Genomic DNA, 49,945 nt, shown 5'->3' on the forward strand with positions numbered 1-49,945 from the left:
TCTCCCCCGTCGAGAGCGTGTACAGGCTGGTGATCCCGGCATCGAGCCCGACCACCCGACCCGTCGACCCGAGTTCGGTGATCGTGTCCTCGACGAGGATCGAGATGTGGTACTGACCACGAGCATTACGCGACACCGTCACCTGCGACGGCGTCGCCCCCTCCGGCAGCGGCCTCGACCACCGAATATCCAGGGGTTCGGACTGCTTGGCCAACCGGACCTGCCCGCCGCGGTAGGTGAAGCAGTTCGAGTAGTAGGTCGCCGAATCCTTCGACCGGCCCTTCCTCTTGAACTGCGGGTAGCCGGCCTGCGTGCGCCAGAACCTCTCGAACGCGCCCTGCAACTGCCGCAGCGATTCCTGCAACGGCCCCTTCGACGGCTCCGCCAACCACTCCGTCTCAGCATCCCGCTTCCATCCGGTGAGCATCTTCGACGTGTCGCTGTAGGTCACCCGACGCTGCTCCTGCGACCAGGCACGCGTCCGCTCGGCCAACGCCCGGTTGTAGACATACCGGGTGCACCCGAACGTCCGAGCAAGCTGTTCCGCCTGCACCGCAGTCGGATAGAAACGGTACTTGAACGCCCGCTTCACCACCCTCCCCGCCATGACCCAGACACTAACCCCACGGTCCGACAAAACCAGATCGGCTGATCCCGGACCTGAAGGACCGGGTTTACGCCGAAAAAATCACGGATCAAGCGAGAGATCGAGTTCTTCGAAATCCGTGGCCGTCGCGTCAGCCTGTGGTCGAAGGTATCGGACGAGTTCGTCACGGAGACCGCCCGCGCCTGAGGCAGTGCCTCGGTTCGTCCCGTCACGGACGGCGGTCGGGTACCGGCCGCCGTCCACCGACTGGCGCCACCGTCCATGCGTACGTCAGGCCGAAGGCTCGGACTCCCAACGCATCCGAGTGCCCGGCGGGCGTGAGCGAGGAAGCACACGCAGAGAGCGGCGACGGCGTGCCTCGTCCCGTCTCGCACGCGGGATCATCGTCTGCCGGTCGCGCTCGGTGGTTCCACCCCACACGCCGTACGTCTCGGCGGCCGTGACGGCGTGGTCTGCGCATGCTCGCCGTACGGGGCAGCCCAGGCAGATTTCCTTGGCCGCTCGTTCTCGGCGGGCACGGGCAGCTCGCTCTTCGCCGTCATGCGAGTAGAACAGCTCGGTGTCCATCTGCCGGCACAGTGCGTGGATCTGCCAATCCCATTCCGGAGTAATCGGTTTGGGAAGAATCAACGCCCGAATCGTGGTCATCGTCAGCTTTCCCGCCCCGATGCGGGAGGTCCGGTTTCGGACCCGACCACGGGGCGAAGGCATTGCGAGGGCCGACCGGAACCGAGGCGCCCAGCCAGTGTCCGGTCAGCGGTGTGCAGTCGGAAGTCAGTGGTCGACGAGTGCGCTGACACCCACCTCGAGGCTTCTCCGTCCGTCACGGGTGCGGAACGGTGTCCGGGCCGCCGCCGACTCTGTGCACAGCGCCGCGGGGTCACGGTCGAGCCAGTGGTCGATCGCCACCCGGATTCGTTCCCGCAACGGCCGGGGTGCCAGGCGAAACGCCTCGACCTCGGTGGTCACCGCGAACTCGCCGACAACACGGGACCCGCGCTGCACCACTGGGTGGTCGCTTCGATGATCAATCCGGCGACCTCGCGGTGCGCGAGGTCGTTGGGAATGTCGTGGTAGCCACCGGGGATCGCGACGGCACGGCACTGGTGGAGTTCGCTCGCAAATTCCGATGCCTTACCAGGTGCGGCGAATGCGTCGTGCTCGCCGTTGATCAACAGGATCGGCATGATGAGGGCCGGAAGGCCCGTGCGGACCTTGCATCCGGCGACGGCGAGCGCGCTCCACAGGTTCGGTTCGGCTGGGGCGGTGTCGAATCCGAGCGGATCGTTCGCGAGCGCGTCGAGGTATTCCTCGTCCTTCGCCATGATCAGATCGGTGCGTCCCTCCGCCTCGGGAGGCAGCCCCCAGAGCGGCGCACCGGTCATCACCAGGCCGGTGCGGGCGGTCGCGGTGCGCATCGCCAGCAGCGCCCCGGTCAACGCGCCCAACGAGTGCCCGACGATGACGACGGGCAGGTCCGGGTGAGTGCTCGTCATGAGATCGAGCAGGATGCCCGCGTTGGACGCGAGTTCGTCGACGGAGGGGAACATTCCCGGGCGGCCGCCGGTGTGGCCGTGTCCGAGATGATCCGGGCCCCACACCTCGATGCCCGCATCGGTCAGTTGCCCGGCCAGCCGGTGGTAGTGCCCGGTGTGCTCCCCGAAGCCGTGCAGAAGCAGCACCTGGGCGTGGGCTGACCGGGCAGCCCAGTGCCGGTAGTAGATCTTGTTGCGTACGCCGTCGAAGAAGGGCACGTCACGCCTCCGGTGCGGTCGAGTCGGGGGCCTGCCCGTCGGACAGGTCCTGGAACCAGGTCGGCGACGTCAGCCACTTCAACGGGATCGGGGGGCTGGGGTAGCCGGCGACGAGGATGGTGTTGGCGTGCACCGAGTAGTCCCCGGTCTGGACGAAAACCTTGACCCGGTCGCGTAGTTGGTAGAACTCGGGCAGATAGCGCAGTTCGTGCACGTTCTCCTCCCCCACCAGTTCGGAGACGAATTTCCGGCCCTCCGGGTTGGCCCGGATCATGTCCTCGGTGACGATTGCCGCCTCGAAATCTCCGGCCTCGCACAGCACGGAGAGCACGTCACCGACCGAGGGCAGACCGGGAGCGATGCCAAGATCGATCGTCTCGACCTGCGGCGACAGCGGCACCAGACTGGCCGCCGAGGTGCCGCTTCCGGCATCGGCGATGTAGACCATCTCGCCGTGGCGTAGCTGGCTCACCACTGCCGCCAACCGCTCGTGCAACAGACGGACCTTCGGTGCCATGGATGTGTCCTCTCCTCGTGGTGGAATCGCCGCGATCCGCGGCCGGAACGACCGATCGACCTCGGCCCGTTGAATGCCGAATGTGCTCTAGTCGACAATCGACTAGAAACGTAAGCCGGGCGACGGCATCCGTCAAGAGGTGTTCGGCCCGGCAAATCGAGGCTTGACCCGGCCGCCCGAAGCACGCACACTAAACGTGTCGGTCGATTGTCGACAAAGGATCAATCCCCTGCGCGGCGCGACCTGTTTCCGCGAAAACCACCCTGAAGGAGCGAACTATGGGCCAGCTGCTCGAAGGCAAGACAGTAATCATCACCGGTGCCGGAGGCGGGATCGGCCTGGCCACCGCGCTACATCTGCACGACGAGGGCGCCCAGGTGGTCGCCACCGTCCACTCCGAGGCAAGCTTGCCGCAGTTGAAGGTGGACGACGACCGCCTGATCGCCAAGGTCGTGGACGTGACCGACGAAGAGCAGGTCAAGAGTGTTATCGACTTCACCGTGCAGACCTTCGGAAAGCTCGACGGCATCGTCAACAACGCCGGCGTCCTCAAGCCCGGGACAATCCTCGACGCCAGCGTCGAGGACTTCCAGAAGACGTTCGACGTGAACGTCAAGGGAGTATTCCTCGGGACGAAGTACGCCATCCCCGAGCTGCTCGAGGCCGGCGGCGGATCGATCGTCAACTTCGGCTCGATCAACTCGATCGGCGCGGAGAAGTTGCTGACCACCTACACCGCGAGCAAGGGTGCGGTGCTGACGCTGACCAAGGCGGTCGCCCTCGACTTCGGCGCGCAGGGCATTCGGGCCAACACCCTGTGCCCGGGCTTCGTCGACACCCCGCTGAACGTCCCGCATTACACCGCCCTCGGTGGCCGTGACGAGCTCGAGGCCGGGCTCCCCGACTTCCAGCCGATCGGACGCGCCATCCTCCCCATCGAGATCGCCCACTCGGTCGCGTTCCTACTCTCGGATCACTCCACGGCCATCACCGGCACGGCGTTCGTGGTCGACGGCGGTGTCCTCGCCGGCGCCTGATCACACCTGACGTGCGGTGGAGGCCCGGGAGCCTCGGGCCTCCACCGCCCCGACCAATGAAACCCGACCCATACGGCCGCGACTGCCGGCCTGAACGTCCTGTGCCTCGAACAGGGCGACTGGGTCAACCCCAGCGATTTCCCCGCCAACCATCCGGAATGGGAATTGCTGATCCAGCACGACTGGGCGCACGACCCGAACGTGCGCGCACTGCCCTCCGATTATCCGGTGGATATCCGCGACTCCGACATGTGGCCGGTGATGTTCAACGCCGTCGGCGGCAGCTCCATCTACTACGGCGCCGAGTGGCCGCGACTGCTGCCCTCGGACTTCCGGGTCAAGACACTCGACGGCGTCGCCGACGACTGGCCGATCGCCTACGACGACCTCAAGCCGTACCACGACGAGGTCGACGCGTTCATCGGCGTGTCCGGCGTCGACGGTGACACCGCCTACCCCGACGGGCTCGAGTACCCGCTGCCGCCGCATCCACTGGGCAAGCCGGGAATGAAGGCGGCCGAAGCGGCGAACACACTGGGCTGGCACTGGTGGCCCGGTACCAACGCGATCCCGAGCCAGAAGAACAAGACCCTCGAGCAGTGCGGCCGCTGGGGGGTGTGCGAATGGGGTTGCCCGCAGGGCGCGAAGGCCTCCTTCGATCTGATCTACATGCCGCAGGCGCAGCAGGCCGGTGCACAGGTGCAGACCGGGGCGCGCGTGCGCAGGATCAGAACCGACGACACCGGGCGGGCAACCGGTGCCGAGTGGATCGACCGCGACGGCACCGTCCACTTCCAACCGGCGAAGTCGGTCGTATTGTGCGCCAACGGAATCGGCACACCCCGACTGTTGCTGCTGTCGGCGGACGAGCGCAACCCGGACGGGCTCGCCAACTCCTCCGGGCTGGTCGGCAAGAACCTGATGCTGCACCCGAACTGCACCGCGGTCGGCTACTACGAGGAGAACCTCGAGAGTTGGCGCGGCCCGGCCGGACAGCTGATCCACTCGATGCAGTTCTACGACACCGACACCTCCCGCGGTTTCGTCCGTGGTGCGAAGTTGCACGCGCTGCCGACCCCGGGACCGCTGAACACCATCGAGACCCACCGCCAGCTCGACTTCGACGAGCTGTGGGGACCGGCCGTCCACGACGTGGCACGCGCGTCGTCGAACGGCATCCTGTGGGCAGCCAACGTCGAGGATCTACCCGAGGAACACAACCGGGTCACCCTCTCCACGGAGGAGTTCGACTCGGACGGGCTGCCCGCGCCGAAGGTCGAATACCGGGTCAGCGAGAACACCCGCAAGATCCTGAAGTACACCGTCGAGCGGATGGTGGAATTGCACAAAGCGGCAGGCGCCAAGCAGATAATCACCCAGGAACTGTGGGTCGATCAGCCCGGACATCTGCTCGGCACCGCCCGGATGGGCGACGACCCGGCCACCTCGGTCGTCGATTCCTTCGGCCGCAGCCACGACGTCGACAACCTCTACATCGCCGACGGCAGCATCTTCGTCACCTCGGGCTCGGCCAATCCGACCTGCACCATCAGCGCTCTGGCACTGCGGGTGGGCCGCAAGGTCGTCGAGGACGTCACCGCAGGAAAGGCCCAGGCATGAGCACCACACCCATCGAACTGAAGACCTCGGCGCCGCGGCGTCTGTCCGTGCCGGTTCGCACGCTCCGCCCGCCCCGGCAGCTGTCCGAGGACGAGTTGACCATCCTGTTGCGGATCGCGGACAGCCTCATCCCCGAATCCGGAGAGAATCCCGCCGCCAGCAAGGCGCAGGACTATCTGCGGTATCTCGATCTGGCGCTCGCCGCCCGCGCCGACGTCTTCGACGCGGTCGTCACGGCGATCAACGACGTCGCGGATCTCCACGGCGGCGAACTCCACGCCCGGTTGAAGCGCATGTGGGCCGAGGACAAGGTCACCTTCGACCCGCTCTCCTCGATCGTGGCCGGCGCCTACTTCATGACCCCGCAGGTCAAGGCGCTGATCGGGTACCCCGGACAGCACCGGGACGCTGCCGGATTCGAGGACGCCGCCAACGAGTTGTCGACCGGCATCCTCGACCCGGTGATCGAACGCGGATCCATCTACGTCTCCGCCACCGGGGAGTGAGGCCCCCAGGCGGGTCACCAGCTGATCTACTGTCGACAAGACACCTGCAACCCGAGTAGGACTGATACCACCTCGTCGAGTGAGCAACCACGAGGCCGAAGCAAGAAAGGACAACGGAATGACTCTGTCACCGAATCGTCCGGGGTCGACAGTGGGCCGCGACGAGGGGGAGATTTCCCTCGGACGAATCCAGCAGCGCACCACGCCCGGCACCGTCGCGGGCGTGCTGCGCACCGCCATCCTCGACGGCACCCTCGCCCCCGGCAGCCAGCTGCGGGAGGCACACATCGCCGCCGATCTGGGAGTGAGCCGGGCACCTCTCCGCGAAGCCCTGGGCATCCTCGCCGACGAAGGTCTCGTGGTGAAGATCGCCTACAAGGGCGCCTTCGTCGCCGAGGTCAGCGCCCAGGGCATGGCGGAGATCGCCAGCCTGCGCAAGCGCCTGGAACCGTATGCGATCGAGCTGGCGATGCCACGGCTGGCGGCCGGTGGCCGCACGAAGGTCATCCGCGCGTTGCAGGACATGGCTCGCGGCGCCGACGACGGCGACATGACCCGAACCATCGACGCCCACATGAGCTTTCACCGCGTGTTCTACGAGCTCTCCGAGCACGGGCTGCTGCTCGACCTGTGGCGCAGCTGGGAATCGCAGTTGCAGCTGTTCCTGTCCGCCGATCACCAGTCTTTCGCCGACCTGCACGACGTGGTCGCCGAGCACGAGCGGCTCCTGGCGATCATCGACACCGGCGACATGGACGCGATCACCCGGGAGATCGATCGTCACGTGCACGGTCCCGCATCCGCCCTGGACGCCGTCGACACCGTGCGCGAGGCCGCTTCCGCCACGCATGCGTGAGTACGTCGACTTCCTGGGCGGTCAGCCGCCGTACGACGAACTCGAGTCGACCGACCTCGACGCCCTGGCACGCCTGGTCGAGGTCGAGTTCTTCCCGGCCGGGACCCGCATCATCGAGGCCGGCGAAGCCCCGTTGTCGCACTTCTACGTGGTGCGCACCGGGGAGGTCGAGGTCGTCGACCGGGGACGGGTGATCGACCTGCTCGGGTCCGGGGAGACCTTCGGGCAGATCTCGGTCCTGTCCGGGCTGCCGCCGCCCCTGGACGTGCGGGCCGCCGAGGACAGCCTCTGCTACCGGTTCCCGGACCCGAGACCGATCCTCGCTCACCCCGAACGTCTGCAATTTCAGCACTACAACACCCTCGTCACCCGGGAACGCCTCACCCGGTCCGGCCTGGTGGATCAGGCACTGCGCGCCGCCCGCCATCAGATGCGCCCGGCCGTGTGGTGCCCCGTCGGGGCCACCGTGTCCGAGGCCGCGGCGGTGATCACCGACGCCGCCCAGTCCTACGCCCTGCTCGACCGTGGTGGGGAGATCGGGATCGTCACCGACAGCGACTTCCGGCGCGCCCTCGCGACGGCGTCGTTCGATCCGCACGCTCCCGTGACCACCATCGCCTCCTTTCCTGCCGAATCCATCGGTGCCGATGCCCTGGTGGGTGACGCCTTCCTGCGCATGATCGAGTGCGGACTGCACCACCTGGTGGTCCGGGGCGCCGCCGACCGGCCCGTGGGCGTGCTGCGGGTGGTCGACCTGGCCTCCGCCGAGGTACGCAATCCACTCGTCATCCGCCGCGCCGTGGACGACGCCCACACCATCGACGAACTCGCCGCCGCGGCCGCATTGCTGCCCGGCACCTGGGTCGAGCTGTACGACACGGGCGTGGCACCGATGCACATCGCCGGACTTCTCTCGGCAGTCGTGGACGCCCTGTTGCAGCGGCTGGTCGAACTCACCGACATCGGTGACGACTGCGTGCCACACCGGACGTCCTGGTTGCTGCTGGGCTCGGTGGCACGCCGGGAGCCGCTCCCCCGCTCGGACGTCGACACCAGCCTGGTCTGGGAAGACCTACCCGGAGAACGCAATCCGGCGCGGAAATTGCAGCGCTGGGCTGGGCGCGTCCTCGACAACATGGAGCGGTGCGGGCTGGAGCGCTGCGTCGACGGCGCCAATGCCACCAACCCGGAGTTCGCCCGCTCCCGCGCCGATGCCGTCTCCACCGCCACGTCGTGGATCCGCAATCCCACCCAGCACAACGCACTGCTGCTGTCGTCGATGATCGCGGACAGCCGCCCGGTGACCGGGCTGTCGCTGGGCCGCTCGGTGTCGGATGCGATGCTGGCGACCACCCGGAGCCACGAGTACCTCTCGGCGCTGCTGCGCTTCACCGTCTCGAGCCGCCCGCCGGTGGGTTTCGTCCGCAACTTCGTCGTCGAGCAGTCCGGCGCCAACCGCGGCCACCTCGACCTCAAGGCCCGCGGACTGGTCCCGATCGCCTCGCTCGGGCGGTGGATCGCCGTCGTCACCGGCGACGACCGCGGCTCGACGATTACCCGGTTGCGGCGGGGCGGCGCGTCGAACCTGCTCACACCGGACGAGACCGAGGTCCTCGTGCAGGCCTTCGAGTACATCTACGGGCTGATCCTCGGCCGGGAGATCGACGCGATCAAGACCTCCACTGCCGCGACCACCTGGGTGGCGCCGAATCAGCTCGACTCCCTGACCCGTCGTTACCTGCGGGAGGCGTTCCGCGCCGTCGCGGAGGTGCAGAATCGGCTCGAGAGCGAGTGGGTGGCGCGACTGCCATGACAGTGCGCTGGAGACGACGACGCGAGGACCCTCTACGAAAACCGTGGCGGCAGAGCGAATATCTCGTCGTCGACCTCGAGACCACCGGGCTGGACCTGAAGAAGGACACCATCGTCTCGTACGGCGCCGTCGTCATCCGAGACGGCCGGGTGATCACCGCCGAGAGCGTCTACGACCTGGTCCGCCCCCGGTCGGCAATGTCCCCGGAGGCGATCGCCGTCCACACCCTGCGCCCGGCAGACGTCGCGGATGCGCCACCGCCGGATGCCGCAGTGCACACTCTCGCCGCCCTGATGACCGATCGGGTGGTCGTCGCACACTCGGCGTGGGTCGAGCAGGCCTTCCTCACCCGCGCGTTCCGGGACGCCGGCATCCGGTTTCGGGTCCCGCTGATCGACACCGCGGCCCTGGCCCGCGCGTGTGGCACTGCGCCCGCGGGTCAGCGCGGCGACGCGGGTCTCGAATGGCTCGCCACCGCGCTGGGACTCCCCGTCGTCGATCCGCACCACGCACTCGGTGACGCCGTCACCACGGCGCAGGTCTTTCTGGTGCTGGCCTCCCGCCTGAGCGGCCGCGGATACGACACCGCTCGATCCCTGGTCGATCTGACCTGCGGGGACCGGGGTCTGTTGTCCCCTCCGAGCGGGCGGTAGCCCAGCCGAAACAGTCAGTGATTGAGATCACACGCATCTATGGTAGATTGTCGACAGTTGCTCAAAGAGCGGATAGACTTCCCCTTGTGCGGCTACCCCCGACCCCAGCCTCGCCGCACTGCCGAGGCTTTCTCGACACCGACCAGTGAGGTCAGCATGGCCACAAAACCCGAAGAGCCGACCGTGTCCACCCAGCCCCCCGCGCCCGGACCCGACTTCGAGTCCGCGCCCACCGGGACGCCCACGGACTCCGACGCCGCGTACCTGGAAAAGCTCGGGTACAAGCAGGAGCTCAACCGCACACTCGGACTCTTCTCCGCGTTCGGAGTGCAGTTCACCTCGATCGCGATCGCCTCCGGCATCTTCACCACCCTCATCGTGGGATTCGGATTCTTCGGCCCCGCCTCGTTCTGGTCCTTCCTCGTCGGCGGCGGCCTGCAGGTGTTCACCGTGGGCCTGGCAGTGGCACAGCTGGTGTCCGCCTACCCGCTGGCCGGCGGTGTCTACCAGATCACCGGCCGGATCACGGGCAAGCCGTGGCTTGCCTGGCAGACCGGATGGTGGCTGCTCATCGCCCACACGGTCGCAGTCACCACCGTGGCGGTCAGTATTTCCCCGTTCATCGCCGGATGGTTCGGCGTCACGTTCGACGGCCCCGCCGACACCCTGCCCTGGGCACTGGGTCTGATCGTCCTCGGCACGATCATCAACATCGCGGGCGTCAAGGTCGCCGCGGTGCTCAACAACATCGGCGTCGTCGCCGAGGTGCTGTGCGTGGTTGCACTCGTCGGCGTCCTGCTGGTCGTCAAGCATCCCACCCAGCCGCTGTCCTTCCTGAGCGACTCCGGCGGAACCGCCTCCGGCGGGAACTGGTTCGTCCCGTTCCTGTTCGCGATGATCCTGCCCGCCTACGCGATCTCGTCCTTCGATGCCACCGGCAACGCGTCCGAGGAGACCAAGGACGCTGCCCGCAAGGCCCCGATGGCATCGGTCATGGCGAACGTGTCGTCCTACGTGGTCGGCGTGTTCATGGTCGCCCTGATCATGCTCGCGATCCAGGACCTGCCCGCGGTGATGGACAGCGACACCCCGGTCAAGCTGATCCTCGACACCGCCGTCGGCTCCGCGTTCGCCAACATCTTCGAGGCCGTCGCCATCATCGCCCTGTTCGCGGCGCTGGTGATGTTGCAGCTCACCGGAATCCGGGTCCTGTGGTCGCAGGCCCGCGACGGTCAGGTGCCCGCCGCACACTGGCTGCGCAAGGTCAGTGCGCAGCGCATCCCGATCAACGCCACCCTCACCATCTTCGCCCTGTCGGTGATCTTCGCCCTGTGGTCGTCGCTGCTGTCGGTACTGGCCGCCATGACCGCCCTGGCCTGGGGACTGGCGTACGGCGTCGTGGTCACCGTCGGCCTCTGGGGTCTGGTCAAGCGCAAGCTGCCGAAGCACCCGTGGCACTACGGATTCCTGAGCCCGCTCATCTTCGTCCTGGCCATCGCCTGGTCGGTGGTGCTGTGCGCGCTGCTGATCTACTCCGACCCCACCCACGTCGGAATCGGCATGCTGCTGGTGATCCTCTCCGGCGCAGTCGTGTACATGACCATCCCCAAGAGCCGACGCGGCAAGTCCATCGACACCCTGCAAGGCCACCTGTAACCCCACCCGCCGACAAATCGCAACCGAGGAAAGGTTTCACATGTCGTCCCCCATCCAGCTCACCAACATCATCGACGGCAAGGCGGTGACGGGATCGTCCGACAAGATCCGCACGGTCCTCAACCCCTCCACCGGCGAGGTGGTCGCCGAGCTCACCGAGTCCACGATCGAGGACGCCGACCGGGCGGTCGCCGCCGCCCGCGCCGCCTTCCCCGCCTGGTCCGCCAAGACCCCCGGCGAACGTTCGCAGATCCTGCACGAACTGGCGAATCTGCTCGAGGCCAACCTCGACGAACTCGCCCACCTGGAAACGATCGACGCCGGCAAGCCCACCACCGCGGCCACCGGTGACGAACTGCCCGGGATCGTCGCGGCGTTCCGGCACTTCGCCGGGGCGGGCAGGACACTGGCCGCCCAGGCCGCCGGCGAATTCGTCGCCGGCAACACCAGCTTCGTCCGGCGTGAGCCCCTCGGCGTCGTTCTCGGCATCACCCCGTGGAACTTCCCGCTGTGGCAGGCGGTCTGGAAGCTTGCCCCCGCCCTGGTCGCCGGCAACACGGTCGTGATCAAGCCGGCCGAGCTGACCCCGATCGCCACCACCCGGTTCGCCGAACTCGCGCAGCAGCTGCTGCCCGCCGGTGTCCTCAACGTCGTACACGGCAAGGGCAGCGTCGTCGGCGATCACCTGGTACGCCACCCCGAGGTCAACCTGGTCTCGTTCACCGGCTCCACCGCGGCCGGTCAGCGCATCGCCGAGGCGGCAGGCGCGACGCCCAAGCGTCTCGTGCTCGAACTCGGCGGCAACGCTCCGGTCGTGATCTACGACGACATCGACCTCGAGGCCGCGCTGCCGATCCTGACCAACGGCATCCTGTTCAACGCCGGCCAGGAGTGCATGTCCGCCACCCGCCTGCTGGTGAGCGAGAAGATCCACGACCGGTTCGTCGAGGCGCTCGCGGCCAGCCTGGCCGCCACCGAGATCGGAGACGCGGCCGACGCGTCGACCGTCCTCGGCCCGCTGATCTCCGAAGGCCAGCGTGCCCGGGTCGCCGAGCTGGTCGACCGGCTCCCCGCCCACGCCCGCGTCGTCACCGGCGGCAAGGCCGTCGACGGTCCGGGTTACTTCTACGAGGCCACCCTGATCGACGGGTTGCAGCAGGACGACGAGCTGGTCCAGGAGGAGATCTTCGGACCGGTCGCGACGGTGCAGACCTTCACCGACGAAGCCGATGCCCTCGCCAAGGCCAACGCGGTCGAGCAGGGACTGGCCGCCTCGGTGTGGACCCGCGACATCGGCCGGGCCCTGCGGAACGTCAACGCCATCGAGTCCGGGGTGGTCTGGGTGAACAACCACATGGCCGTCGGACCGGAAGGCCCGCTGGGCGGCTTCAAGGGCTCCGGCTACGGCAAGGAAGGCGGCGCTGCGGGGCTCGAGGAGTTCACGCGAGTCAAGCAGGTCATCGTCAGCCTCTCCTGACCCGTTCCTCGTGATCGCCCGTTGATTGCCGGAGTGCGCCACGCCATGCCGAAAGCATTGGCGTGGCGCATAATCCACAGAACCACGAGGGTCGTCATGCTCGCAGCAGAACGTCACCGCCGGATGACCGAGGCACTACGAGTGAGCCGGATCGTCAGCACCGAGGAATTCTCACGACTGCTCGGGGTGTCCCCACGATCCTCGCCGGAGTCCGCCGGCGCATCCGCGCTGTTCTGATCCCGGCGCTCACACTCTCGAAAGGAAGAGATCGTGGCAGTCCTTGCCATCGACCAGGGCACCTCCGGGACCAAGGCGGTCGTCGTCTCCGACGACGGCGACGTCCTCGCCATCGCCGAGAACACCGTGCGCCCCACCTATCTCGCGGCCGGTGGCGTCGAGCAGGATCCGATGGACCTGCTGCACTCCGTCCTGGACGCCGGCCGGAAGGCGGTCACCCAGGCGGGAGTACCGGTGTCGGCCGTCTCCCTCGCCAACCAGGGCGAAACCGTCCTGGTGTGGGATCCGGAGACCGGACGACCGCTGAGCCCGGCAGTGGTCTGGCAGGACCGCCGGTCGGAAACGCTGTGCCGCGACAAGGCGGCGGCCCGGAGTTGGGTCGAACAGCGGACCGGATTGATTCTGGACCCGTACTTCTCGGCGCCCAAGATGCAGTGGCTGCGCCGCAATGTCTCCCACGAGGGAGTGGTCACCACCACCGACACCTGGATCGTGCATCACCTGACCGGCGAATTCGTCACCGACACCGCCACCGCGAGCCGCTCGCTGCTGACCGGTCTCGACACCGGAGGGTGGGATCAGGAACTGCTGGAGCTGTTCGAACTCGCCGAGGAGCGGTTGCCCGAGATCGTCGGCAACGACGCCCTGGTGGGCAAGACCGATGCCTTCGGCGGGAGCGCCGCCGTGGGCGGGCTGATCGTCGACCAGCAGGCGGCGCTGCTGGCGGAGCGGTGCCTCGATCCCGGCACCGCCAAGTGCACCTTCGGCACCGGAGTGTTCCTGCTCGCCAACACCGGCCGACGCCCGGTGCGCTCGGCGTCCCAGCTCGCCTCCTGCGTGGCGTGGAACGTGCGGGGGCAGACCTCCTACTGCGTGGACGGGCAGGCGTACACCGCGGCGTCGGCGATCCGGTGGATACAGGACCTCGGGCTGATCGCGTCGGCGCGGGACCTCGACAGCACCGCCGCCGAGGATTCCGGAGGCACCTACTTCGTCCCGGCGCTGGCAGGACTGGCCGCACCGTGGTGGCGACCGGACGCGACCGCCTCGTTCACCGGGATGACCCTGTCCACCGATCGGGCGCAGCTGGTGGCCGCGGTAGTGGAAGGCCTGGCGGCGCAGACCGCCGAGCTGGTCTCGGCCGTGGAGGTCGACCTGGGCGGCCCGCTGACCCGGCTGCGCGTCGACGGTGGACTCACTCAGTCGCGGCGGTTGATGCAGGCGACCGCGGACCTGACCCAGATCCCCATCGACGTCTATCCCTCCTCGCATGCGACCGCTCTCGGTGCGGCCGCGTGCGCGCGCCTGGCGATGAATCCCGGCCTGTCCCTTGCCGACGCGGTCACCGACTGGACTCCCGCCACCACCTACGAACCTCGCTGGTCACCCGACCGCGCAGCAGAATTCCGACACCACTGGGCGTCGGCGGCACACGCGACGCTTCCCCAGGAGAAACGATGACTGACTCACCCACCCCCACCGACTACGACTTCGTCGTCCTCGGTGCCGGTATCGTCGGCTCGGCGATCGCCCGCGAACTGGCCAGATACGACCTCACCCTCGCGCTCGTCGAGGCCCGCGACGATGTCGGCGACGGCACCAGCAAGGCGAATACCGCGATCCTGCACACCGGATTCGACGCGAAACCCGGCACCCTCGAATCACGGATGGTCAGCCGCGGCTACACGCTGCTGTCGGCATACGCCGAACAGACCGGAATTCCCGTCGAACACACCGGGGCGATCCTCGTCGCCTGGAACGACGAGGAGTACGACGCTCTGCCGAGTCTGCGGGACAAGGCCGCCGCCAACGGCTACACCGAGTGCGAAATCGTCGACGCCGCCACCGTGTACGGGATGGTGCCCGATCTCGGCGAGGGCGTCCTCGGCGGTCTGACCGTGCCGGACGAGTCCATCATCTGCACCTGGACGACCAACCTCGCGCTGGCCACCGACGCGGTCGCCCGCGGGGTGACGCTGCGGACCAACACGCGTGCGGAGTCGGTGACGGTCGAGGCAGACCGCACCACCCTGCACACCTCGGCAGGCGACATCACCGCCCGCTGGGTGATCAACGCGGCAGGGCTCGGGGCGGACTTCCTCGACCAGGCCTTCGGCTACGACCGCTTCCACATCACCCCACGCCGCGGCGAACTGCTCGTCTACGACAAGCTGGCCCGCCCCCTGGTCGACAAGATCGTGCTGCCCGTTCCCACCTCCCGGGGCAAGGGTGTGCTCATATCGCCGACCATCTACGGCAACGTCATGCTCGGCCCGACCGCAGAGGACCTCACCGACCGGTCGGCGACGGGCACCTCGGCGAAAGGGTTCGAATTCCTGCTCGGCAAGGGCGCCAAGCTCCTGCCCCGGCTGCTCGACGAAGAGGTCACCGCCACCTATGCCGGGCTCCGGGCCGCCGCCGACTACGGTGACTACCTCATCGAGGTCGACACCGATCAGCGGTACGTCCTGGTCGGCGGGATCCGGTCGACCGGCCTGACGTCCGGAATGGCTGTCGCCGAGTACGTCGGCGAACTTCTCACCAAGGCCGATGCTCTCGGCGAACCCCGCGCCGAGCTGCCGGACCCGCCGGCGATGCCGAACATCGGTGAGGCGTTCACCCGCCCGTACCAGGACGGTGCGCGCATCGCCGCGGACGCCGAATACGGCAAGGTCGTCTGCTTCTGCGAGCGGGTCACGGCCGGTGAGATCCGTGATGCCTACGCCTCCCTCATTCCCCCGGCCGGGCTCGAGGGTCTGCGCCGACGCACCCGCGCCATGAACGGCCGATGCCAGGGCTTCTTCTGCGGAGCAGAGGTGGGCGCCCTGGCCGAGGGCTACCGATGCGCCGGCCGCTCCGCCGCCACGACACCGAAGGAAAACCGATGAGCGTCCCTACCTCACCACGCACCGTGGTCAAGACCGACATCGCGATCGTCGGTGGCGGCCCGGCGGGCCTGTCCGCCGCCACCCGGCTCGGCAAGGTCCACGGCCACCGCGCCCTCGTCCTCGACCGGGAGATCCGTGCCGGCGGAATCCCCAGGCACTGCGACCATCCCGGGTACGGCATCCGCGACCTCCACACCTTCATCGGAGGTCCCGCGTACGCCGAGCGCCTGGTCCGGTCGGCGACCGACGCCGGGGCAGAGATCCGGACCAACGCGACGGTCACCGCCGTCCACCCCGACGGCGCGCTCGATGTCACCAGCCCGGCCGGGCTGCTGCGGGTGGAGGCGAAGGCACTCGTCCTCGCGACCGGTGCCCGTGAGCGGGCCCGCCCGGCCCGCCTGATCCCGGGTGATCGACCCGCCGGCGTCTACACCACCGGGCAGTTGCAGAATCTCGTGCATCTGCACCACGGTCGCGTCGGCACACGGGCCGTGATCGTCGGCGGCGAACTCGTGAGCTGGTCCGCGGCAATGACACTGCGGCACGCCGGCTGCGACACCGTGCTGATGACCACGCAATACCCCTCACCGGAGTCGTACGCCGCCTTCAACATCCCCGGCAAAGCACTGTTCCGGTTCGCGATCGCCACCCGCACCCGCGTCGTCGGCATCATCGGCCGCAAGAACGTCGAAGCGATCGAGATCGAACACCTCGACACCGGCGTCCGGACGAAGATCGACTGCGACACCGTCATCTTCACCGGCGATTGGATCCCCGACCACGAACTGGCCCGCAGCGCAGGCATCGAACTGGATCCCGGCACCAAGGGACCGCTGGTCGATACCGCCCTGCGCACCAGCGCTCGCGGCGTCTTCGCCGCCGGCAACGTCCTGCACCCGGTCGACACCGCCGACATCGCAGCACTCGACGGCACCTTCGTCGCCGATCAGGTGGCCGGCTACCTCGACTCGCATGCGCCCGCTCCCACCGGAGAGGCTCTGCGCATTCTCGCCGAAGAGCCGTTCCGGTGGATATCTCCCGGCCTGCTGCGCCCGGGCGACCCGGCGCCTCCGCGACAGCGCCTGCTGTTGTGGACGGACGCGCTCGTCCGGTTCCCCAAGGTCACCATTTCCCAGAACGGCCGCGTCGTGACCACCAAGACACTGCCCTGGGCGGCCTCCCCCGGCCGCGTGTTCCGGGTGCCGTGGTCGATCATGCGCGACGTCGACCCGTCCCGAGGACCGGTGACGGTCGGCCTGGCGAACGCAACCCAGACCGCGCCCACGCTCAACGGGGTCGGGCAGTTCATCCCCGCCCGCTGCTCCTGACACCCGCCCGCATCCGCGATCGCTTCCTGCCCGCCCTGCCGAACCAGTCATCCTCCCGCGGTGCCTGATTCGGCAGGGCGGCTTTCGCACGTCCCGGGAGCCCGGCAGTCCTCACCTTCACCCCGTAAGCAGGTGACTGAGCGCGCGCGAAGCGGCTTTACTCGACGTTGACATTGCGTGTGACCCGGACAACAATCAGGAACGTCACTTGTCGACAATAGACCGCACTACAACTTGTGCGGGTGCCCACGAATCGATCGGAAGCATCCATGACAGAACACCAGGGCCATCTGCACGGCTCGGAGATGCGTCGAGCCATCACCGCGGCGGCCATCGGAAACTTCATCACCTGGTTCGACTTCGCGGCGTACGGGTTCCTCGCCGTACTCCTGGGGCAGATCTTCTTCCCCTCCGAAAACCCCGCCACCAGTCTGCTGGCGACCTTCGCCGCATTCGGGGTCGCCTTCCTGATGAATCCGATCGGCGGATTCGTCTTCGGCCGTCTCGGCGACAAGGTGGGCCGCAAGAAGATCCTGGCCACCGTCATCATTTTGATGTCGATGTCGACCTTCGCGGTCGGCCTGCTGCCCGGCTACGCCTCCATCGGCATCGCCGCGCCCGTCCTACTGGTGGCTCTGCGCATCCTGCAGGGCTTCGCCGCCGGTGGCGAACCCGGCGGTGCCGCCACGTTCCTGGTCGAGTCCGCCGCGCGGGGACGACGGGCACGCACGGTGAGCTTCTGGCACTGCTCGAGCTACCTCGCCAACGCCGCCGCCTCGATCCTCGTCCTGAGCTTGAACGCGGCCCTGAGCGACGACGCCATGTTCGCCTGGGGCTGGCGGATACCGTTCCTGATCGCCGGTCCGCTCGGACTGGTGGGCCTCTACATCCGGCTCAAGCTCAGCGACACAGCGGAATTCGAGCGCTTGCAGGCTTCCGGCGAGGTGAGTGAGTCACCCATCAAGGACGCCCTCGCCACCAGCCGGCGCCAGATCGTGCAAGTCGTCGGCTGCATCGCCTTCCAGGCCGCCGCCTTCTATTTCATCTTCGTCTACATGGAGACCTACCTGCAGGCCGAGGTCGGATTCTCGTTCGGCATGGCGTCCGCGTCGACGGTCACCTGCCTGGTGTCGGCCGCGGTGTCGATCTTCGTCTTCGCCCGCTTCTCGGACCACTTCGGCCGCAAGCCGGTCATCATCCTCGGCGCGGTGTCGAGCACACTGATCGTCTTCCCCGCCTTCGTGGCGTTCTCCACCGGCAACATCGCCGCCATCATGGTCGCCCACGCCGCCATGGGCGTGTGCCTGGCCATGTTCATGTCGGCCTCCGGCGCCGCGATGGTGGAGATCTTCCCCTCGAGAGTGCGCTACGCCGGCTTCTCCATCGGCTTCAACATCTCCGTCGCACTCTTCGGTGGCACCGCACCGTACTTTGCGACCTGGCTGATCTCCGCCACCGGAAGCCCGGTGTCCCCCTCGGTGATCCTGATCGTCACCGGGGTCACCGCGATCGTCGCCGCCGCCACCCTCCACGAAACCGCCGGACGCAAGACCGACGCCGTCATCGCCGCCCGTCCGGCTCAGTACGACCCGGTCCGGGTCGGCGAATGAGAACCCCGCCACCCGAACCCTTGACAAGCACCGCGCGCCACAGTTAAATTTCTATCGTTCACTTGTCGACAATCGTCAATCTACGACGGTCGAGGAGACGAGCGGGATCCGGGCCATCGACTCGGAGAATCCACGGCCCTCAAGTAGCCGACCAACCACGACACAAGGACACGAACATGACCAAGAAGCTGGGTGGCATCCTCGCTGCCGTTTCCACTCCCTTCGCCGCCGACGGCTCCGTCGACGAAGGCGCACTGCGCAACCACGTCGACTTTCTGATCGACAACGGTCTGCACGGTCTCGTTCCCGGTGGCAGCACCGGCGAGTTCGCGGCACTGTCCCTCGACGAGCGCAAGCTCGTCAACAAAGTCGTCATCGACCAGGCCGCAGGCCGGGTGCCCGTCGCCCCGCAGACCGGCTCGACCCGCACCGCGGACGCGATCGAACTGTCCAAGCACGCCGCCGACGCCGGAGCGGACGCGGTCCTGCTGGTCCAGCCGTTCTACGAGGCGCCCACCCGCCACGAGGTGATCGAGTACTTCGCCACCGTCGGCGAGGCCGCGAACATCCCGGTCATCGCGTACAACCTGCCCGGTGTCACCGGAATGAACCTCGACCGCCCGTTCTACCGCGAGCTGCTCGAGCGCACCGACGCCGTGAAGTACATCAAGGACACCTCCGGCTCGATCGAGCAGGCCTTCGACCTCATCTTCAACCTCGGTGACGCCATCGACACGTTCGTCGGTTGGGACACCATCGTGCTGCCCGCCTTCTCCGCTGGTGCCGCCGGATCCATCTGGGGTGCACCGAACTTCGCGCCCAAGGAGACCGTGGCGATCTACGAGCTGGCCAAGGCCGGCAAGTACACCGAGGCCCTCGAGATCTTCAAGCGTCTGTGGAACGTCCTCGACTTCCTGGGCAAGGAAGGCTACGCCGTGGCCACCAAGGCCGCCGCACAGGCCGTGGGTGTCGACCTCGGTGTGCCGCGCGCACCCTACGGCGAACTGCCCGCGGAGAAGAAGGAAGAGCTCACCAAGCTGATCGCCGAGACCGGACTGAACTACGGCAAGTAGACCGACCCCTCACCGACTGTCGGCGATGTCGGCCCACCGCGGCCGGCATCGCCGACCCGAATCGCACGCGTTTCGAAAGGAGCGACCCTTCCCATGACACGCGCGCAGAGGCCGGTGGCAAACGTCTCAGTCACCGATCCCGTCTCGTACCTGATGCCCTGCATCGCCGACGCCCGCGCCCGAGAGATCCTCGCGCGGCGGTGGCGGTGCAGGATCAGGCTCACCGCCACCCCGACACCGATGCATCTGCTGCCGAACTTCTCCGAACGCCTGGGCCGTGAGGTCTGGATCAAGCGGGACGATCTGACCGGGTTCGCGGCCGGCGGCAACAAGTCCCGGAAGCTGGAGCTGATTCTCGCCGATGCGATGAACGCCCGCGCGACCAGCCTGGTCACCGTCGGGGCGCAGCAGTCCAACCATGCCCGCACCGTGGCGGCGGCCGCGACCGCGGCGGGCATCGACGCCCACCTGATCCTGGGTGGCCGTGCCCCGCACCGCCCCAGCGGCAACCTACTCCTCGACGACTTGTTCGGCGCCGAAACCCATTTCGTCGACGACCTCGACTGGACTTCGATGAGTGCGCACGCCCGGCAGCTGTGTGCCCGGCTGCGGGATCAGGGCAACCGCAGCAAACGCCCGTACCTCGTTCCCGCCGGCGGCAGCACCAGCTCGGGAGTACTGGCCTACGCCGCTGCCTTCCTCGAGATCCACCACCAACTCGATCTCGTCGACCGCACCGAAGCCACCATCGTCCACGCCTCCTCGACCGGCGGCACCCAGGCCGGGCTCGAACTCGGTGCCGCACTGCTCGGCGCCCCGGCGAACATCGTCGGCGTCGACGTCGCGCAGATCCACTCCGACCTCGGCGGACGGGTCCGGGACCTGGTGGCCGCCACCGCGGAGCTCGGATTCGACCCGCCCGCAGTGACCCCGACCGTGTTCGACGAGTACCTCGGTCCGGGATACGCACTTGCCTCGGACCGGTCGCAGGCGGCGATGACCGAACTGGCCCGTGACGAGGGCATCGTGACCGACCCGGTGTACACGGCGAAGGCCGTCGCCGCACTGTCCGACCCCCGCCTGACCGGGCCCATCGTGTTCCTGCACACCGGTGGTGTGCCGGCGATGTTCGCCGACGACGCCGCGGCCGCATACCCGGCTGTGCAACGCTCGAAGGGAAGGCCGCTCGCCGCGGCACAGAACAATTACTGACACTGCTTCGATGAACGCCATCGAAGCGCATCGGATCGGAGGAAGTCGTGCGGTGGAGCCGAGTCGTCAACGTGGTCAAGTGTCACGTGGGTGGAGAAATCAACAACGTCGTGACCGGCGGGATCGGTGACGTTCCCGGCGCCACCGTGTTCGAGAAGATGAAGCACTTCCGGGACAATCAGGACGACCTGCGGCAATTGCTGTTGCACGAACCCCGCGGTGCGGTCACCCACTGCGTCAACTACATCGTCCCGGCCACCGATCCGCAGGCCCAGCTCGGCTACGTCATCGCCGAGTCGACCGAGTATCCGGCCATGTCGGGCAGCAACACGATGTGTGTCGCGACGGCACTGCTCGAGACCGGGATGATCCCCATGGTCGAACCCGTCACCGACATCGTCCTCGAGGCGCCCGCCGGGCTCATCCGCATCCGGTGCACCTGCGAGAACGGCAAGGTCACCGGCGTCGAGTTCGAAAACCAGCCCGCCTTCGCCTATGCGGTCGAGGTACCGCTCGAACTCGACGGATACGGCACCCTCACCGTCGACGTCGCCTGGGGCGGCATGGCGTACGTGCTCGCCGACGCCGAGGCCCTCGGCCTGAAGTTGGTTCCCGACGAGGCCCGCGACCTGTGCGAACTCGGACAGAGGCTGAAAACCGCAGCAGCGGAGCAAATTCCGGCCCAGCACCCCACCAACCCGGAGTTCGCCGGCATCACCCAGACCGAATTCGTCGGCCCGCTGTCCCGCCACGAGGGCGTCCTGACCGCGCGTAACGCGGTCGTGGTCTCACCGGGGCGGCTGGATCGCTCGCCCTGCGGCACCGGCACGTCCGCACGTCTTGCGGTCCTGAAAGCGAAAGGCCTGATCGAGGTGGGTGAGACCTTCGTCCACGAATCCGTGATCGGCAGCCGATTCACCAGCCGCATCGACCGGCTCACCAGTGTGGGCGACTACGAGGCGGTCGTACCCCGCGTCACCGGGCAGGCCTACATCACCGAACTCAGCCAGGTCGGCCTCGACCCCGCCGACCCCTTCCCCACCGGCTACACACTGTCCGACAACTGGCCGACCGGACACTGACCATGTGAGTGGGAAAGTGTGCCGGGACACGCTTTCCCACTCACATGGGATTCGGCCGTTTGACGTCCCGGCCGGCACGCGCTCTCCGGAGATGATGACCGATGCCCGCGCCCACGGGCGGTCTTCGGCCAGGAAGGGGTTCTCCTGCGCCATCCACTCCTCGATGAACGCGGGCGGATCGACCCCGCGCTCGACACATCTGCGGTAGGCGACCACCGGGTCGGTGGACACCCAGATCGTGGCGTCGAACCATCCGGCTAGGTCGCGGTGGGTTGCCCCTACTCCTTCGACGAAGACGACGTTCGCGGTATCCGGAATGTCGATGGAACCGGGCCGTCCGCGTGCCACCCACCCGGGTGGACGGAACGAGACAGGCGCCCCGCACTGCCGGAGAGGGCAGAGGATGCCGTCGGCAAGAAGATGGTGCCAACCGAAAAAGGAGTGGTGCCAGGCTATGTCATCGGTATGGACGATTACGCTGTCACCGGTCGCTGCAGCGAGTCGAGCGGCAACGGTGGACTTTCCCGACCCACTCCGGCCATCGATTCCGATGACGATCGGGCGGTTCGTGTTCATCTGTCGTGTTTCGCAGAGGCGGGCGAGCAGTTCGTCAGGAGTCGTCTCGACCCAATCGAGAACCGTGACTTCGTTGTCACTCGTCATTGCGGGGATCCTCCTCCAGGATGCCGAGGAGCGCACGCACAGATTCGGTCCCGAGCCCATCCACCTTTCGCCGCAGCGGCAAGGTATCGAGAAAGGCGCCGGCCTCGACGCTTGAGTCGATGCGGGGCACGACAACGGCGACACGGTCGCGATCGATACTCGGGCTTCTCGTGCGATGTCCGCCATGCGCACCGAGTCTCGCAGCGGCGATGTCGTTCTCGGATGCATCTGCTCTTCTTCACGACGCTGATGCGGTTCAGCACACTGTCGAGTGCTGAACCGCATCAGTGGTTCGGTCGGGCCGGGTCAGCCGGCCGCGATGGGTCGTTGCTCGTTGTGTGCCTCGTTGACCGGCTTGTGGTAGCGCGGCACCAGGCGCATCAGGGCGGGACCGCCGATCGCGATCAGCGCGAGGAGGATGGCCGGCAGCAGTGGCATCCATTCGATACCGAGGTTGTCGACGACGACGGTGATCGCGGCCGGCCCGACCAGCATGCCCACGTAGCCGATCGCGTTGACGAGACCGATGTTCCGTCCCGCATTCTCCGGATCGCGTCGCCCGGCCGCCGACAGCATGAGCGGTGCCATGCAGGCCAGGCCGAGACCGAGCAGCACGAAGCCGGTGAGTGCGAGCGGGGCCGAGCCGCCCAGCATCGCGAGGAGAGCACCGGCGGCGCCGATGACTCCGCTCGCGCCGACGATGAGGCGGGCACCGAAGTACTCGGCCAGCCTGTCGCCGAACAACCGGCCGACGAACTGCGCACCCGAGTAGAGCGTCACTGCCGTCGCCGCCAGCCCTGCCGTGGTGCCGACCGCACGGYGAACGAATTCCTGGCCCCAGTCCAGGACCGCGCCCTCGCTCAACATCGACCCGAGCAGGAGCACACCGAATCCGATCATCACGAGCAGCGTCGCCGTGGTGGCCGACCGCTTCCCCGGGTGGGCGGGGTCGGCTGCGCCCGGAATCTCGTCCTGCTCCGGGGGCAGCAACTCGTCGAGGGAGAGGAGCCACTTGCCGAAGACGAAACCGAGGACCGACAACACCACGCCGATCGAGATGTAGGCGACGGCCGGGCTGTCGGTGAAGTGCCGGGCCAGCGCGCTGCCGACGAGACCGAGAACGAAGCCACCCGCCGGGTAGGCGGCGTGGAACGCGGACATGATGGGTCGCCCGTAGTACCGCTCGACCTGCACGCCGTGGGTGTTGAACGCCGTGTCGAATGCGCCGCGGAGCAGTCCGATGAGCACGCCGATCGCCATCGCTCCGACCAGTCCGTCGAGGAACGCGAGGGGGATGTAACAGAGCGGGTAGATCACCATCGTGGGCATGGCCGTGTTTCGCGGGCCGTACCGATCGATGAACGGGCCGATGGCGAAGCACCCGACGGCTGCGCCGATGCCGATCGACAGCGCGAGGAGGCCGAACTGCGAGTCGCCGCCGTCGCCCTCCCATCCGAGGTGACTACGCAACGAAGTGGTGCTCGTCGACCACATCAACATCACGGCGCCCAACTGGAAGAAGCCGAAAAATGTTGCGATTCGCGCCTTTCGCACGCGTGTATGGTCGAGCACGGGAGCGGTGCCTGCTCCATGTGTTGCCATGATTTCGTCCTTGCCGTAGGTCTCGGACCGCCGCGGGCGCCTACGGGGGTAGGCATCCGTTCAGCGAGTAGCGAGCGCGTGAACTTTCGATCAACACCGACTGGATGGCCGGAATCTTGGTGAAAACACTACGAAGGTGACGCGCCGCACAACAGGTACAGACCGTGTACCTCCCGCGCGCAGACTGCACAGAGTGAGAAGGCAGCGCCGGCGATGTCATGGTCGCCTGCTCCGCACTCATGGTCGCCCGCTCCTCACTCATGGTCGCCCGCTCCTGCGCGCCGCGACCGACGACCCCTCGAGCAGATCCAGCCCCTTCACCGCGAGCAGCAGGCTCTGCCGGGTGGCGGCGTCGTCCAGGGATTTACCCAGGATCGCGGCAATGCGGTCGAGCCGGTTGTACAGCGTCCGGCGCTGGATGAAGAGTTTGTCCGCCGCTTCGGTCTTGCGGCCGTCGACGGCGAGGAAGGCCCGCAACGTGGGGAGCAGCGGGGTCGTGGACTGCGCATCCTTCGTGAGAAGTGGGCCGAGTTCGTCCTCGACGAAGCTGGCGAGTTCGGGACCCTGCGCCAACGTCACGAGCAGACGTTCGACACCGAGGTCGTCGAAATGCAGCATCGGTGAGGCGGGCAGGGAGCGCGACACCGCGGCCGCACTTTTTGCCTGCGTGACCGCGACCTGCAGCATCGAGGCGGGCACCGCGCGGCTCATGCCGCCCCCGTGCTCCATCTTCCCGAGCAGGCCCGCGAGGTCGGCGCGTGTTCGCCCGGATTCCGCCGCCACCGCCACGACGTAGTCGCCCATGTCGGCGTTGATCGCCCCGGTGTCGGGCTGGCGGCCCCCGCGCGGAGCGGACGACTCGTCGCGGCCGTCCTTGTTCGCGATGACGACGACGATGTGTCCCGACCCCAGCTGATATCCGAGTCTTCCTGCCTGGTCGACGAATTCGGCTCCGGAGAGGTCGCCGATCAGCAGTCGCGTGATCAGTGCCGTGCTCCGCTGGTCGTCCCGTGCTTCCCGGCTCCGGTCGGTCAGCAAGGAGATCGCGACGGACGCGGCGGCGCGCTCCGCTGCGAACGTGGCGGTGGAGCGTGCGGTCGCGGGCCGGTCGGTGAAGACGTGGATCCAGCCCCAGGGCTGGCCGCGCATCAGAACCGGCCTGCGAACGCATCCGTCGTCGTCGCTGTGGAGGCCGCGCGCGTGCTTGTCCCAGTCCTCGATGCCGGCCTCCTCGTCGAACTCGCCGACGTACGCCATCACGCGGTGCGCGATGTTCTCGAGCACCACCGTGCCGTCGGTGAGTTCGGCCAGCGTCTGCACGATCGACAGGTAGTCGGCGCCGTCGAGCAGCAGGTTCGAGAACGTGGACTCGACTTCCCGCTCGTAGGTGAGCGCCTGCAGGCGCTTGTCGGTCAGGATCTCGTGCACCTGCGCCGAGACACCGGCGAACGACACCTCGCGGGCGAGGGCGATGATCGGCAGGTCGCAGGCCTGCCCTTCGGCGACTACGGCATCCGGTACGCGGTCGAACATCCGTCCCGACTCCTCGATGACGAGAGCGGCGGCCCCGGCATGAGCGGCTGCGCGCACGAACACCTGCTGCAGGGCGCCCGTGTTGCCCATTCCGAGCCCGGCGGTCAGGAGTAATTCTCCGCCCCGGAGGAAGCGGGCGATATCCGAGATCTCGGATGAATGCACCCAGCGGACCTCACGGTCGAGGCTGCCCGATCCGGTCAGGACACGGGCTCCCGCGTCCTTGAGGAGATCGATTTCGAGGGCATCGGCGACGGTGAAGACCATGAACAATGGTACACAGAACGTGCATGAACCGACGCAAATAGTTCCCACAATGCAACTGTCGGAAACGGTGTGGCACCGCAATGCTGAATGACAACAGATCCAGCCCCTCGCTCATCCGAAGGAAGCACCCATGTCATTCGTTCTCAAGGCCGCCGTCGGCGAACCAGCGCAGCGGGCGAGCAACCCCGCCGTGGTCGACACCGTCGCCGCCGTCATCGCCGACGTCCGCGCGAACGGCGACGACGCCGTCCGGAAGTACTCCGAGAAGTTCGACGGCTGGTCCCCCGAGTCGTTCCGGTTGAGCGAGGACCAGGTGGCGGAGATCGTGAAGTCCGTGCCGGAGACCGTCCTCGACGACCTGCGGTTCGCGCAGCGCCAGATCCGCAACTTCGCTCAGGCGCAGCGGGACTCGATCCAGGACATCGAGGTCGAGACGCTGCCGGGCGTCTTCCTCGGCCACCGCAACGTCCCGATCGACGCCGCGGCCGCGTACGTGCCCGGCGGCCGCTACCCGCTGACCGCGTCCGCGCACATGACCGTGCTCACCGCGAAGGTCGCCGGCGTCGAACGCGTCGCCGCGACGACCCCGCCGAACGCGGGCGAGGCACCGCCGATCAGCGTCGCCGCCATGCACCTGGCCGGCGCCGACGAGATCTTCGTCCTCGGCGGCGTCCAGGCGATCGCCGCCCTGGCACTGGGCACCGACACCATCGACCCGGTCTCGATCCTGACCGGCCCCGGCAACGCCTTTGTGGCCGAGGCCAAGCGGCAACTGTTCGGTGAGGTCGGGATCGACCTGTTCGCCGGACCGACCGAGACGCTCATCGTCGCCGACGACCACGCCGACCCGTTCACCATCGCCGTCGACCTGCTGTCGCAGGCCGAGCACGGCCCCGACTCCCCGTGCGTGCTGATCACCACGTCCGAGGCGGTCGGCCGGGCCACCCTCGACCACATCGAGGCCTTGCTCCCGGGCCTGGTGACCAACGCCATCGCCGGTCCCGCGTGGCGCGATCACGGCCAGGTCCACATCGTCGACACCCTCGCCGAGGCCTACGCCCTCGCCGACGAGTTCGCGTCCGAGCACGTCCAGATCCTCACCGAGGACCCGCGCCAGGCCCTGACGTCCATGCGCAACTACGGCGCCCTGTTCCTCGGCGAAGGCACGTGTGTTCCCTATGGCGACAAGCTGATCGGCACCAACCACGTTCTCCCGACCCTCGGCGCCGCGAACTACACCGGCGGTCTGTGGGTGGGCAAGTTCCTCAAGACGCTCACCTACCAGGAGGTCCGCAACCTCGACACCAGCGCCCAGCTGGGTGAGATCTGCGGCCGGGTCTCGCGACTCGAGAAGTTCGAGGGCCACGCCCGGTCCGGCGACCTCCGGGCAGCCAAGTTCGGCAACGCCCCGCTGGCGTGGGGCGACATCCCGACGCGAGTGACCTCGGACCGATGACCCGTCTCGAGCACGATCTCCTCGGTGACCGGGAAGTTCCCTCCGACGCCTACTACGGCATCCACACCCTGCGGGCGACCGAGAACTTTCCGATCACCGGCATTCCCCTGTCCAGCCATCCCGACCTCGTGTCGGCGCTGGCAGCCGTCAAGCAGGCCGCGGCGCAGACCAACGCCGGACTCGGCCTGCTGCCGCGGCGCGAAGCGGACGCCATCGCCCGGGCCTGTGAAGAGATTCGGGCCGGCGCCCTCCGGGACCAGTTCGTCGTGGACGTCATTCAGGGCGGTGCCGGCACCTCCAGCAACATGAACGCCAACGAGGTGGTGGCCAACCGGGCGCTGGAACTGCTCGGCCACGCCCGCGGCAGCTACGAGCATCTGCATCCGCTCGAGCACGTGAACATGAGCCAGAGCACCAACGACGTCTACCCCACCGCGATCAAGGCCGGTCTGCAAACCGCCCTGACCAGGCTGCGGGCGTCGATGCACGAGTTGGCGGCGGCGTTCGCGGTGAAGTCGACCGAGTTCGCCGACGTCCTCAAGGTCGGGCGCACCCAATTGCAGGATGCGGTCCCGATGACCCTGGGGCAGGAGATCGCGACGTTCGCGCTGATGATCGACGAGGATTCGCAGCGGCTCGGGGAGGCGGCGACGCTCATCTCCGAGATCAACCTCGGCGGAACGGCGATCGGGACCGGTCTCAACGCGCATCACGAGTACGCGTGGCGGGTCCGCGAGCATCTCGCCGCGATCACCGGGATCGAGGTGACGACGGCGTCCGACCTGATCGAAGCCACCCAGGACGTCGGCGCGTTCGTCCAGCTGTCCGGGGTGCTCAAGCGCACCGCGGTGAAGCTGTCCAAGATCTGCAACGACCTTCGGCTGCTGTCGTCGGGGCCGCGCGCCGGATTCGGTGAGATCACGCTGCCGCCCGTCCAGGCCGGCTCGTCGATCATGCCAGGCAAGGTGAATCCGGTGATCCCGGAGGTCGTGAACCAGATCGCCTTCCGGGTGATCGGGAACGACCTGACCGTCACGATGGCCGCCGAGGGCGGGCAGCTACAGCTCAACGCGTTCGAGCCGATCATCGCGCACAGCCTGTTCGAGACGATCGAACTGCTCACCCGCGGATGCGCGGTACTCCGCGAGCGGTGTGTCGTGGGGATCGGCGCGAACATCGAGCACTTGAAGAACACCGTCGACGCGTCCATCGGCGTGGTCACGGCCCTCAACCCGCACATCGGGTACACGGCGGCCACCGCGATCGCCGCCGATGCACTGGCGACCGGTCGCACCGTGGCCGCGCTCGTGCTCGAGCGGGGACTGCTCAGTCGCGAGCAGCTCGACGACGTGCTGCGGCCGGAGAATCTCACTCGACCACTCGTGCCCTGACGACCGCGAGCAGCTCGTCCCCTGCCGGGATGAGCTGCTCGTGTGGGGTTGACATCCACGACGTCGTCGCTAACCTTTAGTTATACGTATAACCAACTTCGTCACACCACTCTCTACGACCGAGGAGCAGGACCCATGAGAGACGCATCCGTGGGGGAGCCCACAGGCCCGAGCAAACACAGCTACGACGTCGTCATCGTCGGCAGCGGAATGGGCGGTGGAACGCTCGCCTACGCGCTCGCGGACTCGGGAGTCGATGTGCTTCTGATCGAGCGCGGCGACTTCCTGCCGCAGGAAAAGCAGAACTGGAGCCCGCAGGAGGTCTTCGAAGGACACCGGTACGCGAACGCCGAGCAGTGGTACGACACCGAGGGCAGACCGTTCAGCCCCGGCACGTACTACTACGTCGGCGGGAACACCAAACTCTACGGCTCCTCGCTGGTGCGGTTCCGCCGGGAAGACTTCCAGTCGACGCAGCACGAGGCCGGCGAATCACCCGAGTGGCCCTTCTCGTACGACGATTTCGCGCCGTATTACGCACGCGCAGAACAGGTGTACCGGGTCCACGGTGACCACACCGACGACCCGACCCTGCCCCGCGACGAACCGTTCCCCTACCCGGCGATCGGACACGAACCGCCGGTGCAGGAGGCGGCCGACGCCCTGCGCCGCCTCGGATACACCCCGTCGAACATTCCGCTGGGCATCGACCTGCGCGAGGGCGGCGGTTGCATTCGATGTCGGACCTGCGACGGGTTCCCCTGTCGCGTGCTTGCCAAGTCCGATGCGGACGTGCGCTGCGTGCGTCCCGCCGTGGCCTCCGGCACGGTGGAACTGCTGACCAACGCCTACGCCGAACAGGTCCTGACCGACGACACCGGCATGCAGGCCACCGGAGTTCGGCTGCGGCACCGCGGGACCGAACTCGTCGTCGAGGCAGCCACCGTGGTGGTCTCCTGCGGCGCCGTCAACTCCGCGGCGGTGCTGCTGCGGTCGGCGAACCCCGCGCACCCGGGCGGTCTCGCCAACTCCTCCGGCATGGTCGGACGAAACTACATGGTGCACAACAACTCCATCATGGTCGGCATCAACCCGCTGAAGAAGAACACCGCCGAGTTCCAGAAGACGCTGTACCTCAACGACTTCTACACCCGCGGCACCGCCGAGCACCCCTATCCGCTCGGGCACGTGCAGCTGATCGGGAAACTGCAGGGCGAGATGATCAAGGGCCAACGTCCGCTGATCCCCAAGTGGGCGCTGAGCCAGGCGACGGCCCGCAGCATCGACTGGTGGCTGTTCACCGAGGACCTGCCCGATCCGGACAACCGCGTCACCCTCACCGCCGACGGCAACATCCAGATCGCGTGGACCCCCAACAACACGCGCGCCCACGAGGTGCTGGTCCGCGAGATGCGCAAGATCCTCCGCAAGATCGGGTACCCGTTCGTCTTCAGCGAGGGCACCGGCATCGAGGTCAACTCCCACCAGGCCGGCACCGTCCGCGCCGGAACCGACCCCGCGACCTCCGTACTCGACGCCGACTGCCGCGCCCACGACGTGCACAACCTCTACGTCGTCGACTCGTCCTTCTTCCCGTCCCTGCCCGTGATGAACCCCGCCCTGTCCATCGCGGCCAACGCCTTCCGCGTCGCCGAGGCGATCACCGCACAGCACCGCACGACCGCAGGCCGGACTTCCCCGGCCGAGCCCACGTCCGTCTGACACCGTCACCGACAGCTAGGAACCACCGATATGACAACACAGCAACTCACCGGCGGACAGATGGTCGTCGACTTCCTCATCCGCGAGGGAGTCGAGAAGGTCTTCGCGATCCCCGGCCACGGCAACACCGCACTCCTCGACGCGTTCGTCGACCGCGCCGACGAGATCGAACTCGTGCCGGCCATGCACGAACAGGGCGCCGCCCACATGGCCGACGGCTACTACCGGGCCTCCGGCAAGATCGCCGCGATCTGTACCTCCATCGGTCCGGGCGCGACCAACACCCTCACCGGGTTGGCGACCGCGTTCGCCGACTCGATGCCGATGCTCCTGATCACCGGCGCCGTGCACACCTACATGGAAAACCGGGGTGTACTGCAGGAGATCGACCGCCCGCACGGCAACAACTTTCCCCGCATGGTCGAACCGGTGGTCAAGCGCTGGTGGCAGCCCAGCCGCCTCGAACAGCTTACGGTGGCGCTCGCGCAGGCGTTCAACACCATGCACGAGGGCCGGCGCGGGCCCGTGCTCGTCGACATCCCGCAGGACCTGCAGGCCGAATACGGCGACTACACCCCCGACACCGGCACCCGCAGGCCCGCCACCCGCGCAACCGGCGACCCGGCCGTGATCGCCGAGGCCGCCCGCCTGCTCGCCGGCGCGAAACGTCCCGTCATCGTCGCCGGCGGCGGCGTCATCCACGCCGAGGCCGCCGCGGAGTTGATGGCCGTCGCCGAGCACCTCGGGGCACCGGTCACGCACTCGTTCCAGGGCAAGGGCGCCTTCCCCGCCGACCACGACCTCTACGCCTGGCCGTGCGGCGACATGGGTTCGATCCCGGGCAACGGCGTCACCCGCACCGCTGACGTGATCCTCGCCGTCGGCTGCCGGTTCAGCGACCGCATCACCTCCTCGTACCGCCCCGGCGTCACGTTCGACATCCCGAACACCAAACTGGTGCAGATCGACATCGACGGATTCGAGATCGGCCGCAACTACCCGGTCGAGGTGGGTGTCGTCGGCGACGCGAAAACCTCCCTGCAGTCCCTGCAGAACGCCCTCACCGACCTCGGGCCCGGCCGCGACTACCGCAGCACCGACTACTTCGCGGAACTGCAGGACCTCAAGGCCCAGTGGGACGAGCACCTGCGGCCGATGCGGACCACCGACTACCTGCCGATGACCAACTCGCGGGCGATGGTCGAGATCCGCAAGGCCCTTCCGCGCGAGGGCATCCTCGTCACCGACTCGTCCAACCCCGCGAACCAGGCGTTCAACGAGTTCCCGATCTACGGCCCGAAGACCAACATCGTGGCCGGCGGCTTCTCCGGCATCGGATTCGGTGTGCCCGCCGCGATCGGCGCGCAGATCGGCGCCCCGGACACCCCGGTCCTGGCGATGGTCGGCGACGGCAGCTTCCTCCAGACCGGCACCGAGATCGCGACCGCCGCGATGCTCGGAGTGCCGCTGGTGATCGTCGTGCTCAACAATGGCGGCTGGGAAGCGATCAAGGACCTCCAGATCAGCCTGTTCGGTGAAGAACGCGAAATCATCTCCGGGTGGAAGAACCTCGACGGGACACCGTATTTCGCCGACATCACCCGGTTCGCCCAGTCACTCGGCTGCAGCGCCGAGCGCGTCGAGGACCCGGAGAAGCTGGCCGACGCCATCGAGCGCGCGTTCGCGACGCCGGGCCCGGTGATCATCGAGGCGATGAGCGCGCACGAACTGCCGTGGACCGAGATGCACCCGACCGGCTGGTGGGACATCACCGTCCCCGCCTACCACGGCGAGGTCCGCGACGACTACGTCGCTCAGCGCGGATTCTGATCGGGGACCGGCATGGGAGAAATCAAACTCGGCCTGAACCTGGAGTTCGCCCGCTTCGAGAACGGGTCGTTCGACTGGGCCATGGACCAGGCCGCGGAGATCGGCTACAAGTACGTGGAGCCGATGGTCTACTGGGGCCGCGAGTTGCTGAGCACCGCCGGGTACTTCCACACCCGGTCGATGCTCGACGACCCACTGATCATGCGGGACGCCGCCGAATCCCGCGGGCTGAGCATCTCGTCGCTGTCCAGCCACGCCCCGCTGGCCAAGCCGGACGTGTCGGTCGACTACCTCAAGCAGTCGATCCGCTACGCCGCCGAGGTCGGGTCGCCGATGATCATGGTCGACGACGGGCCGCTGCCGACGTGGACCACCGAGGCGGAGAACTACACGCTGATGCGGTACACGCTGCAGGAGGCGGCGAAGGTGGCCGAACGGCGCGGCATCAAGATCGCGATCGAGACGCACGGCGAGTACACCGCCACCCCGGAGCGGCTCGAGAAGATCATGAACCTGATCGACAGCCCCGCGCTGACGATCAACCTCGACACCGGCAACAGCTACCTCAGCGAGAACGACCCGCACGAGTGGCTCGAACAGATCATCGGGGACGTCACCCACCTGCACGCCAAGGACATCGGCGTCGACGACGCGAAACGGCTGCGCGGCAAAATCCGCGGCATGCTCGGCTGCGCCTGCGGCGACGGCGTCATCGACTGGGAACGGATCGTGAAAACCCTCCACGAGGCGGACCACGACATCGTCCTGTCCGTCGAATGCGGTGGCCTCGACGCCGCGAAGAAGAGCTACACCTATCTCACCGATCTGATCACCCGCATCCAGACCGGCTGACAACGGCGTCACCGGCCCCGCAGGTGATCCCACGACACGCTGGATCCTGAACCGACATTCGAGTCTCCGGCGCGTCGTGTCCACAGCGTGCCGCCCGACACCCCGTGTGCCGGGCGGCACGTTTCACCCCTACCAGCAGTGCGGATGGCGATAGCCGCGATCCGGGAAGAGCTTGTCATGAATACTCCTGCCCGCACCGAGGCACGTCATCGGGTGGTGATCGTCGGCTCCGGATTCGGCGGCCTGTTCGCCGCGAAGGCGTTGCGCCGGGCCGACGTCGACGTCCTCGTCGTCGACCGCACCAGCCACCACCTGTTCCAGCCGCTGCTGTACCAGGTGGCGACCGGGATCCTGTCCGAGGGCGAGATCGCGCCGGCGACGCGGATGGTGTTGAAGAAGCAGTCGAACGCCTCGGTGATGCTGGGGGACGTCACCGACATCGACCTGGCGGGGCGCAGCATCACCTTGACCCATCAGGGCAGGACGACCACCACCGAGTACGACAGTCTGATCGTCTCGGCCGGGGCCCGGCAGTCGTACTTCGGCAACGACCACTTCGCCGAGCACGCCCCCGGCATGAAGACCATCGACGACGCACTCGAACTCCGCGGCCGGATCCTGGGCGCGTTCGAACGTGCCGAACTGTCCACCGCCGCGGAGGAACGCGCCCGCCTCCTGACGTTCGTGGTGGTCGGCGCCGGGCCCACCGGAGTGGAAATGGCCGGGCAGATAGCCGAACTGGCCCACCGGACCCTTGTCGGCGCATACCGGAACATCGACACCCGCGACGCCCGGATCGTCCTGCTCGACGCCGCGTCCACGGTGTTGCCGCCGTTCGGCGACCGACTCGGATCGACCGCCGCCGAGGGTCTCGAGAAGATCGGCGTCGAGGTGCGGCTCGGGGCGGCCGTCACCGACGTCGACGCGGACGGGGTGACGATCAAGGACGGGCGAGGCGAGACCGTCCGCATCGAATCCGCGTGCAAGGTGTGGTCGGCGGGCGTGGAAGCCAGCCCGCTGGCCCGGCAGCTTGCCGAGCAGTCGGGGGCCGAACTCGACCGCGCCGGGCGGATCGCCGTCCGCGAGGACCTGACGGTGCCGGGGCACCGGGAGGTGTTCGTGATCGGCGACATGATGGCCCGCGACCGCCTCCCCGGGGTGGCGCAGGTCGCGATCCAGGGTGGCCGGTACGCGGCGCAGCAGATCGCAGCAGATGCCCGCCCGCGCGCGTCCGCACCCGACCGGCTTCCGTTCCGGTACAGGGACAAGGGGTCGATGGCGACGATCTCGAGATTCAACGCCGTCGTGAAGGTCGGGGGCGTCGAACTCGCGGGACTCCTCGCCTGGATCCTGTGGCTGGCCGTCCACGTCGTCTACGTCGTCGGGTTCCGAAGCCGTCTGTCCACGCTCATGTCGTGGACGTGGACATTCCTCGGCTCGTGGCGGGGACAGCTGACGGTCACCGATCAACAAGTGTTGGCACGCAACGTCCTGGGCAAAATCGTTCTCCTCGACCGGTGCGAGGGATGTTCACCCATCAGGGCCGTACAGACAATTAGCAGTGAGCATGCTAACTTGCTAACATCCCGTAAGAGAAGGAGCTCCTCATGACCACTCCGACGTCCGGCACAAAAGCGACCGACACGAAGGTCTCCGGTGGAAATCCCTCCCGCGCAACAGATGCCGGGAAGGGTAAGGATCAGAACGCGTTCGCAAGCATCGGGTCGAAGGTCGTCGACACGACCAAGAAGGCAGGGAACCGGTCGCTCGACGTCTACGAAAAGGCTCTCGACAGTAGCCTCGAATACCACTCGGCAATCGCGGCGGTCACCAACGTCGAGTGGGTTTCGACGATTGCGGATGCGCACGCGAAGCTGGCCCGCGAGATCAGCGCGGCGACAACCGCAGCGGCTCGAGAATTGCTGAAGTAGCTGATAGGGCCCGCGGTAGCACGGTAGTACGGTCACCGTGGGTCCTGACCGCCGCCTCCCGAGCGAGAGCCCTCCGCGAGAACTTCATTCCGTCTCCCGCCCATAGGCGACGCAGACGTCTGCGCTTATCCGCGCTTACGCTCGGACCTCGTCACCTTGCGGAACGTCTCGTACATCTCCACGAGGGCCTTGCGCCGGGCATTGGTGAGGTCGCCGTCCTGCCCTATCGCCCGAACTACGCTCGAAGACTCCTCCGGACGCGCTCGGACCTGCCCGAGCAAAACATCAGCCGAGGTCTGCAGGTGCTCCGCGGTGGCGTCGAGAACTCGCTCACTCGGCTCCCGGAGATTGCGTTCGATCTGCGAAAGGTAGGGGTTCGAGATCCCCACCATCGCGGCGAACTGCCGCATCGGAAGCTTGGCAAGTTCCCGCTGCTGCCTGATCAACTCACCTAACGTCGGTGACGGCTTCTTGTCTTCGGCCACCCTGCCAGGATAGACAGCGGGTAACGCTACCCTCCGACCCGCACGTCCAAGATGCTTCGGCCCGCGACTTCGCCACGTCGGCGGAGGGAAATGGAGAATGTCAACCCAGCGTGGCGGCCGATTGTTGCCGTCGATGCAGCGCCTTTCCCGTCTTCTTCAGGATGGTGAGGAGCTCACCCGCCAGAGCGACATGGCCGGCGCTGGCAGGCAGGGCCACGAAGATCTCCCGCGCAAGCGCCGGCTTCAACCGGCGGGCGCGAGTTCCGCGGCCGGGAACCAGGGCGAGCTCGGGAACGAATGCGACGGCGACACCGGAGGTGGCGAGAGCCTGTGCGACATCGTAGGACTCGGTCTGGAACGGCGCCCAAGGCACGAACCCGGAGTCTGCGGCTGCCGAGTTCAATTGTGTACGTGCGGGTCTGCCGGTGATGCTGCACGCCCAGGCGTCCTTCTCGAAGGCCTTCAACTCCACCGCCTGAGAGGCCGGACCTTGCGCCTGAGGGTGATCGTCGGGGAGGACGACCCGAAGCGGATCGGTGAGAAGGTGCTCGAATCGAACTCCTTCGACTGCACTCGGGGTGCCGCTGTACGAGGCGGTGATCGCCATATCCAGCTCACCGCTGGTGATCAGTTCGATGCCTCCGTCGGTGGGCACGTCGACGACCGACAACTGTGCTTCGGGGTGTCGGTATCGCAGCGCGGTCAGTCCGTCCGGAAGCAACGCAACCGCCGCCGAGGGAAACGCGCCGAGACGGAGTCTGTTGGCGTGAGCGCCGAGGTAGTCCGCGACGGTTTCCTCCGCTCGGGACAGTTCGGCAGAGACGCGTTCGCTGTGCTCGGCCAGCAGGCTTCCGAGAGGGGTCAGCTTGGCACCTCGCGCGCCCCGTTCGACCAGCAGTGCGCCGAGGTCGCGTTCAAGCTTGGCGAGCTGCTGTGACACTGCGGGGGAAGTGATTCCGAGTGTTTCTGCTGCGCGTGCGAGGCTGCCCCCCTGCTTGACGGCCAGCAGGAGGGCCAACTGCGACGAGGTGAGGTTCATTAAGCAAACCTTAGCGCTGCAGCAGCTAGATCGCCATTCTGCTTATTCAATTTCGGCGAGACGATGGACGGTATCGAAACCCGCAGAAGGAGTATGCCCTGATGGCCAGTTCACCTCGCGCAACTCGCGCCGCCGACTCCCGCGCCTGGAAGTCAGGTGTCCTCCAGTGACGACCTCCGTTCGATTCGACGTCCGTAGCAACGTCGCCTGGATCACCCTCGATGGCGTGGACACCCGCAACTCCCTCGATCGGAACAGCGCGCAAGCCCTGGTCGACGCTTGCGATGCCGTCGACGTTGACCCATCGGTGGGTGCTGTGGTGATCACCGGAGCCGGAAGCGCCTTCTGCTCGGGAGCCGACCGAACCGCACTCGGGAATCTTGCAAGTGCACAGCCGCACGAGGCGTACGAGGCGCTCGACTCCCTCTACCGTGCGTTCCGCCGATTCGGTGAGGTGACTGTTCCGTCGATTGCCGCGATCAATGGTGCCGCGGTGGGAGCCGGACTCAATTTGGCGCTGTCGGCGGATGTGCGTCTTGCGGCCGAGGACGCGCTGCTGGTGCCGGGCTTCGCGGAGAACGGAATTCATCCTGGCGGTGGGCATTTCCACCTTCTCGAGCGGGCAGCCGGTCGCCAGGCCGCCGCCGCGCTAGGCGTGTTCGGGCACCGCTTGACCGGGGCGAGTGCCGCTGACACCGGACTGGTGTGGGACGCGGTTCCGGTGGCCGATCTCGAAGAGGCGGCCCAGCGCCTCGCCGAACCGGTCGCCCGAGATCCTGAACTCGCTCGGGCCTTGGCGAACAGCCTGCGGTTGACGACCACACCACCGTGCGCATGGCAGGCGGCAATCGAGGTCGAACGCGCCCGGCAGATGTGGTCGCTGTCGCGCCCCCGCTGACGGGCCCAAAGACACAGGAAGGACCGTGATGATCGACAATCTCCCACACCTTTTCCTCGATCGCGCATCCATCCGCCCCGACCTGATGGTCGGTGTGCTCGACAATCAGATCTCGTTGCGAGTCGCTCTCGAACTTGCCGCCGGTGGGGCAGCCGACTTGTGTGCCCGGAACCTGTCCGCAGACAACCGCGTCGCAATCGTGGCAGAAAACTCGACGGATTACGTTCTGGCCTGGCTGAGTTGCTTGTTGGCAGGCGTGCCTGTCGCGCTGGTGGATCCGACCTACCCTCGGGAGCCCCTGGCGTGCATGCTCGACGTCCTCGACCCCACGGTGGTGATCACTGACCGCCCCGCAGCCCCATCGTTCGCTGGAACTCGCAACGCGATCACCATCAGCGCCTTCCGTAATGCCCCTCGGCTCGATCCCAGCCACGCCCCCGGCACCAACTCCGGTCGGTACTCGACGGCATCGCTCATGCACCCGGCCCGGCACACGCCGCGTATCCCGAAGTTCTGCGCCCTATCGCACGAGTACTTTCTCCGACTGGGACGGGCGGTCGCGGAGGCGATGACACTCACCGACCGCGATCGATCACTCACTCCGCTGCCCCTCTCACGAATCAACTCCCTCGGGTACGGGCTCGTCGGCGCACTGACCGCGGGCGCGGACGCCTTGCTCGCCCGCACCTTTGCGGCCGACACCTTCTGGTCCGAGGCCATCGACCACGGGATCACCGCGCTGACACTGGACGCACCACTGGCGCACAATCTCGCGCGCACCGCCACCGAGAAGGACTCGGCCGGGCACCGCGTGCGAACCATGTTCCCGGCCGATCGTGCGTTGATGCAGCAGTTCGGGGTGGTCCGGGCGGTTTCCGGATACGGTTCGCCCGAGGCCGCCGGAGCGAGTCACCTGCGCACGTGGTCCATCGACGACGACATCCCCACCGACGCCCATCGCCACGGCGGGCCTGGGCGAGAGGACATCGAATGGAAGTTGACGGACTCGGGTGAGATCCTGATCCGCGAATCCGCCCGTTGCACGTTGTTCACCGGATACTTCACCTTTCCCGGCGTGACCTCGACACTCGACCAGAACGGCTGGTTCCACACCGGGGATCACGGGCGGCTCGACGTCGACGGCGGTCTGGTCGCCGTCGACCCTTCACCTGCATGAAAAGCTTCTGCGTTCCGCCTCAACCGCCCCCAGTCTGCTATTTCGAGTAGCAGCCAACATCTGAAGGAACCGAGATGTCCACATCTCTGCACAGTCTCACCGATCACGAGCTCGACGCCGAGCTCACCCGGAGCCGCGCCGAGTACGACACATTGAAGGCGCGCGGGCTGGCCCTCGACATCACCCGGGGCAAGCCCGCCCCGGAACAGCTCGACCTCTCAGCCGCGATGCTTTCCCTGCCCGGTGACAACGACTACGTGATCGATGGAATCGACTGCCGCAACTACGGTGAACTCCCCGGCCTCCCGTCGCTGCGCGCACTGTTCGGCGAGGTTCTCAATCTCGCCCCGGAAAGTTTGATCGCCGGTGGCACGTCCAGCCTGGAGACGATGTACGACGTGCTCTCGTTTGCATGGATTCACGGGGCATGTGACGACGGCGCCCCATGGTCTTCCGCTCCGGTAAAGTTCTTGTGCCCCGTACCCGGTTACGATCGGCATTTCGCCATCACCGAGTCCTTCGGTATCGAGCTGATTGCGGTCCCCCTGGTCTCCGACGGTCCTGATGTCGACGCGATCCGGGAGTTGGTTGCCGGGGACCCGCAGATCAAGGGTATATGGTGTGTCCCAATGTTTTCCAATCCGAGTGGGGTGACCTATTCCGAGCAGGTCACTCGCGACCTGCTGAGCATGCAGAYCGCCGCACCGGACTTCCGCATCTTCTGGGACAACGCCTATGCGGTGCACGCCCTGGTCGGCGACGCCCCGGAGGTTCTCGATGTACTGGCCATCGCCGCACAGATGGGCAATCCTGAGCGGCCGTTCGTCTTCGCGTCGACGTCGAAGATGACAATCGCCGGTGGCGGGGTGAGTTTCTTCGCCGGTTCCGGCGAGAACGTTGCGTGGTATCTGGGCCACCTCTCGCAGAAGCGGGTCGGACAGGACAAGGTCAACCAACTTCGGCATGTCCGGTTCTTCGTCGACGTGAACGGTGTTCGTACGCACATGCGCAAGCACCAACAAATTCTCGCCCCGAAGTTCGAACTCGTCACCACAATTCTTCGCCGCGAGGTCGGCGATTCCGGCATCGCATCGTGGACGGATCCGCGCGGAGGCTACTTCGTCAACCTCGAGGTGCTGCCCGGCACGGCCAAGCGGGTGGTGGCGCTGGCGAAGGATGCCGGTATCGCTCTGACACCGGCCGGTTCGGCATTCCCGTCCGGCAATGATCCTCGGGACAGCCACATCCGGTTGGCACCGAGTTTGCCGTCCGAGCCCGAGTTGCAGTTTGCGATCAATGGCCTGTGCACCTGCATCCGGTTGGCGGCCGCCGAGATCGTCCACCGCGATCGCGCCGCCGATGTCCATCGCTCGTCGGTGTCGGTGTAGCCGAGACCGACTCCTTCGCAGAGGATCCCGAATGCACCGAATCTCATGGAGGATGCGGCGGGCCACCCCCGCCATGGGACTGCTGGTGGTCTTGATCGTCACCGGTGACCTCATGCATCAGGGAATGCAGCTCCTACGCAGCTGGTGACCATTCCGGTCCAAAACCATACGCGCCGGCCTCTTCGAGAGGCCGGTGTCGACTGCGCACGGATTCTCCCAGCCGCTCCGGCACCCACATGGCGGGTTGCGGAGCAATGCACTTCGAAGCATTAAGCAGAGTTAATGCTCTGCAATCGAGAACGTCGTTCCGTTGACGAGTTGTTGACCGGATCATTGTGCATACGAAGCCAGGACGAATCAGTGCCGGGCGGACCCACCATCAAGTGCCACAGGAGATGTCAGGTGAATCTCGAAGGACTCGAACACGACCGTCAGCTCGAGGTCAGTGCTGAACTCGGTGCCCTGGCGTCCGCACCGAGCGATTACCAGGATTACGTCGATGCGCTCTTCCGTCACGAGCCCCGCGACGATCTCGCCGAATGGACCGACACTGCACTCGCCGGCCGCGCTTATGAGTATCTCCGCTTTGCTCGGCTCCGGGCCGAGGGGGTCGCACTGGTGCAGTGCGAAGTCGAGGCGGGAACAAGCCACGCGCACATCCTGATGGTCAACACCGACCTTCCCTTCCTCGTCGACTCGGTGGCAATGACCGTTCGACGACACGGCAGCGTTTCCGCTCTCCGGCACGTCACGCTGGCAGTGCGCCGCGACACCGACGGCGTGCTCGCCCTGGACGGTATAACCCGGCCCCGCCAGGACGATCGGTACGACAACGATCCCCTGGTCGAGTCCTGGATGGAGATCACGTTCCAGCCGTCCGGAGGAAGCGAAACCAACTCCGGCGAATTCACTGCGATGATCGAGAACGCGATTCGCAGCACCCTCGCCGACGTCGCGGTCGCGGTGACCGATCAGACCGACATGGAAGGTGTCGCCCGCCAGGCAGCACTGTCCTTGAAGTCCGATGCGACCGAGAACCAACTCGACAGCGCCTACGAGGCAAGCGAGCTGCTGCACTGGATGTGCGCCGAGAACTTCACGTTCCTCGGCTACTGCTCCTACCGCCTGGTGAAGGCGACGGAGTCGGGAACGGCTACCCTCGAACCACTTCCGGAGACCGGACTGGGAATCCTTCGACCCCATCACCACGAGCACCGCCACCACACCCTCGATCCGCTGACCACGACTCGCGCGTTCGGCCCGGATGTGTTGATGGTGTCGGCGGCCGGCACCCGCAGCACGGTGCGGCGCGACGCCCCGTTGGACTACGTGGGAATCAAGATCGTCGATTCCGACGGGATCACGGTCGGCGAGCACCGCTTCCTCGGTCTGTTCGAAAACACCCTCGACACGTCGGATATGCGGACGATCCCGGTCGTCAACCGAACTGCCGGACGTACTCTGTCGATGCTCGAGCGCGATCCGCGCTCCCGAGAAGGCCTCGAGCTGCTCGACATTCTCCAGGACTACCCGCGGCGGGAGATTCTGCAGAGCACCGCCGAAGAGCTTGCTCCGACGGTTCTCGCGGTGCTGCATCTGCAACGGCATCCTCGCGTGCGAGCGTTCATCCGCCAGGACACCTACGGCCGGGCCATCTCGATTCTGCTGTATGTCCCCCAGGACCGGTTCTCACCTGCCGTTCGACGGGCAGTGGTGGTGGCGGTCTCGCAGTTCCTGGGCGGCGCCGCGGTCGATCACAACACCCGAATCGGGGAAACCGCGCTGGTGCGTGTTCACGTCACCGCCTGGCCGAACACCGGGGACGAGCGCATCGATGTCGCGGAGTTGTCGCGCGTGGTGGTGGAAGCCGCCCGGTCGTGGACCGAGAAGCTCGACGATCTCCTCTCCGAGGCGTCGACATCGGTTCACGACGACTTCATCCCCGTGGCAGTGCCCCTGAGTTATCAGGAGCGGTTCTCTCCCGCCCAAGCAGTCGCCCACTTGTCGGCGCTCTCCGAACTGACGCAGGATCCGCACCGGCGGCTGCAGCTGACGATCACCCCACCCGAGAACGCAACCTCGGACCTGATCTCGGCCATCGCGGTCACCACCGAGCCGATGGTCCTCGCTTCGGCACTGCCGATCTTCGGGCATCTGGGATACGAACTCGCAGCGGAACATCCACACACGCTGACCAGTACCGACGGGCGACTCGCCTACGTGTACGAGTTCATCCTCCGCTCGCGCTATCGCCAGCACCGCCTGGACGCGCCCACAGCGGCGCGGACCGCCGAGGCGTTCGAGGCGAGCTACAGCGGGCACACCGATCCGGATGCACTGCAGGCGCTGGTCACCACCGCTGACATGGAGTGGCGGCAGGTCCTGGTCCTGCGCGCCTATGCCGGGTATCTGCGGCAGAGCGGTTGGACCTTTTCCTCGGAGTTCGTCAATTCCGTGATCGCCGGTCACCCGAAGATCGCCGCTGCCCTGTGGACGCTGTTTCGCGCGCGGTTCGATCCCGCGCTTGCTGACGGCGAACGCGACCACAACGAACTGGTCGCGGAGATCGAAGGCGCCATCGACGAGGTTCAGGGAATCGAACCCGACCTGATCCTTCGAACCTTGCTCGACACCGTGCTCGCCACCGTGCGAACGAACGCGTTCCGGCGACTGTTCGCGCACACCGACGGACCGGTCGACACGATCTTGGGCTTCAAGCTCGATCCCCGCACGATTCGTGGCCTTCCCACCCCGGTACCGCAACTGGAGACGTGGGTGTTCGCCCGCAATGTCATGGGCACCCACCTGCGATTCGGGCACATTGCGCGCGGCGGCATCCGGTGGACCGACCGGGTCGAGGATTTCCGCACCGAGGTGCTCGGTCTGGTGCGTGCGCAGATGGTGAAGAACGCGGTCATCGTCCCCACCGGAGCCAAGGGCGCCTTCCTTCCGCGGCTGCTGCACACCGGGACCGACCGAGCCCGGCAACTCGAGATCGCACGCACCGCGTACAGCACGTTCGTCGAGGGACTGCTCGACCTGATCGACAACTTCACCAAGGACGAGTCCGGCACCTACCGCCTCGACCCGGCACCGCAGACGGTGCGGCACGACGGTGACGACACCTACCTGGTCCTCGCCGCCGACAAGGGCACCGCACAGTTCTCCGACGTCGCCAACGCAATCGCCACCGGCCGCGGGTACTGGCTCGGGGACGCCTTCGCCTCGGGTGGATCCAACGGATACGACCACAAGCAGATGGGTATCACCGCGCGCGGCGCCTGGGAATCTGTGCGCCAGCACCTGTTCGAGGTCGGCATCGACTCCGACACCGACCCGGTCACCGCGGTCGGAATCGGGGACATGAGCGGAGATGTCTTCGGGAACGGACTGCTGCGGTCCCGTTCGGTGCGGTTGGTCGCCGCCTTCGACCACCGGCACATTTTCCTCGATCCCCAGCCCGAGGCWGGCGCGGCGTTCGAAGAACGGCAACGACTCTACGACCAGCCCGGCTCCTCCTGGGCCGACTACCGCCCCGGCCTCATCAGCTCCGGCGGCGGCGTCTTCCCTCGCTCGGCAAAGCGTGTCACGCTCGCCCCGCAGGCCCGAGTCGCACTGAGACTGGACGAGGAACGGGCACAGTACACACCGAATGAGTTGGTGCAGGCGATCCTGGCGGCACCGGTCGATCTGCTGTTCAACGGCGGGATCGGCACCTACGTGCGCGCGAGTTCGGAAACCGACTCCGAGGTCGGCGACAGCGCAAACGACGCCGTCCGCATCACCGGGTGTGAGGTACGTGCCCGGGTGATCGGTGAAGGCGGAAACCTCGGGCTCACCCCGCTCGGGCGGCGCGAGGCGGCGCTGCACGGGGTTCGGTTGAACACCGATGCGATCGACAACGTCGCCGGTGTGGATACCTCCGATCACGAGGTCAACATCAAGATCGCGCTCGACGATGCCGTCGCCGGCGGCGTCCTGGACCAGGACAAACGCAACGTTCTGCTGCAGTCGCTGACCGACGACATCGCCGACCGCGTTCTCGACCACAATCGCGCACAGAACACCATGCTGTCGGTGGCCCGTGCCGAGGCCGCGGAGATGGCGCCGGTGCATCGCCGGATGCTGACGGGACTCGAACGGAAGGGTTTGCTGTCCCGGGAGGTGGAGTCGCTTCCGAGTGACGCCGAGCTCGAACAGCGCATCACCCAGGGCGGGGTGTTGACCTCTCCCGAACTCGGCACCCTGCTGGCCTACGTGAAGTTGGAGATGAAATCTGCGGTCCTGGCGTCCGGGATCACCTCGGAGTCGTGGGCCGAGCATTTCCGCACCGAGTACTTCCCCGCCGATGTTGTCGCCGTGTGCGGTGATCGTCTGGGGGCGCACCCGTTGGCGAACGAGATCACCGCCACCGCGATCACCAATCGCCTTGTCGACGACAACGGCATCACCTTCGTCTTCCGGATGCAGGAGGAAACCGGGGCGTCGGTAAGTGCGATCATCCGGGCGTGGGAGGTCGTCCGCCGCGCGATCGGTCAGCGCGACTATCTGTCCAGCATTGCCGAGCTGGACCCGTCGGTCACGGCGGACACCCGCGTCCGGATGCAGCTGAGCCATCGACGACTTGTCGAGCGCTCGGTGCGCTGGCTCCTGGCGAGCCGGCGGCAGACCATCGATGTGACCGGTGAAACTGCCCGCCTCACTCCCCTCGTCGAGTCGCTGCGCTGCTCCCTGGCGGATTTCCTCGTCGGCGCCGACCGGGCCGCAGTCGATGCCAGGCATCAGCGGTACCTCGACGACCGGAACGTCCCCGGACCCCTCGCCCGCAGATCGGCGAGCCTGTTCCAGGAGTTCTCGCTGTTCCCGATCAGCGAAACCGCACTGCGCACCGGCACGGATCCGGAAGGAGCTGCGCGCACCTATTTCCAGGTCGCCGAGAGGTTCCGCCTCGATCGGCTTCTGCGCCGGGTGGCGGCCCTTCGTCGAGTCGACAACTGGGACGCGATGTCCCGGGCCGCGCTGCGCGATGATCTCTACTTCGCGGTCAGCGACGCGACGCGGCGCCTGATCAATGACTCCGACCCGCGGCAGTCGCAGCCCGGTCAGGTCGGGGACCTTCCCTCCGAATGGCTCGACAACGTGCTGGACTCGGCCCTCGATCCGGCACGCGAACCCGAGTTGGCGGTTCTGCTCGTTGCGACCAACGCCCTGCGTTCGTTCGCGGAGAACCTCGCCTAGCGGCATCGGTGCACCGCGGCGCCGCCAACGCACGCCCCGGCGCGTGTCCCAATCCGACATCGCAGGGTTCGCCGCGCTGACCGGTGACGCACAGTGGATTCACACCGACGCTTCACGTGCTAGGGAGGGCCCGTTCGGAACCACCATCGCACACGGGTATCTGACTCTGTCCCTTGTTGTTCCACTGCTCGCCGAACTCCTCGACTTCACCAACGTGAGGATGGTCGTCAATTACGGGCTCAACCGGGTGCGGTTCCCGTCGGCGGTCCCGGCCGGTGCGCGCATCCGCCTGGCCGCGACCGTCACCGAGGTGACTCGGATCGGCGACGACTGCTATGAGCTCGTCATCCTCAGCAGGCTCGAATGCGACCGCGGCACCAAACCCGCAGCTGTCGTCGAGCTGATCTACCGCGCATACGAGTAACTTCATCAGAGGGGGAATACGTCCGTGTCGATCCTGAAAGCCATCCCATCGTGGACACCGCCGCGTGATCTCGGGGCGCTGAGAATCACCACCTCCGATGTCGACCCTGCAGCGTTCCTGCGCTCACTCGGAGCAGCAGGCATCGGCGCGCTGAAGCACCCCAGTGGAACCGCTGCCGCGCATTGTCGGCTCCTACTCGGCTCCGGCAGTGCGCTGCGCACTGCCGCCGGACGGGCGATCGGCCGAGACAATCYGGGACCGATAGTGCCCAAGCCCGGTGACAAGCGGTTCTCCGACAATGCGTATCGGGAGAACGCCGCGTACTTTTACCTGGCACAGCAGTACCTGCTTCTCGAACACCTGGTCAACGAGCTCATCGACGGCGCCGAACTGAATGAGGACACCGCGGTCAAAGCACGGTTTGCCGCCCGGTTCATTCTGGACGCCCTCAGCCCCACCAACACCCTCCCCGGCAACCCGGCAGCGATCCGCAAGGCTTTCGACACCGGTGGGCTCAGTCTCGTGCGTGGTCTTCGGAACTTTCTGCACGATCTCCGGCACAACGGAGGGTGGCCGTCGCAGGTCGATCGGTCACAGTTCGCGGTGGGCGTCGATCTCGGCGCCACACCCGGATCCGTTGTTTACCGCAGCGATCTGATCGAGCTCATCCAGTACACGCCGCAAACCCCCGATGTGTACGCGACCCCACTGCTGTTCTGCCCGCCGTGGATCAACAAGTTCTACATCATGGACCTGGCACCGGGAAAGAGCCTGATCGAATGGGCGGTTCAGCACGGCCACACCTGTTTCGCCATCAGCTACCGCAACCCGGATGCATCGATGAGTGGCCTCGGGTTCCGCGACTATCTCTTCGACGGCCCGCTCGACGCGGTCCGAGTCGTCCGCGAAATCACCGGCTCGGAGACGGTCAACCCCGTATCCATCTGCCTGGGTGGCACCCTCACCGCGCTGGGTCTGGCATACAACGCAGCCCAGGACGATCCGTCCATCGGATCCGCGACCTTCATCAATACTCACACCGACTTCACCGAGCCGGGAGTGCTCGGCGCGTTCACCGATGAGAACACGATCGTGGCGTTGGAGACGCAGATGGCCCGGAAGGGGTATCTCGATTCGTCGCAAATGGCACGCACCTTCAGCACCCTGCGCGCCAACGACCTGATCTTCCAGTACGTGATCAACAATTGGTTGCTCGGCAACAAGCCTCCCGCGTTCGACCTGCTCGCCTGGAATGCCGATTCCACCCGCATGCCCGCACGCATGCACGGGGAGTATCTGCGCTCGTGCTACCTGCGTAACGAGTTTGCGCGGGGCGAGTTCGAGATCAACGGGGAGCTCCTCGATCCCTCGAAGGTGGACATCGACAGCTACATCGTGGCGGCGGTCGACGACCATGTCGTGCCGTGGACGTCGAGCTACAAGACCACCCACCTGCTCGGCGGGGACAGCCGGTTCGTTCTGAGCACGTCCGGGCACATCGCCGGAATCGTCAACCCGCCGAGCCCGAAGGCCAAGCACTGGGTCAATGAGGCACACAGCGGCGATCCCCACGAGTGGAAGGCCGCCGCCGAGCTGCGGGACGGCACGTGGTGGCTGGACTGGGCGACGTGGCTCGCCGACCGAGCCGGCGCGAAACAGCCGGCGCCACCGGCGCTCGGCAACGCGACGTATCCGCCGCTCGACGACGCGCCCGGCGTCTACGTGCAGGAGGAGGCGTGACAGTGGCGAACACGGAGCCGACCTCCGCCACATTCGAGGTGGCGACTCGGCACGGACAGCAGGTTGCGGTGCACGTGAGCGGATCCGGTAACCCGGTGGTCCTGCTCAACGGTCTTGCGCGACCCATGGCGAGTTGGTCGGCCTTCACCCCTGTGCTGGGCGAGCGGATGATCGTATCGTTCGACGCCCCCGGCGTCGGCGCGTCGAAAACTCCGAAGCTGCCGTTGTCGATGCAGGCACTGTCGGACGTCGTCGCCGACGTGCTCGACGCGGTGGGCGTCGCACGGGCCGATGTCGTCGGCTTCTCGCACGGCGGCGCGATCGCCCAGCAGTTCGCCTTCAGCTCACCCGAACGAGTCCGCAGACTGGCCTTGCTGTCCACCTCCTGCGGTCGTGGGGCAACACCAGGTCCCGGAAAAAAGCTGTGGGCCACTACTATCGATCAGCGCAATCCTCGTCGCTGGGGGCTGGCACGTACGGTCGGTGCGCTCTGGCAGGTCGCGGCAGTAGCGAACTGGTCGAGTATCCCCCTGCTCGGATCGATCTCGGCGCCGACGCTGGTGGTGTGCGGTGAGTACGACCGGATCGTGCCGCCGACGAACAGTCACCTGCTTGCCGCGCGGATACCGAACGCGGTGATATCCGTCGTTCCGGCGGGACACGACCTGCAACGCCCGGATGTCGCGAACCCAGTCGCCATGCGGGTGTTGCGATTTCTCGATGGGCCCGTCGCCGAGGACGTGGCGGTAGATGACGACGCCGGCCTCAGCCCGTGTTGGTGAGCCCCACAGATTGTACGGAAACTACCGAAGGAGTTCAGTTGTCCTCGCTACATTTCGACGAACGCGTAGCCATCGTGACCGGAGCCGGCAACGGTCTGGGCCGATCGCACGCCCTCGAACTCGCGCGCCGGGGCGCGCGGGTGGTGGTCAATGACCTGGGTGGCTCGCTACATGGTGACGGACAGTCGACGGACGCGGCGCAGGCCGTCGTCGACGAGATCACCGCGTTCGGCGGTACGGCTGTCGCCAACCGTGACAGCGTCGCCACGGAAGAGGGCGGTCGCGCGATCGTCCAGACGGCACTCGATGAGTTCGGCCGACTGGACGTTCTGGTCAACAATGCAGGTATTCTGCGGGACAAGGCCTTTCACAAGATGGATGGCGCGATGATCGACGCCGTCATCGACGTTCACCTCAAGGGAACACTGTTTGTCACCCAACCCGCCTTCCGTGCCATGCGGGAGGCGGGCTACGGCCGCATCGTCAACACCAGCTCGGCCTCCGGCCTGTTCGGCAATTTCGGGCAGGCAAACTACGGCGCCGCGAAGGCGGGGATCGCAGGCCTTACCCGCGTTCTCGCGCTGGAAGGGGYGGCCTACGGCATCGTCGCGAACGCAATCGCGCCGATAGCCGCGACCCGCATGACGGCGGGGCTGCTGGGCGATCTGACAGCACACGTGACGCCGGAAGGCGTCAGCCCGGTGGTTGCGTTCCTCGCACACGAGGACTGCCCCGTCTCCGGGGCCGTGTACTCGGTCGCCGGCGGCCGGGTTGCAAAGATCTTCGTCGGAGAAACCTCGGGGGCAATTCTGGAGGAGCTGACGGCGGAAGCGGTCCGTGACCAGCTCTCCCAAATCGAGGATCAGAGCACATATCACGAGCCCACGTCATTGGACATGGCCACGGCGATCATCGCCCGCGCGCTCAGCTGACAAGCGGGTGCGGGCAGCGACCACGTCGCTGCCCGCACGTGCTTCCGTGCTCGACTCCCGCCGGCGAAACCCGTCGAGTTCGAATCTGCCTGTCAGTCCTGATGGTTCCTCCGGCGGCGCTCGATCATCTGATGCGAGACGAAGCGTTTGAGCTCCTGGAGGGTTTCCGGATGGAGCGTGCGCCGGACCGGCCCCTCGAGCGCCTCGGCGAGACGATCCACATACCGACTGGGGGTCATCCCGAACTCGACCCAAAGGTGTTCGTTCGCGATAGTGCCGAAAGGTAGCCACGTCAAAGCGAACTCGACGAGGGCGCTCTCCTCGCGGCAGACGGTAGCGATACCTCGACGACGGCCGAGATGGTTGATCGGCCGTCGAGTCGTTGCCGGTCGTTGAACATTTCTCATGTCAGATCCTTCGGAAGAGGGCGGCGAGGGCCTGGCCGCCACCGATGCACATGGTGACGATGCCGAGTTCGAGGTCGCGGCGCACCATGTCCTTCGCGATCCGCAGACTCAGGATCGCCCCGGTCGCCCCGACCGGGTGACCCAACGCGATCGCCCCACCGTACGGGTTGGTCTTCTCCGGGCTCAGCTTCGCGTCCCGGATCACCGCGACCGCCTGCGACGCGAACGCCTCGTTCAACTCGATCACATCGATATCACCGGG

General features: G+C 66.8%; 39 protein-coding genes and 3 pseudogenes. 31 read left to right on the forward strand and 11 right to left on the reverse strand.

Features of this window, described 5'->3' with window-relative positions:
* From AC1DWT_RS26505 to AC1DWT_RS26525, 5 genes are all read right to left on the reverse strand, one after another.
* On the reverse strand, positions 1 to 607 hold a 607-nt coding region (locus AC1DWT_RS26505), incomplete at its 3' end, for an RNA-guided endonuclease InsQ/TnpB family protein (protein WP_477922924.1).
* Between the two features lie 270 nt (positions 608 to 877).
* A complete protein-coding gene (locus tag AC1DWT_RS26510) occupies positions 878 to 1,255 on the reverse strand; it encodes a WhiB family transcriptional regulator (RefSeq protein WP_095863112.1) in 378 nt (125 codons plus the stop codon).
* Positions 1,256 to 1,381: 126 nt separating this feature from the next.
* Positions 1,382 to 1,576, reverse strand: a complete 195-nt coding sequence (locus AC1DWT_RS26515) for a hypothetical protein (protein ID WP_143051412.1) — start codon at positions 1,574 to 1,576, stop codon at positions 1,382 to 1,384.
* Entirely contained in the window at positions 1,573 to 2,361 is a 789-nt protein-coding gene (locus tag AC1DWT_RS26520) for an alpha/beta fold hydrolase (RefSeq protein WP_095863111.1), read from the reverse strand. Before AC1DWT_RS26520 ends, AC1DWT_RS26515 begins: the two co-directional genes overlap by 4 nt.
* 1 nt (position 2,362) lies before the next feature.
* Positions 2,363 to 2,878 (reverse strand): RbsD/FucU domain-containing protein, encoded by a 516-nt coding sequence (locus AC1DWT_RS26525; RefSeq protein WP_072939200.1) that lies wholly within the window; start codon positions 2,876 to 2,878, stop codon positions 2,363 to 2,365.
* Between the two features lie 278 nt (positions 2,879 to 3,156).
* Between AC1DWT_RS26525 and AC1DWT_RS26530 the strand changes: the two genes are divergently transcribed.
* The 16 genes and pseudogenes from AC1DWT_RS26530 to AC1DWT_RS26605 all read left to right on the forward strand — a co-directional run bounded on the left by AC1DWT_RS26530 (position 3,157) and on the right by AC1DWT_RS26605 (position 21,926).
* Positions 3,157 to 3,915, forward strand: coding sequence for an SDR family NAD(P)-dependent oxidoreductase (locus AC1DWT_RS26530; protein ID WP_095863110.1), 759 nt, complete (start codon positions 3,157 to 3,159; stop codon positions 3,913 to 3,915).
* Between the two features lie 66 nt (positions 3,916 to 3,981).
* A pseudogene (locus AC1DWT_RS26535) lies at positions 3,982 to 5,535 on the forward strand (GMC family oxidoreductase); the annotation flags it as partial.
* On the forward strand, positions 5,532 to 6,041 hold the full coding sequence (locus AC1DWT_RS26540; RefSeq protein ID WP_072939208.1) for a hypothetical protein: 510 nt from the start codon (positions 5,532 to 5,534) through the stop codon (positions 6,039 to 6,041). The pseudogene AC1DWT_RS26535 and the gene AC1DWT_RS26540, both read left to right, overlap by 4 nt.
* A gap of 118 nt (positions 6,042 to 6,159) precedes the next feature.
* Positions 6,160 to 6,897 (forward strand): GntR family transcriptional regulator, encoded by a 738-nt coding sequence (locus tag AC1DWT_RS26545; protein ID WP_072939211.1) that lies wholly within the window; start codon positions 6,160 to 6,162, stop codon positions 6,895 to 6,897.
* Entirely contained in the window at positions 6,890 to 8,710 is a 1,821-nt protein-coding gene (locus AC1DWT_RS26550) for a putative nucleotidyltransferase substrate binding domain-containing protein (RefSeq protein ID WP_072939214.1), read from the forward strand. The genes AC1DWT_RS26545 and AC1DWT_RS26550 overlap by 8 nt, the downstream gene beginning before the upstream one ends.
* A complete protein-coding gene (locus AC1DWT_RS26555) occupies positions 8,707 to 9,363 on the forward strand; it encodes a 3'-5' exonuclease (protein ID WP_083395641.1) in 657 nt (218 codons plus the stop codon). The genes AC1DWT_RS26550 and AC1DWT_RS26555 overlap by 4 nt, the downstream gene beginning before the upstream one ends.
* A gap of 183 nt (positions 9,364 to 9,546) precedes the next feature.
* Entirely contained in the window at positions 9,547 to 11,019 is a 1,473-nt protein-coding gene (locus AC1DWT_RS26560) for an APC family permease (RefSeq protein WP_072939555.1), read from the forward strand.
* Positions 11,020 to 11,059: 40 nt separating this feature from the next.
* Positions 11,060 to 12,496 (forward strand): aldehyde dehydrogenase family protein, encoded by a 1,437-nt coding sequence (locus tag AC1DWT_RS26565; protein ID WP_072939219.1) that lies wholly within the window; start codon positions 11,060 to 11,062, stop codon positions 12,494 to 12,496.
* Between the two features lie 96 nt (positions 12,497 to 12,592).
* Entirely contained in the window at positions 12,593 to 12,733 is a 141-nt protein-coding gene (locus tag AC1DWT_RS26570; protein WP_179377637.1) for a hypothetical protein, read from the forward strand.
* A 33-nt stretch (positions 12,734 to 12,766) separates the two neighbouring features.
* A complete protein-coding gene (locus AC1DWT_RS26575) occupies positions 12,767 to 14,194 on the forward strand; it encodes an FGGY family carbohydrate kinase (protein ID WP_095863106.1) in 1,428 nt (475 codons plus the stop codon).
* Complete coding sequence (locus tag AC1DWT_RS26580) at positions 14,191 to 15,621, forward strand: FAD-dependent oxidoreductase (RefSeq protein WP_477922925.1); 1,431 nt, start codon at positions 14,191 to 14,193, stop codon at positions 15,619 to 15,621. Before AC1DWT_RS26575 ends, AC1DWT_RS26580 begins: the two co-directional genes overlap by 4 nt.
* Positions 15,618 to 16,949, forward strand: a complete 1,332-nt coding sequence (locus AC1DWT_RS26585; protein WP_477922926.1) for an NAD(P)/FAD-dependent oxidoreductase — start codon at positions 15,618 to 15,620, stop codon at positions 16,947 to 16,949. The genes AC1DWT_RS26580 and AC1DWT_RS26585 overlap by 4 nt, the downstream gene beginning before the upstream one ends.
* Before the next feature lie 269 nt (positions 16,950 to 17,218).
* Complete coding sequence (locus AC1DWT_RS26590) at positions 17,219 to 18,559, forward strand: MFS transporter (RefSeq protein WP_072939224.1); 1,341 nt, start codon at positions 17,219 to 17,221, stop codon at positions 18,557 to 18,559.
* A gap of 176 nt (positions 18,560 to 18,735) precedes the next feature.
* The gene (locus AC1DWT_RS26595) at positions 18,736 to 19,632 is read left to right on the forward strand and encodes a dihydrodipicolinate synthase family protein (RefSeq protein ID WP_072939226.1); all 897 of its coding nucleotides are present in this window, start codon (positions 18,736 to 18,738) and stop codon (positions 19,630 to 19,632) included.
* Positions 19,633 to 19,725: 93 nt separating this feature from the next.
* Positions 19,726 to 20,844 (forward strand): 1-aminocyclopropane-1-carboxylate deaminase/D-cysteine desulfhydrase, encoded by a 1,119-nt coding sequence (locus tag AC1DWT_RS26600; RefSeq protein ID WP_072939229.1) that lies wholly within the window; start codon positions 19,726 to 19,728, stop codon positions 20,842 to 20,844.
* A 47-nt stretch (positions 20,845 to 20,891) separates the two neighbouring features.
* Positions 20,892 to 21,926, forward strand: a complete 1,035-nt coding sequence (locus AC1DWT_RS26605) for a proline racemase family protein (RefSeq protein WP_072939232.1) — start codon at positions 20,892 to 20,894, stop codon at positions 21,924 to 21,926.
* Between the two features lie 969 nt (positions 21,927 to 22,895).
* Here the strand turns inward: AC1DWT_RS26605 and AC1DWT_RS26610 are convergent.
* Positions 22,896 to 24,227, reverse strand: a pseudogene (locus AC1DWT_RS26610) (MFS transporter); the annotation flags it as partial.
* A 222-nt stretch (positions 24,228 to 24,449) separates the two neighbouring features.
* Positions 24,450 to 25,991, reverse strand: coding sequence for a PucR family transcriptional regulator (locus AC1DWT_RS26615; protein ID WP_072939238.1), 1,542 nt, complete (start codon positions 25,989 to 25,991; stop codon positions 24,450 to 24,452).
* 130 nt (positions 25,992 to 26,121) lie between these two features.
* Between AC1DWT_RS26615 and hisD the strand changes: the two genes are divergently transcribed.
* The 7 genes from hisD to AC1DWT_RS26650 all read left to right on the forward strand — a co-directional run bounded on the left by hisD (position 26,122) and on the right by AC1DWT_RS26650 (position 35,173).
* Positions 26,122 to 27,447: a histidinol dehydrogenase gene (gene hisD, locus AC1DWT_RS26620; RefSeq protein ID WP_095863099.1), complete on the forward strand. Its 1,326-nt coding sequence runs from the start codon at positions 26,122 to 26,124 to the stop codon at positions 27,445 to 27,447.
* Positions 27,444 to 28,838: an aspartate ammonia-lyase gene (locus AC1DWT_RS26625; protein WP_095863098.1), complete on the forward strand. Its 1,395-nt coding sequence runs from the start codon at positions 27,444 to 27,446 to the stop codon at positions 28,836 to 28,838. The genes hisD and AC1DWT_RS26625 overlap by 4 nt, the downstream gene beginning before the upstream one ends.
* 135 nt (positions 28,839 to 28,973) lie before the next feature.
* Entirely contained in the window at positions 28,974 to 30,560 is a 1,587-nt protein-coding gene (locus AC1DWT_RS26630) for a GMC family oxidoreductase (RefSeq protein WP_477922928.1), read from the forward strand.
* Between the two features lie 30 nt (positions 30,561 to 30,590).
* On the forward strand, positions 30,591 to 32,390 hold the full coding sequence (locus AC1DWT_RS26635) for a thiamine pyrophosphate-binding protein (protein ID WP_072939246.1): 1,800 nt from the start codon (positions 30,591 to 30,593) through the stop codon (positions 32,388 to 32,390).
* Between the two features lie 12 nt (positions 32,391 to 32,402).
* Positions 32,403 to 33,242, forward strand: a complete 840-nt coding sequence (locus AC1DWT_RS26640; protein WP_072939249.1) for a sugar phosphate isomerase/epimerase family protein — start codon at positions 32,403 to 32,405, stop codon at positions 33,240 to 33,242.
* 177 nt (positions 33,243 to 33,419) lie between these two features.
* Positions 33,420 to 34,853 (forward strand): NAD(P)/FAD-dependent oxidoreductase, encoded by a 1,434-nt coding sequence (locus tag AC1DWT_RS26645; protein ID WP_477922930.1) that lies wholly within the window; start codon positions 33,420 to 33,422, stop codon positions 34,851 to 34,853.
* On the forward strand, positions 34,850 to 35,173 hold the full coding sequence (locus AC1DWT_RS26650; protein WP_095863094.1) for a hypothetical protein: 324 nt from the start codon (positions 34,850 to 34,852) through the stop codon (positions 35,171 to 35,173). Before AC1DWT_RS26645 ends, AC1DWT_RS26650 begins: the two co-directional genes overlap by 4 nt.
* A 125-nt stretch (positions 35,174 to 35,298) precedes the next feature.
* On the opposite strand, the gene AC1DWT_RS26655 is transcribed toward AC1DWT_RS26650, so the two are convergent.
* Entirely contained in the window at positions 35,299 to 35,658 is a 360-nt protein-coding gene (locus tag AC1DWT_RS26655; RefSeq protein WP_257015737.1) for a helix-turn-helix domain-containing protein, read from the reverse strand.
* Positions 35,659 to 35,758: 100 nt separating this feature from the next.
* Positions 35,759 to 36,697, reverse strand: a complete 939-nt coding sequence (locus AC1DWT_RS26660) for a LysR family transcriptional regulator (protein ID WP_095863093.1) — start codon at positions 36,695 to 36,697, stop codon at positions 35,759 to 35,761.
* A gap of 166 nt (positions 36,698 to 36,863) precedes the next feature.
* Here AC1DWT_RS26660 and AC1DWT_RS26665 point away from each other — a divergent pair, with 166 nt between their 5' ends.
* From AC1DWT_RS26665 to AC1DWT_RS26700, 8 genes are all read left to right on the forward strand, one after another.
* A complete protein-coding gene (locus tag AC1DWT_RS26665; RefSeq protein WP_095863092.1) occupies positions 36,864 to 37,595 on the forward strand; it encodes an enoyl-CoA hydratase-related protein in 732 nt (243 codons plus the stop codon).
* Between the two features lie 28 nt (positions 37,596 to 37,623).
* Positions 37,624 to 38,772 carry an AMP-binding protein gene (locus AC1DWT_RS26670; protein ID WP_095863091.1) on the forward strand — a complete coding sequence of 383 codons (1,149 nt, stop codon included), beginning with the start codon at positions 37,624 to 37,626 and terminating at the stop codon, positions 38,770 to 38,772.
* A gap of 74 nt (positions 38,773 to 38,846) precedes the next feature.
* Entirely contained in the window at positions 38,847 to 40,160 is a 1,314-nt protein-coding gene (locus tag AC1DWT_RS26675; protein WP_477922931.1) for an aspartate aminotransferase type Ic, read from the forward strand.
* A gap of 402 nt (positions 40,161 to 40,562) precedes the next feature.
* Positions 40,563 to 45,398, forward strand: a complete 4,836-nt coding sequence (locus tag AC1DWT_RS26680) for an NAD-glutamate dehydrogenase (RefSeq protein ID WP_477922932.1) — start codon at positions 40,563 to 40,565, stop codon at positions 45,396 to 45,398.
* On the forward strand, positions 45,355 to 45,822 hold the full coding sequence (locus tag AC1DWT_RS26685) for a MaoC family dehydratase (protein ID WP_257015736.1): 468 nt from the start codon (positions 45,355 to 45,357) through the stop codon (positions 45,820 to 45,822). Before AC1DWT_RS26680 ends, AC1DWT_RS26685 begins: the two co-directional genes overlap by 44 nt.
* 24 nt (positions 45,823 to 45,846) lie before the next feature.
* Entirely contained in the window at positions 45,847 to 47,562 is a 1,716-nt protein-coding gene (locus AC1DWT_RS26690) for a PHA/PHB synthase family protein (protein ID WP_477922933.1), read from the forward strand.
* Positions 47,559 to 48,344 (forward strand): alpha/beta fold hydrolase, encoded by a 786-nt coding sequence (locus AC1DWT_RS26695; protein ID WP_143548916.1) that lies wholly within the window; start codon positions 47,559 to 47,561, stop codon positions 48,342 to 48,344. Before AC1DWT_RS26690 ends, AC1DWT_RS26695 begins: the two co-directional genes overlap by 4 nt.
* Positions 48,345 to 48,382: 38 nt before the next feature.
* Entirely contained in the window at positions 48,383 to 49,276 is an 894-nt protein-coding gene (locus AC1DWT_RS26700) for an SDR family NAD(P)-dependent oxidoreductase (protein ID WP_477922935.1), read from the forward strand.
* A gap of 92 nt (positions 49,277 to 49,368) precedes the next feature.
* Here AC1DWT_RS26700 and AC1DWT_RS26705 read toward each other — a convergent pair whose 3' ends face one another.
* Together AC1DWT_RS26705 and AC1DWT_RS26710 are read right to left on the reverse strand one after the other, a co-directional pair.
* Entirely contained in the window at positions 49,369 to 49,515 is a 147-nt protein-coding gene (locus tag AC1DWT_RS26705; RefSeq protein WP_167372182.1) for a hypothetical protein, read from the reverse strand.
* Between the two features lie 169 nt (positions 49,516 to 49,684).
* A pseudogene (locus AC1DWT_RS26710) lies at positions 49,685 to 49,945 on the reverse strand (acetyl-CoA C-acyltransferase); the annotation flags it as partial.

Source organism: Rhodococcus sp. P4_B6 (genome assembly GCF_056402215.1).

Excerpts from the sequence above, each read along its gene's own strand:
- AC1DWT_RS26510 (WP_095863112.1), bottom strand. The coding sequence starts at position 1,255 with ATGACCACGATTCGGGCGTTGATTCTTCCCAAACCGATTACTCCGGAA.
- AC1DWT_RS26525 (WP_072939200.1), bottom strand. The coding sequence starts at position 2,878 with ATGGCACCGAAGGTCCGTCTGTTGCACGAGCGGTTGGCGGCAGTGGTG.
- AC1DWT_RS26530 (WP_095863110.1), top strand. The coding sequence starts at position 3,157 with ATGGGCCAGCTGCTCGAAGGCAAGACAGTAATCATCACCGGTGCCGGA.
- AC1DWT_RS26540 (WP_072939208.1), top strand. The coding sequence starts at position 5,532 with ATGAGCACCACACCCATCGAACTGAAGACCTCGGCGCCGCGGCGTCTG.
- AC1DWT_RS26545 (WP_072939211.1), top strand. The coding sequence starts at position 6,160 with ATGACTCTGTCACCGAATCGTCCGGGGTCGACAGTGGGCCGCGACGAG.
- AC1DWT_RS26550 (WP_072939214.1), top strand. The coding sequence starts at position 6,890 with ATGCGTGAGTACGTCGACTTCCTGGGCGGTCAGCCGCCGTACGACGAA.
- AC1DWT_RS26555 (WP_083395641.1), top strand. The coding sequence starts at position 8,707 with ATGACAGTGCGCTGGAGACGACGACGCGAGGACCCTCTACGAAAACCG.
- AC1DWT_RS26565 (WP_072939219.1), top strand. The coding sequence starts at position 11,060 with ATGTCGTCCCCCATCCAGCTCACCAACATCATCGACGGCAAGGCGGTG.
- AC1DWT_RS26570 (WP_179377637.1), top strand. The coding sequence starts at position 12,593 with ATGCTCGCAGCAGAACGTCACCGCCGGATGACCGAGGCACTACGAGTG.
- AC1DWT_RS26580 (WP_477922925.1), top strand. The coding sequence starts at position 14,191 with ATGACTGACTCACCCACCCCCACCGACTACGACTTCGTCGTCCTCGGT.
- AC1DWT_RS26585 (WP_477922926.1), top strand. The coding sequence starts at position 15,618 with ATGAGCGTCCCTACCTCACCACGCACCGTGGTCAAGACCGACATCGCG.
- AC1DWT_RS26590 (WP_072939224.1), top strand. The coding sequence starts at position 17,219 with ATGACAGAACACCAGGGCCATCTGCACGGCTCGGAGATGCGTCGAGCC.
- AC1DWT_RS26595 (WP_072939226.1), top strand. The coding sequence starts at position 18,736 with ATGACCAAGAAGCTGGGTGGCATCCTCGCTGCCGTTTCCACTCCCTTC.
- AC1DWT_RS26600 (WP_072939229.1), top strand. The coding sequence starts at position 19,726 with ATGACACGCGCGCAGAGGCCGGTGGCAAACGTCTCAGTCACCGATCCC.
- AC1DWT_RS26615 (WP_072939238.1), bottom strand. The coding sequence starts at position 25,991 with ATGGTCTTCACCGTCGCCGATGCCCTCGAAATCGATCTCCTCAAGGAC.
- hisD (WP_095863099.1), top strand. The coding sequence starts at position 26,122 with ATGTCATTCGTTCTCAAGGCCGCCGTCGGCGAACCAGCGCAGCGGGCG.
- AC1DWT_RS26625 (WP_095863098.1), top strand. The coding sequence starts at position 27,444 with ATGACCCGTCTCGAGCACGATCTCCTCGGTGACCGGGAAGTTCCCTCC.
- AC1DWT_RS26630 (WP_477922928.1), top strand. The coding sequence starts at position 28,974 with ATGAGAGACGCATCCGTGGGGGAGCCCACAGGCCCGAGCAAACACAGC.
- AC1DWT_RS26635 (WP_072939246.1), top strand. The coding sequence starts at position 30,591 with ATGACAACACAGCAACTCACCGGCGGACAGATGGTCGTCGACTTCCTC.
- AC1DWT_RS26640 (WP_072939249.1), top strand. The coding sequence starts at position 32,403 with ATGGGAGAAATCAAACTCGGCCTGAACCTGGAGTTCGCCCGCTTCGAG.
- AC1DWT_RS26645 (WP_477922930.1), top strand. The coding sequence starts at position 33,420 with ATGAATACTCCTGCCCGCACCGAGGCACGTCATCGGGTGGTGATCGTC.
- AC1DWT_RS26650 (WP_095863094.1), top strand. The coding sequence starts at position 34,850 with ATGACCACTCCGACGTCCGGCACAAAAGCGACCGACACGAAGGTCTCC.
- AC1DWT_RS26660 (WP_095863093.1), bottom strand. The coding sequence starts at position 36,697 with ATGAACCTCACCTCGTCGCAGTTGGCCCTCCTGCTGGCCGTCAAGCAG.
- AC1DWT_RS26670 (WP_095863091.1), top strand. The coding sequence starts at position 37,624 with ATGATCGACAATCTCCCACACCTTTTCCTCGATCGCGCATCCATCCGC.
- AC1DWT_RS26705 (WP_167372182.1), bottom strand. The coding sequence starts at position 49,515 with ATGACCCCCAGTCGGTATGTGGATCGTCTCGCCGAGGCGCTCGAGGGG.